Annotated in this window: 62 protein-coding genes, 1 other RNA gene, 2 pseudogenes and 1 riboswitch (1 of these 66 running past the window's edge); of the genes and pseudogenes, 16 read left to right on the top strand and 49 right to left on the bottom strand. The window is 51.1% G+C overall.

Annotation, left to right across the window (positions count from 1 at the left end; genetic code table 11):
- Positions 1–39, top strand: the 3' portion of a protein-coding gene (locus tag JOD01_RS05075; protein WP_204517152.1) for a hypothetical protein. The gene continues 288 nt to the left of window position 1, outside the view; 39 of the gene's 327 nt are visible here — the last part of the coding sequence; its start codon lies beyond the left edge, outside the window; its stop codon occupies positions 37–39.
- 56 nt (positions 40–95) lie between these two features.
- Here JOD01_RS05075 and JOD01_RS05070 read toward each other — a convergent pair whose 3' ends face one another.
- Positions 96–320, bottom strand: a complete 225-nt coding sequence (locus JOD01_RS05070) for a hypothetical protein (RefSeq protein ID WP_204517151.1) — start codon at positions 318–320, stop codon at positions 96–98.
- Positions 321–431: 111 nt separating this feature from the next.
- On the bottom strand, positions 432–863 hold the full coding sequence (locus JOD01_RS05065) for a MarR family winged helix-turn-helix transcriptional regulator (RefSeq protein WP_338028525.1): 432 nt from the start codon (positions 861–863) through the stop codon (positions 432–434).
- A gap of 432 nt (positions 864–1,295) precedes the next feature.
- On the opposite strand from JOD01_RS05065, the gene JOD01_RS05060 reads away from it, so the two are divergent.
- Positions 1,296–2,150: a HipA family kinase gene (locus JOD01_RS05060; RefSeq protein WP_204517149.1), complete on the top strand. Its 855-nt coding sequence runs from the start codon at positions 1,296–1,298 to the stop codon at positions 2,148–2,150.
- Between the two features lie 54 nt (positions 2,151–2,204).
- Here the strand turns inward: JOD01_RS05060 and JOD01_RS05055 are convergent, their stop codons facing one another.
- Both JOD01_RS05055 and JOD01_RS05050 read right to left on the bottom strand, forming a co-directional pair.
- Positions 2,205–3,401, bottom strand: coding sequence for an aminotransferase-like domain-containing protein (locus JOD01_RS05055; protein ID WP_204517148.1), 1,197 nt, complete (start codon positions 3,399–3,401; stop codon positions 2,205–2,207).
- A 561-nt stretch (positions 3,402–3,962) separates the two neighbouring features.
- The gene (locus JOD01_RS05050) at positions 3,963–4,994 is read right to left on the bottom strand and encodes a M15 family metallopeptidase (protein WP_239565199.1); all 1,032 of its coding nucleotides are present in this window, start codon (positions 4,992–4,994) and stop codon (positions 3,963–3,965) included.
- 162 nt (positions 4,995–5,156) lie between these two features.
- Between JOD01_RS05050 and JOD01_RS05045 the strand changes: the two genes are divergently transcribed.
- Positions 5,157–7,148: a methyl-accepting chemotaxis protein gene (locus JOD01_RS05045; RefSeq protein WP_204517147.1), complete on the top strand. Its 1,992-nt coding sequence runs from the start codon at positions 5,157–5,159 to the stop codon at positions 7,146–7,148.
- 104 nt (positions 7,149–7,252) lie between these two features.
- Positions 7,253–7,768 (top strand): C40 family peptidase, encoded by a 516-nt coding sequence (locus JOD01_RS05040; protein WP_204517146.1) that lies wholly within the window; start codon positions 7,253–7,255, stop codon positions 7,766–7,768.
- A 252-nt stretch (positions 7,769–8,020) separates the two neighbouring features.
- Here the strand turns inward: JOD01_RS05040 and JOD01_RS05035 are convergent, their stop codons facing one another.
- Positions 8,021–8,236 carry a spore coat associated protein CotJA gene (locus tag JOD01_RS05035; RefSeq protein ID WP_204517145.1) on the bottom strand — a complete coding sequence of 72 codons (216 nt, stop codon included), beginning with the start codon at positions 8,234–8,236 and terminating at the stop codon, positions 8,021–8,023.
- 17 nt (positions 8,237–8,253) lie between these two features.
- A pseudogene (locus JOD01_RS05030) lies at positions 8,254–8,745 on the bottom strand (manganese catalase family protein); the annotation flags it as partial.
- Between the two features lie 85 nt (positions 8,746–8,830).
- On the opposite strand from JOD01_RS05030, the gene JOD01_RS05025 reads away from it, so the two are divergent.
- Positions 8,831–9,676: an MBL fold metallo-hydrolase gene (locus JOD01_RS05025; protein ID WP_204517227.1), complete on the top strand. Its 846-nt coding sequence runs from the start codon at positions 8,831–8,833 to the stop codon at positions 9,674–9,676.
- Between the two features lie 129 nt (positions 9,677–9,805).
- Here the strand turns inward: JOD01_RS05025 and JOD01_RS05020 are convergent, their stop codons facing one another.
- Entirely contained in the window at positions 9,806–9,979 is a 174-nt protein-coding gene (locus tag JOD01_RS05020) for a hypothetical protein (RefSeq protein ID WP_204517143.1), read from the bottom strand.
- Between the two features lie 193 nt (positions 9,980–10,172).
- Here JOD01_RS05020 and JOD01_RS05015 point away from each other — a divergent pair, with 193 nt between their 5' ends.
- Positions 10,173–11,645, top strand: a complete 1,473-nt coding sequence (locus tag JOD01_RS05015; protein ID WP_204517142.1) for a recombinase family protein — start codon at positions 10,173–10,175, stop codon at positions 11,643–11,645.
- Positions 11,646–11,671: 26 nt separating this feature from the next.
- Here the strand turns inward: JOD01_RS05015 and JOD01_RS05010 are convergent.
- The 13 genes and pseudogenes from JOD01_RS05010 to JOD01_RS04950 form a co-directional block, all read right to left on the bottom strand.
- Positions 11,672–11,770 (bottom strand): annotated as a pseudogene (locus JOD01_RS05010) (manganese catalase family protein); the annotation flags it as partial.
- Positions 11,771–11,781: 11 nt separating this feature from the next.
- Positions 11,782–12,033 carry a spore coat protein CotJB gene (locus tag JOD01_RS05005; protein WP_204517141.1) on the bottom strand — a complete coding sequence of 84 codons (252 nt, stop codon included), beginning with the start codon at positions 12,031–12,033 and terminating at the stop codon, positions 11,782–11,784.
- 171 nt (positions 12,034–12,204) lie between these two features.
- Positions 12,205–12,492 carry a hypothetical protein gene (locus JOD01_RS05000; protein ID WP_204517140.1) on the bottom strand — a complete coding sequence of 96 codons (288 nt, stop codon included), beginning with the start codon at positions 12,490–12,492 and terminating at the stop codon, positions 12,205–12,207.
- Positions 12,493–12,675: 183 nt separating this feature from the next.
- Positions 12,676–13,017, bottom strand: coding sequence for a YolD-like family protein (locus JOD01_RS04995; protein ID WP_204517139.1), 342 nt, complete (start codon positions 13,015–13,017; stop codon positions 12,676–12,678).
- Positions 13,007–13,381 (bottom strand): YhjD family protein, encoded by a 375-nt coding sequence (locus JOD01_RS04990; protein ID WP_204517138.1) that lies wholly within the window; start codon positions 13,379–13,381, stop codon positions 13,007–13,009. The genes JOD01_RS04995 and JOD01_RS04990 overlap by 11 nt, the downstream gene beginning before the upstream one ends.
- Positions 13,378–14,613: a DNA polymerase IV gene (locus tag JOD01_RS04985; RefSeq protein ID WP_204517137.1), complete on the bottom strand. Its 1,236-nt coding sequence runs from the start codon at positions 14,611–14,613 to the stop codon at positions 13,378–13,380. Before JOD01_RS04985 ends, JOD01_RS04990 begins: the two co-directional genes overlap by 4 nt.
- A gap of 376 nt (positions 14,614–14,989) precedes the next feature.
- Positions 14,990–15,157, bottom strand: a complete 168-nt coding sequence (locus JOD01_RS04980; protein WP_204517136.1) for a hypothetical protein — start codon at positions 15,155–15,157, stop codon at positions 14,990–14,992.
- 80 nt (positions 15,158–15,237) lie between these two features.
- Entirely contained in the window at positions 15,238–17,292 is a 2,055-nt protein-coding gene (gene recG, locus JOD01_RS04975; protein ID WP_204517135.1) for an ATP-dependent DNA helicase RecG, read from the bottom strand.
- Positions 17,289–18,179: an L-serine ammonia-lyase, iron-sulfur-dependent, subunit alpha gene (gene sdaAA, locus JOD01_RS04970; protein WP_204517134.1), complete on the bottom strand. Its 891-nt coding sequence runs from the start codon at positions 18,177–18,179 to the stop codon at positions 17,289–17,291. The genes recG and sdaAA overlap by 4 nt, the downstream gene beginning before the upstream one ends.
- 14 nt (positions 18,180–18,193) lie before the next feature.
- Positions 18,194–18,859, bottom strand: a complete 666-nt coding sequence (gene sdaAB, locus JOD01_RS04965) for an L-serine ammonia-lyase, iron-sulfur-dependent subunit beta (protein ID WP_204517133.1) — start codon at positions 18,857–18,859, stop codon at positions 18,194–18,196.
- Between the two features lie 119 nt (positions 18,860–18,978).
- Positions 18,979–19,836, bottom strand: coding sequence for a DegV family protein (locus JOD01_RS04960; RefSeq protein WP_204517132.1), 858 nt, complete (start codon positions 19,834–19,836; stop codon positions 18,979–18,981).
- Positions 19,837–19,856: 20 nt separating this feature from the next.
- Positions 19,857–21,527, bottom strand: a complete 1,671-nt coding sequence (locus tag JOD01_RS04955) for a DAK2 domain-containing protein (RefSeq protein WP_204517131.1) — start codon at positions 21,525–21,527, stop codon at positions 19,857–19,859.
- Positions 21,528–21,539: 12 nt separating this feature from the next.
- On the bottom strand, positions 21,540–21,905 hold the full coding sequence (locus JOD01_RS04950) for an Asp23/Gls24 family envelope stress response protein (protein WP_204517130.1): 366 nt from the start codon (positions 21,903–21,905) through the stop codon (positions 21,540–21,542).
- A 254-nt stretch (positions 21,906–22,159) separates the two neighbouring features.
- Between JOD01_RS04950 and rpmB the strand changes: the two genes are divergently transcribed.
- On the top strand, positions 22,160–22,348 hold the full coding sequence (gene rpmB / locus JOD01_RS04945) for a 50S ribosomal protein L28 (protein ID WP_005831020.1): 189 nt from the start codon (positions 22,160–22,162) through the stop codon (positions 22,346–22,348).
- Positions 22,349–22,627: 279 nt separating this feature from the next.
- Here rpmB and spoVM read toward each other — a convergent pair whose 3' ends face one another.
- The 5 genes from spoVM to JOD01_RS04920 form a co-directional block, all read right to left on the bottom strand.
- Complete coding sequence (gene spoVM / locus JOD01_RS04940) at positions 22,628–22,711, bottom strand: stage V sporulation protein SpoVM (protein ID WP_165208391.1); 84 nt, start codon at positions 22,709–22,711, stop codon at positions 22,628–22,630.
- A gap of 380 nt (positions 22,712–23,091) precedes the next feature.
- The gene (thiT, locus tag JOD01_RS04935) at positions 23,092–23,661 is read right to left on the bottom strand and encodes an energy-coupled thiamine transporter ThiT (RefSeq protein ID WP_204517129.1); all 570 of its coding nucleotides are present in this window, start codon (positions 23,659–23,661) and stop codon (positions 23,092–23,094) included.
- 153 nt (positions 23,662–23,814) lie between these two features.
- Entirely contained in the window at positions 23,815–24,537 is a 723-nt protein-coding gene (locus tag JOD01_RS04930; protein ID WP_204517128.1) for an ATP-binding cassette domain-containing protein, read from the bottom strand.
- The gene (locus tag JOD01_RS04925) at positions 24,530–25,192 is read right to left on the bottom strand and encodes an amino acid ABC transporter permease (RefSeq protein WP_204517127.1); all 663 of its coding nucleotides are present in this window, start codon (positions 25,190–25,192) and stop codon (positions 24,530–24,532) included. The genes JOD01_RS04930 and JOD01_RS04925 overlap by 8 nt, the downstream gene beginning before the upstream one ends.
- A 29-nt stretch (positions 25,193–25,221) precedes the next feature.
- Positions 25,222–26,046 carry a transporter substrate-binding domain-containing protein gene (locus JOD01_RS04920; protein ID WP_204517126.1) on the bottom strand — a complete coding sequence of 275 codons (825 nt, stop codon included), beginning with the start codon at positions 26,044–26,046 and terminating at the stop codon, positions 25,222–25,224.
- Positions 26,047–26,320: 274 nt separating this feature from the next.
- Between JOD01_RS04920 and JOD01_RS04915 the strand changes: the two genes are divergently transcribed.
- A complete protein-coding gene (locus JOD01_RS04915) occupies positions 26,321–27,451 on the top strand; it encodes a M20 family metallopeptidase (protein WP_204517125.1) in 1,131 nt (376 codons plus the stop codon).
- Positions 27,452–27,754: 303 nt separating this feature from the next.
- On the opposite strand, the gene rpe is transcribed toward JOD01_RS04915, so the two are convergent.
- The 14 genes from rpe to JOD01_RS04845 form a co-directional block, all read right to left on the bottom strand.
- On the bottom strand, positions 27,755–28,402 hold the full coding sequence (gene rpe / locus JOD01_RS04910) for a ribulose-phosphate 3-epimerase (RefSeq protein ID WP_204517124.1): 648 nt from the start codon (positions 28,400–28,402) through the stop codon (positions 27,755–27,757).
- A complete protein-coding gene (rsgA, locus tag JOD01_RS04905; RefSeq protein ID WP_204517123.1) occupies positions 28,396–29,286 on the bottom strand; it encodes a ribosome small subunit-dependent GTPase A in 891 nt (296 codons plus the stop codon). The genes rpe and rsgA overlap by 7 nt, the downstream gene beginning before the upstream one ends.
- A gap of 48 nt (positions 29,287–29,334) precedes the next feature.
- On the bottom strand, positions 29,335–31,281 hold the full coding sequence (gene pknB, locus JOD01_RS04900) for a Stk1 family PASTA domain-containing Ser/Thr kinase (protein WP_204517122.1): 1,947 nt from the start codon (positions 31,279–31,281) through the stop codon (positions 29,335–29,337).
- Positions 31,282–31,286: 5 nt separating this feature from the next.
- Positions 31,287–32,051 (bottom strand): Stp1/IreP family PP2C-type Ser/Thr phosphatase, encoded by a 765-nt coding sequence (locus tag JOD01_RS04895; protein WP_204517121.1) that lies wholly within the window; start codon positions 32,049–32,051, stop codon positions 31,287–31,289.
- 4 nt (positions 32,052–32,055) lie between these two features.
- Positions 32,056–33,126 (bottom strand): dual-specificity RNA methyltransferase RlmN, encoded by a 1,071-nt coding sequence (gene rlmN / locus JOD01_RS04890; protein ID WP_204517120.1) that lies wholly within the window; start codon positions 33,124–33,126, stop codon positions 32,056–32,058.
- Positions 33,127–33,268: 142 nt separating this feature from the next.
- Positions 33,269–34,627, bottom strand: coding sequence for a 16S rRNA (cytosine(967)-C(5))-methyltransferase RsmB (rsmB, locus tag JOD01_RS04885; protein WP_204517119.1), 1,359 nt, complete (start codon positions 34,625–34,627; stop codon positions 33,269–33,271).
- Position 34,628: 1 nt separating this feature from the next.
- Entirely contained in the window at positions 34,629–35,582 is a 954-nt protein-coding gene (gene fmt / locus JOD01_RS04880) for a methionyl-tRNA formyltransferase (protein ID WP_204517118.1), read from the bottom strand.
- A 4-nt stretch (positions 35,583–35,586) separates the two neighbouring features.
- Positions 35,587–36,066, bottom strand: a complete 480-nt coding sequence (gene def / locus JOD01_RS04875) for a peptide deformylase (protein WP_204517117.1) — start codon at positions 36,064–36,066, stop codon at positions 35,587–35,589.
- Between the two features lie 47 nt (positions 36,067–36,113).
- The gene (gene priA, locus JOD01_RS04870) at positions 36,114–38,564 is read right to left on the bottom strand and encodes a primosomal protein N' (protein WP_204517116.1); all 2,451 of its coding nucleotides are present in this window, start codon (positions 38,562–38,564) and stop codon (positions 36,114–36,116) included.
- A complete protein-coding gene (coaBC, locus tag JOD01_RS04865) occupies positions 38,561–39,793 on the bottom strand; it encodes a bifunctional phosphopantothenoylcysteine decarboxylase/phosphopantothenate--cysteine ligase CoaBC (RefSeq protein WP_204517115.1) in 1,233 nt (410 codons plus the stop codon). The genes priA and coaBC overlap by 4 nt, the downstream gene beginning before the upstream one ends.
- Before the next feature lie 76 nt (positions 39,794–39,869).
- On the bottom strand, positions 39,870–40,073 hold the full coding sequence (rpoZ, locus tag JOD01_RS04860; RefSeq protein WP_204517114.1) for a DNA-directed RNA polymerase subunit omega: 204 nt from the start codon (positions 40,071–40,073) through the stop codon (positions 39,870–39,872).
- Between the two features lie 5 nt (positions 40,074–40,078).
- Positions 40,079–40,693, bottom strand: a complete 615-nt coding sequence (gmk, locus tag JOD01_RS04855; RefSeq protein ID WP_204517226.1) for a guanylate kinase — start codon at positions 40,691–40,693, stop codon at positions 40,079–40,081.
- Between the two features lie 21 nt (positions 40,694–40,714).
- A complete protein-coding gene (gene remA / locus JOD01_RS04850) occupies positions 40,715–40,981 on the bottom strand; it encodes an extracellular matrix/biofilm regulator RemA (protein WP_204517113.1) in 267 nt (88 codons plus the stop codon).
- Positions 40,982–41,004: 23 nt separating this feature from the next.
- The gene (locus JOD01_RS04845) at positions 41,005–41,895 is read right to left on the bottom strand and encodes a YicC/YloC family endoribonuclease (protein WP_204517112.1); all 891 of its coding nucleotides are present in this window, start codon (positions 41,893–41,895) and stop codon (positions 41,005–41,007) included.
- A gap of 230 nt (positions 41,896–42,125) precedes the next feature.
- Here JOD01_RS04845 and JOD01_RS04840 point away from each other — a divergent pair, with 230 nt between their 5' ends.
- Genes JOD01_RS04840 through JOD01_RS04830 form a run of 3 tightly spaced genes read left to right on the top strand, consistent with a single transcriptional unit; the run spans position 42,126 to position 44,689 of the window.
- On the top strand, positions 42,126–43,877 hold the full coding sequence (locus JOD01_RS04840; protein ID WP_204517111.1) for an Rqc2 family fibronectin-binding protein: 1,752 nt from the start codon (positions 42,126–42,128) through the stop codon (positions 43,875–43,877).
- Between the two features lie 36 nt (positions 43,878–43,913).
- The gene (locus tag JOD01_RS04835) at positions 43,914–44,258 is read left to right on the top strand and encodes a DUF2512 family protein (RefSeq protein WP_204517110.1); all 345 of its coding nucleotides are present in this window, start codon (positions 43,914–43,916) and stop codon (positions 44,256–44,258) included.
- Between the two features lie 29 nt (positions 44,259–44,287).
- Complete coding sequence (locus JOD01_RS04830) at positions 44,288–44,689, top strand: hypothetical protein (protein WP_204517109.1); 402 nt, start codon at positions 44,288–44,290, stop codon at positions 44,687–44,689.
- A 57-nt stretch (positions 44,690–44,746) separates the two neighbouring features.
- On the opposite strand, the gene JOD01_RS04825 is transcribed toward JOD01_RS04830, so the two are convergent.
- The 3 genes from JOD01_RS04825 to JOD01_RS04815 form a co-directional block, all read right to left on the bottom strand.
- A complete protein-coding gene (locus JOD01_RS04825) occupies positions 44,747–45,277 on the bottom strand; it encodes a hypothetical protein (protein WP_204517108.1) in 531 nt (176 codons plus the stop codon).
- A gap of 99 nt (positions 45,278–45,376) precedes the next feature.
- Positions 45,377–45,566, bottom strand: a non-coding RNA gene (ssrS, locus tag JOD01_RS04820) — 6S RNA.
- Between the two features lie 549 nt (positions 45,567–46,115).
- Positions 46,116–46,346: a hypothetical protein gene (locus JOD01_RS04815; protein ID WP_204517107.1), complete on the bottom strand. Its 231-nt coding sequence runs from the start codon at positions 46,344–46,346 to the stop codon at positions 46,116–46,118.
- Positions 46,347–46,444: 98 nt separating this feature from the next.
- On the opposite strand from JOD01_RS04815, the gene JOD01_RS04810 reads away from it, so the two are divergent.
- The gene (locus tag JOD01_RS04810; RefSeq protein WP_338028524.1) at positions 46,445–46,951 is read left to right on the top strand and encodes a DUF309 domain-containing protein; all 507 of its coding nucleotides are present in this window, start codon (positions 46,445–46,447) and stop codon (positions 46,949–46,951) included.
- Here the strand turns inward: JOD01_RS04810 and JOD01_RS04805 are convergent.
- Positions 46,948–47,634 carry a CPBP family intramembrane glutamic endopeptidase gene (locus JOD01_RS04805; RefSeq protein WP_204517105.1) on the bottom strand — a complete coding sequence of 229 codons (687 nt, stop codon included), beginning with the start codon at positions 47,632–47,634 and terminating at the stop codon, positions 46,948–46,950. The genes JOD01_RS04810 and JOD01_RS04805 overlap by 4 nt on opposite strands.
- A 159-nt stretch (positions 47,635–47,793) precedes the next feature.
- Here JOD01_RS04805 and JOD01_RS04800 point away from each other — a divergent pair, with 159 nt between their 5' ends.
- The 3 genes from JOD01_RS04800 to JOD01_RS04790 all read left to right on the top strand — a co-directional run bounded on the left by JOD01_RS04800 (position 47,794) and on the right by JOD01_RS04790 (position 49,119).
- Positions 47,794–48,276 carry a CcdC family protein gene (locus JOD01_RS04800; RefSeq protein ID WP_204517104.1) on the top strand — a complete coding sequence of 161 codons (483 nt, stop codon included), beginning with the start codon at positions 47,794–47,796 and terminating at the stop codon, positions 48,274–48,276.
- Positions 48,277–48,302: 26 nt separating this feature from the next.
- A riboswitch (guanidine-I (ykkC/yxkD leader) is annotated at positions 48,303–48,402 on the top strand.
- A gap of 61 nt (positions 48,403–48,463) precedes the next feature.
- Positions 48,464–48,805 carry a DMT family transporter gene (locus JOD01_RS04795; protein WP_204517103.1) on the top strand — a complete coding sequence of 114 codons (342 nt, stop codon included), beginning with the start codon at positions 48,464–48,466 and terminating at the stop codon, positions 48,803–48,805.
- Positions 48,805–49,119 carry a DMT family transporter gene (locus JOD01_RS04790; RefSeq protein WP_204517102.1) on the top strand — a complete coding sequence of 105 codons (315 nt, stop codon included), beginning with the start codon at positions 48,805–48,807 and terminating at the stop codon, positions 49,117–49,119. The genes JOD01_RS04795 and JOD01_RS04790 overlap by 1 nt, the downstream gene beginning before the upstream one ends.
- Before the next feature lie 72 nt (positions 49,120–49,191).
- On the opposite strand, the gene JOD01_RS04785 is transcribed toward JOD01_RS04790, so the two are convergent.
- Both JOD01_RS04785 and glpK read right to left on the bottom strand, forming a co-directional pair.
- Entirely contained in the window at positions 49,192–49,719 is a 528-nt protein-coding gene (locus tag JOD01_RS04785) for a lysozyme inhibitor LprI family protein (protein WP_204517101.1), read from the bottom strand.
- Complete coding sequence (glpK, locus tag JOD01_RS04780; protein ID WP_239565198.1) at positions 49,716–51,209, bottom strand: glycerol kinase GlpK; 1,494 nt, start codon at positions 51,207–51,209, stop codon at positions 49,716–49,718. The genes JOD01_RS04785 and glpK overlap by 4 nt, the downstream gene beginning before the upstream one ends.
- A 165-nt stretch (positions 51,210–51,374) precedes the next feature.
- Between glpK and JOD01_RS04775 the strand changes: the two genes are divergently transcribed.
- Positions 51,375–52,313, top strand: coding sequence for a S66 peptidase family protein (locus tag JOD01_RS04775; RefSeq protein WP_204517099.1), 939 nt, complete (start codon positions 51,375–51,377; stop codon positions 52,311–52,313).
- Between the two features lie 62 nt (positions 52,314–52,375).
- Here the strand turns inward: JOD01_RS04775 and JOD01_RS04770 are convergent, their stop codons facing one another.
- Genes JOD01_RS04770 through JOD01_RS04755 form a run of 4 tightly spaced genes read right to left on the bottom strand, consistent with a single transcriptional unit; the run spans position 52,376 to position 55,439 of the window.
- Entirely contained in the window at positions 52,376–53,188 is an 813-nt protein-coding gene (locus tag JOD01_RS04770) for an energy-coupling factor transporter transmembrane component T (protein WP_239565197.1), read from the bottom strand.
- A 7-nt stretch (positions 53,189–53,195) separates the two neighbouring features.
- Positions 53,196–54,011, bottom strand: a complete 816-nt coding sequence (locus JOD01_RS04765) for an energy-coupling factor ABC transporter ATP-binding protein (RefSeq protein ID WP_204517098.1) — start codon at positions 54,009–54,011, stop codon at positions 53,196–53,198.
- Positions 53,986–54,843 (bottom strand): ATP-binding cassette domain-containing protein, encoded by an 858-nt coding sequence (locus JOD01_RS04760; RefSeq protein WP_204517097.1) that lies wholly within the window; start codon positions 54,841–54,843, stop codon positions 53,986–53,988. The genes JOD01_RS04765 and JOD01_RS04760 overlap by 26 nt, the downstream gene beginning before the upstream one ends.
- Positions 54,840–55,439 carry a QueT transporter family protein gene (locus JOD01_RS04755; RefSeq protein ID WP_204517096.1) on the bottom strand — a complete coding sequence of 200 codons (600 nt, stop codon included), beginning with the start codon at positions 55,437–55,439 and terminating at the stop codon, positions 54,840–54,842. Before JOD01_RS04755 ends, JOD01_RS04760 begins: the two co-directional genes overlap by 4 nt.
- Between the last annotated feature and the right edge of the window lie 146 nt (positions 55,440–55,585).

Genomic DNA, 55,585 nt, shown 5'->3' with positions numbered 1-55,585 from the left:
GTGCAAACCGCTTCCTATCAATTGCAGCAGCAAAGATAAGCAGAAAGGCCTTCCCCAACTGGAGAAGGCCTTTTCCTATATGATACGGATGTAAATTAGTCGTTGTCTGGGCTTTCCGGAACAAATTGGAAAGAGGTGGTGTCAGCTGGTGCAGCTGGAGCTGGTTGTTGTGCTTGGAAAACCGGATTTTGCCAGATGGCAAAAACAGGTTCGGCTTTGTAAGTGTTGGCATCATCGTCATCTGTTTTCGCAGCAGCCGAATTTACAAAACCAAGCGAAGCGACTAAAGCAATAGCGAACATAGCGTTCAATTTTTTCATAATAGAAAACACTCCTATCTCTACTTGTTAAATCTAATCGTTCTGGTTTGCTTGAAAGCGTTACTTGCACACAGCGAGGTAAAATTCGCTGCATCCCCCCTTTCAAGGGTGCTATGTAGTCATCTTCATTTTCTGCAGGCACATTTTGAATTGAGCCAATTCTTCATCGGTTAACGATTCCAAAAGCTGTTCCATGATCTGCCGTCGTCTATCAATCAACTGATTGATATAAGGAATGATTTCCGGTGCTACTTCCACCCAGACGACTCGGCGGTCATTTTCACAACGGACCCGATGGACATAACCGGATTTGACCAACTTATTTAAAGCGATCGTTGTCGCACTTGCTGACAAATTAATCTCGGCAGCCAGTTCCGATACGGTGCAACGTTTTAACTCAAACAATGCACGCAGTAGTATAAACTGTTTGGCGCTTAACCGTTCATTCTCTTCTTCCAGCCATTGTCGAAGAAAATACTGCGAGATCTTAAAGAAATGTTTCGAAACGTCCTCAATTTGCCGTTGCCGCGTATCATTTTCCACGGAATCACCCATACCTTTATCGTCAAATATTTTTATAGTAAAACTATAAACGATAAAGGAAACGCAGTTCAAGCGCCGGAATGCTATTTTAATTCTGGGACTATCTCTTTCGTACATTATGTTGATGCTCAAATAGTTTTAAAGTAAAACTTTACCGTCGGCATGGAATATAATAGCTCAACTTTTTTTTATTGGCAAGTAGTTTTTTCTCGCTTTTTTAAAGTCGAAATTGCAAAAATTATCCGTTTTCTGGGAAAAGCTCCTGCTCCTTTGACAAGTTCGCTTCTCCCCGTCAAGAGGTGTTTTCCCGTTCAACGGTTGCTCAAGTACTTTTACACATTTGGCTCACGTACAAGTACACAGGCAAAATGGGGGGAAGTCCCATAAACTGGTAGGAAACCTCGGGTTGATGAGGAGGTGTTCTTCTTCACCATGAGTGAGTGGAATTGTCAGAAGGTTTGGCGAAAGCGCCCGCACAGCCACGTTTGGCTGGTGGAAAATCAGGAGGGTGAGCGCGGCTATTTCAAATTTGCGACACAGCGCCAGTGGTTCCATGCCGGCCCAATGATTGTAAACGAATTTGTCGCCGCGTACTTAGCCAAGCATTTGGGATTTCCTGTTGCGGATATGGAACCGGCAACGATCATGAGTCCCACCGGAAAAATTCGGCACGGTTTTGTCTCTGTGCGGGCGAATGCGGAGCGAGTCGTACGATGGGACAAAGCCCATCCCAAGGTAAGACGTAGTCCGGAGCGCTATGTGAATCATCTTGACTTGCTTCGTCAGCTTGTTGTTTTTGATGCCTGGATTCTCAATACGGACCGCGCTGGCCGAAACCTGATTTTATACCGCGATCACGACTCGAGTAAATACAACTGGTACTTGATCGATCATGGCCACTCCCTGTATGGCCCCGCAAAAAGGTGGAAGCAATATCCGTGGAATCATCCGCATTGGCGTCGCGCCCGCCGCTTCTTCTACTACTCCGGGGGGTACCCACGATTAACCGTTACCAAGAGCGATTTGGAGCCGATGATTGCCAAAATTGAGCAGTTGGACAGTTCGGTCATCGACGAGGCGCTCGATACGGTTCCCGAGGAATATTTGAGCCCATCGATCCGGTCTTTTATCCGGGACTTGTTGCTCTACCGGCAAAAACGAATCCGTCATATGATGTTGCGCTGGCTCCGTTACAAGAAAAAAATCGCCCTGCGTAAAAGGAAGGCGAAGTCCGCTGAACCGGCGCTGCCCAACAAGTCGCTTACCGAAAAAAAGTCACCCTCCTGATCAGGAAGGTGACTTCTTCGGTTATTCGGTCTTTTGGGAAAAATTTCGTCGGTCTTATTGTGGAAGGGGCTGCAACACTTCGCGCAAAATTTTGCCCAAACGCTGAATGCCTTCGACAATTTTGTCTTCTTGCATGTTGGAATAATTCAGGCGGAAGGTATTTTCGTTTCCTCCGTTAGGATAGAAAGAGCCCCCCGGCACGAATGCCACATTGTTTTCCACGCATTTGAGCAACACTTCGCGAGCATCAACGTGCGCAGGCAGTTCAACCCATGTGAACAATCCACCTTTCGGATAAGTGAATTTCACATTGTCCGGGAATTCCTTTTCCATTTCGGCAAGCATCAGATCACGCCGTTTACGGTAAACTTCTTTAATTTTGGCAATATTCTCATCAATGTCGTATAATTCCAAGTATTTGTCAATCTCCCGTTGGCTGATGGAAGAAGTATGCAAATCTGCCGACTGCTTGATCATAATATATTTTTCCAAAATTTCCTGGCTCGCCGCAACCCAGCCAATCCGATAACCCGGGCAGAAAATTTTGGAGAAGGTGCCCAAAAAGATAACCAAGCCTTTTGTATCCATCGATTTCAATGACGGCAAAATCTCCCCTTCAAAGTTCAGCTCGCCGTATGGATTGTCCTCAATGACCGGAATTTCATAATGATTGATGATTTCCATGAACTCTTGTCTGCGCTTCAGCGTCCAAGATCTCCCTGTTGGATTTTGGAAATCGGGAATAACGTAAATGCATTTTGGTTGGACTTTTTCCAAAATTTCTTTCAATTCACTGCTAATCAAACCTTCATCATCTGTCGGCACTTCCACAAATTTCGGTCCGTACGCTTTGAAAGCATTAATCGCCCCCAAATAAGACGGACTTTCACAAAGTACAATATCGCCTTCATCGAGAAATACTTTTCCGGTAAAATCAAGCCCTTGTTGCGAACCGCTCGTAATCAAAATATCGTCGGCCGTCACGTTGGTTTGCAACTTGCGATTCATCCGGTCTGCCAGTTTTTGACGAAGCGGGCCAAAGCCTTCTGTCGTTGCATATTGAAGTGCCTGTCTGCCGCTTTCCGCCAAGACGAGGGACGCAACCTCTCTCATTTCCTCAACGGGAAACAATTCTGGGGCTGGGAGACCGCCGGCAAAGGAAATTACTTCCGGTTTTTCCGTGACTTTTAAAATCTCGCGAATTTCTGAGGCTTTCAGTGAATTCATTCGGTTTGCATATCGTACAGCCATAGTAAACACTCCTGATTCTTCTCTTTTTTTGCCTAAACTCTACACCTATAAAAGTGAAAAGTCAAATAATTTTCTTGCGGACTGCTGTCGCCTGCGTCCGGATTTCCAGTTAAATACCTGCCGATGGAAATTTGGTTAATTTAACCTGTAACACTTGTCCAGACCATCCTCGTCTTCCGATCATACAATACATTAACTGTACAGCAAGGGGGGTGACATCATGAGTAGTAGCCGCCGTCGTACGATCACCGTTGTGTTAAGACCTGGTCAACGTTTATTGGTGAAAGCCCGCCGTCGTCGCAGTTGCGATTAAGCTTCCCTGTAAAATACTTCAGGAACAGAAGAGGCATTGCAGCAAAAAATTGTTGCAATGCCTCTTCTTCGCTTGTTCCGGCCGGAATTGGGGATACTAAGCGAAAAAAGTGGAGGTAAACGACATGAAAGCTCGCACCAGACAAACTGCGGCAATCATCACGATTGCAGTCTTGAGCATCCTCGCCATGGTTGGGCTGATCTATATGTTTTAGTTTCGTATGTTCTCGTTTTTTGCTGACTTTCCCGCTATTTTCCGCTGACAGGGAGCGAATCGGCAAAGTATTGTTCCAAAGTAATGCCTTGTTCGGCGATCTCTTTGGCCATGTTCACTCCTACATAACGGATATGCCACGGTTCATACGCATAGCCGGTCATTTCCTCTTTTCCTTTGGGATAGCGGATAATAAACCCAAACTGATGGGCATGGGCGGCCAGCCATTTTCCCTCTATCGTTTCGGCAAAGGTTTGTTCCAATCTGGTAGCGGCATCACGACCGGAAACATCAATGGCCAAGCCTGTCTGATGCTCGCTTTTACCAGGGTGCGCGCTAAACCGTTCGGCATGTTCCAAGCCTTGGGTTTCCACATAATAGGCAAACAGCCCCTTTTGCGTCGCCTCTGAGCGGTAAGCAGAAACCCCGAGCAAGGTGACGCCCTCTTCTTTCGCCGCCGCGAACATTTTTTCCAGAGCGCTCGCTGCTTCCCGCCGCATCAAGCGTTTTTCGCTTTTTTCCTGGAAGCTGAACGGCACATTAGGTGCCACCAGATCTTGCGGAACATATCCTGGCGGCAGCGACCGCTGCTTGTTGACAACTACGCTCAAATCTTCCGGATTGGTCACGGTCGGTATGCCGTTCACCGTTTTTATCGTGTCGCCCAAAGAGGCTTTTATTTTCACCACGGTCTCTTTCGTTTCACCTGCCAGCTTCATTCTCAGGATCGCTTGCTGACCGGTCTTGGCATCCGCCGAAATCGCCAAACCATCCTGGCCAATAGCCAGCAAGTCAGGGTTCGTTGAAGCGTAGGTTAATCCGTTCACTTGCGGCAAATCGAGCTTGCCGCCGGGCGGAAGCGTAATCTCCCGTGGGATGTCAGGAAAAAGGACAGGATCTGCTGTTGGCGGGTGCTCTGCCTGATCGGACGGAACCGTCGGTGTTGCAGGCGGCGGACTGCTTTCTCCGTTTCCCTGCTGCTTCCCAAAAAGCTGGCAGCCGCTTGCCAGCATGGCGACTAACATGGAGAACACGATGTTTTGCAGCCATTTTTTTGTCGGTTGCATGGGTTTCCTCCTGACGTACAACTTGTTTCCACTGGTATATCATACCATTTGCTGCATTTGCAAACAAAAAACCAATCCCCCGTGCTATTTGGCGTTCCCGGTTTGATGTAAGGAAAGGAAGGGTATATGTGCGTATAAAATCAAAAAATTGGAGATGGACTAATGATACGTTTATTCCGCTTTCGAACCATTTTACTTTGCCTTATGCTGTCCATCGTTTTGATTACCGCTATTTCTTTGACGATTCTGTCCTACCGGGAGAGCCGGCAAAGCACGGTTGACCGATATACGGAGCAAACATCCATACTCGCCGAGGATATTACCCGGATGATCGCCAACCGCATTCACGATGCCGATATCGCCTTGCAAAGTTTGTCCGCCGATCCCGCCATTGTGTCTGGCGATCCGCAGCAGCAATCCGAAATGTTGAACAAAACGACCCGGTTAATGCCTTACTTTGAATTGATTACGGTGATCGATAAAACCGGCATGCAAATCGCCCGCAACGGCAGCGGACAAAATGGCGATCGCTCCGATCGAGATTATTTCCAACAGGCAATCAAGGGAAATATTTTTATTAGCAGCTCGTACATTTCCAAAACATCCAATCGTCCGACCGTGACAATGTCCTATCCGATCAAAAATGCACAAGGAGAAGTCATCGCCGCACTGTGCGCCAATCTGGACTTGTCCAATATGCAAAGCTTGATCAACGATGTCCATCCCGGGAAGGCTGGTTTCGCCTACCTGACCGATCAACAAGGAATCGTGATCGCCCATCCGCAGTTTGACGAGTTTGTGATCAAACAGATCAGCTTTACGGACAATAAAGCGGTCGCCGGCGCTATCAAGGGCGAAAGCGGATCACGCACCTGGATCGATTCCAAAGGGATTGATATGTTCGGTTCCTATCGGTCCATTCCCACATCGATGAACGGGGTCAACTGGGGCGTAGTCGTGCAGCTGCCCGCTTCAGAGATCAGTCAGGCAATCAACCAGCTCCTCCTGAATAAAGCGATCAGCTGTCTGATCATTATTTTATTGGCAGCGCTGTTGACGTTTGTCTTGTCCGGCTATTTTGTCCGCACTCTTCAATTGGTTACAAATTTAACCAAGCGTGTCAGTCAAGGTGACTTGAGTCAAAAACTGGTTGTCAAAAGCCGGGCAATGGAATTTCAGCAATTGGGGCTTCATGTCAATGAAATGATTGACAATTTGCGCAACCTGTTGACGCAAGCTCAGACAAACAGCAATCAGGTTGCCGAAGCGTCTTCCCGGCTGACTGGCAGCTCTGCTTCCATTTCCGATGGTATCACGCATATTTCGGCGGCGATGGTTGAATTGGCAAGCGGCAATGAAAACCAAAGCTCACAAGTGGAATATGCCGCGGGGGAGATGGATCGGCTGCATCAAGAAATCTCCAGCATTCACCAGAGAATGCGCGATTTGCAGAAATTGACCGATAATGTGGATGGCCAGGCCAAACAAAGCTTGCACGGAATCGCAGCCGCGAACGAGCAAATCGAGACGATCCGGCAAACGACCGATCAATCGGCGAATCAGATCGTTGCGCTGGAACAAAAGATGCACAAAATCGAGCAAATGGTGACCATGATCACGCAAATCTCCGGTCAAACCAACCTGCTCGCGCTCAATGCGGCCATTGAAGCGGCCCGAGCCGGAGAAGCCGGTCGAGGCTTTGCCGTGGTAGCCGATGAGGTGCGCAAACTGGCGGAACAGTCCGAAAAGGCAGCCGAGGAAATCGCTTTTGTCATTCATGAAATTCGCCAGGAGACTTCATCGGCGGTAACTTTTATCCTGAATGGCAAAACGGAGGCGGAAAAAGGAACGGAAGTGTTCCAGCAGATCTCCCTCTTTTTGCATAATATTGTGGCCGCGCTCGATGGCATTTTGCACAGCACCCGCAATGTATCTGAGGCCACCCAACGCATGGAACAATCTTCGGTGGGCGTTACCGAAGTAATGACCCAGCTGGCTGCGCTCTCACAGGAAACGGCCGCTTCAACGGAAGAAATGACCGCTTCCCTGACGGAACAATCTTCGACGCTTTCCGAGCTGAGCAAGTCAGCGAAAAATCTTGACCTGCTGGCGGATACACTGCAAGAAACTGTGCAAAAGTTTAAGCTTATGTAATCGCTCCTTAGCTGTTTTTCCCCACTCTTCTCCGATCGGAGAAGAGTTTTTTTACTGCTGACACCTGGGGGAACGCCTGAATACGATGGAGGTGAGGTGGTAGCATGACAGAGCGAAATTTTGCACCCGGCGATATTTTGATCGCCTGCGACAATGTATTGCCAATTCCGATTGGCTATATGGGGCATTCTGCCCTCGTTGCCGATTCGCAGTTTCTCGTCGAAGCGACAGATGAGTTGCCGTTTATCCGAAAAGTGCCGATCAGCGATTTTTTACGCGTCCATCCGATCCATGTCCAGTTCCGGCCCGTCTCAAAGGAATTGGGCGAACGCGTCGCCTATTGCGCATTGGATTATCTGAAAACGTACCAAGAAAATCTGCAACAGGGCAAAAATGAACCCGTCTACTCCGTTTCCTCCAGTTCACCGCTTTACGACCCGTGGACGGGGATCTATTGTTCCAAATTGATATGGCTTGCCTATTATTACGGGGCCCAGATTACCTTTCGCAACGATTTTTTCCTGTTTTCTCCCGAAGACTTATACCAAAATCTGCTGGAACGCGACGAGTTTCAGCTGATTTATCAACACCCAAAATTTACTTTTAAACTGGATACGTAAGCTTACCCCCGCCGCCGTTTTCTGTGGAACGGCAAGAGGCCGTCTGGTTTTCAGGCGGCTCTTGTTTGTCGCAAAATATTAGGCCTGAGACGGCGCCAGTCCCCTGCGGATTGGTCGGCGGCGGAGGAACTGGGCGATTTTTTCAGCAACGGCCGTCCGCTTAAAGGTAAAACAAAGAGGTTTTAAGTCCGGGGCAATGCCGAACCAAAACCTCACATGTTGTCGCCTGCCTCCACCTTTTTCAGATAACCCTCATTTGCCGTATGGATCATAGAGCCAGCGAAACAGCGTTCCCGTCTGCAACGCTTCCGGTAAAGGAAATTGATCGATATAAGGATCTGGCGGGAAAGCCTTCGCCGGTGGAACGTGAATCGGTGGATAGACATGCCGCTGGTATCCGCTCACTCCCGGCCCGTACGGCGGCATGTATCCTTGGTCATACCCAAGTCCCGGATATTGGTACCCCATCTTCCTGTCGCTCCTTCCTAACAATACCTGTTTGGATCGTATTCTTCTTCAACGAGATACAGCGCTTCGCGAAAACGCTGGGAGTGTACGACTTCGCGTTCCCGCAAATAGCGCAGCACTTGAATCAGATCGGGATCATCAGTCAGGTTGATCAAAGCTTGGTATGTGGCCCGCGCCTTTTCTTCGGCGGCAATATCTTCTGCCAAATCGGCGATCGGATCGCCTTTTGCCTGAACGTAAGCAGCCGTCCACGGATTCCCCGAAGCATCGGTATAAAACAACGCCTTTTCATGATCGGCATAATGGCTGCCCAAGCCTGCGGCCCGCATCTCTTCCGGGGTCAGATCTTTCAACAGTTTATAAACGAGGGTAGCGATAATTTCCATATGCCCCAGCTCTTCTGTGCCAATATCGGTCAACAGCGCTTTTGCTTTCTCATTGGGCATTGTATAGCGTTGATTCAAATAACGCAGCGCGGCTGACAACTCTCCGTCCGGTCCGCCGTATCGTCGCGAAGGTAATCATTTTTTGTTTTATCTTGCCTTGTTAGGGAACGTTAAGGAGGGATTCAAGTTGAAGCAGGAGGAATCGTTTATGGACCAGCAGATGTCTTACGGCAGTGATTATAAGTTCATCCCCACAACTTCGATTGGGAGCGGTACGGGGGTAGAGGCATTACCAGACCTGTACAGCTATACCGTACAAATCGTAAATATTCAGTTGGTTGGTGATCCAAGAACAACAGATTTTGTATTGGTTGATGCAGGGATGCCCGGTTCGGCGGAGGAAATTATCTCCGTTTCAGAAAACCGTTTTGGCACGAACAGTCGTCCCAAGGCGATTATCTTAACTCATGGACATTTCGACCATGTTGGAGCTGTTATTGAGTTAGTGAAACATTGGGAAGTTCCTGTCTACGCACATGAGTTGGAAATGCCTTACTTAGTCGGGCAGAAAAGCTATCCGGAACCAGATCCAACGGTTGAGGGGGGCCTGGTCGCAAAAATGTCGCCCTTGTTTCCTACTGAGCCGATTCATTTGGGCAATCATGTAAAACCATTGCCTGCCGACGGATCTGTACCCTATATGCCAGGATTCAAGTGGATTCATACCCCTGGACATTCCCCCGGCCATGTTTCACTGTTTCGGGAAACCGACAGGGCATTACTAGCAGGAGATGCTTTTGTCACTGTTAAACAAGAGTATTTATATAACGTTTTCACACAAGAACAAGAAATCAGTGGTCCGCCCAGATATTTGACCACCGATTGGAACGCTGCCAAACAGTCTGTCATGAAGTTAGCCGCATTGAAACCAACGGTGGCGGTGACTGGACATGGCTTGCCAATGTCTGGTCAATTGCTAACAGACAGTCTGGAAAAATTGGTGGAAAATTTTGATCAGATGGCCAAGCCGGATTACGGAAAGTATGTAAACTGACTCCCGACTTCGGAACGTCTTTTCCGAAGTTTATGGTGTCAAGAGCATAAGGCGAAGTGAGCCTTTGGCACCATAGGCAGGCGAGCGCAACTTTGCAGCTTGGAACGGGCTTGTCCGCTCAGCATCGGTTCACCCGATGCCCATATCCTTCATGACGGTTCCGGTTGCCCATTTGACCAGTGCTTCCGCGCATCTTTTGCTTGCAATTTTTTTTAATTCCGGGGTCATGTCCACGGTCTCCCCGGTTGAGCTGAGATAGACTTTAGGCGGCAATATCGTGATTGGTTTCTGCCTTTTTGCCACGCGACCACCCTCTTTCCTTTTCATTTATGTATGCATGGTGGACACCTGGACGGGACTAAATTGAGTTCGTCAACCACCCCCATTTGGTTTCGCAAGTGATGCGATTTCAGGAACGCTCCCCTGAAAAACCGATTCGTCCAGCAGAAGACATGGAAGAACTGCTGCATATGAATCTATTCAGGGGGGGAGTGGCATGAAAGTAGCGCTTTATATTCGTGTGAGCACCGAGGAGCAAGCCAGGGAAGGGTTCTCTATCCCTGAGCAAAAGGACCGCCTCAAAGCCTTCTGTATTGCGCATGGCTGGCATGACTACGAATTCTACATTGACGATGGCTATTCTGCCAAGGACACCAACCGGCCCGCTTTTCAACGGCTGATGGAAAATATCCGCAACCGGCGGATTCAAATGGTAATGACCACGAAAATTGACCGTCTTACCCGCCGTTTGATCGATCTTCTCACTTTTGTGGAAGAACTGGATGTCTATCAATGCACGTACAAATCCGCTTCTGAAACATTCGATACCGGCACCGCTGTCGGGCGAATGGTGCTGCAGCTGCTCGGAGTTTTCGCCGAGTTTGAGCGCGAACGCATTGCGGAGCGGGTCCGGGAGAACATGTACCATGCCGCCAAACAGGGAAAAGCCGTCACTACCCCTTGCTTCGGCTATGATGTTGTTGCCGGTCAATACGTCGTCAATGAACAAGAGGCAAAATGGGTACGGAAAATGGCCGAGATGGCCTTGAACGGGCACGGTACCTGGAATATCGCTAAAATGTTAAATGAGCATCATGTGCTGACGAAGCGCGGTCGAGAATGGACTTCAAAAGCCGTCCGGATTTTTCTCTGGGACAACGAAATGTTGCGCGGCAATCTTGTATGGAACCAACACACGCGAAAAAAGGGAAAAACGGTCGAGCGCCCTTCCAGCGAGTGGCTATTCGTGGAAAACACCCATGAACCGATTCTGGACTCCGCCACCTATGAGCGGTTGCAGGCCGTGCTGGAACAACATCAACGGGCAGCCCCCCGCTCCAAACATAGCGATTTTCTCCTTTCCGGCATTGTCTTTTGCGGCCATTGCGGCTCCAAAATGTACGGCTTGAACACCGCGATAAAACGCGCCAGGAATCGGGAGTATAGGCCCCCTGTCAAATACCTTTGTTCTGGCTATTCGAAAAAAGGACGCTGCTTTCATCATTACATACACTCCTCGGTTCTCGATGAACAAGTCATCAACGAAATCATCTCCTTTGGCCAGTGTGATCTGACAGTGCCCGTTCCGACCGTGGTTGTTCAGGAACAACAGTTGCGCGGGGATATAACGCAAGCCAAACGACAGCTGGCCTTCCTCGACGAACGTTTCCAACGTCAAATCCGCGCTTTTGAAATCGGCATATTGGATGAACAGCAGCTGCTCGATGCAAAGCAGCGCCTTGCCGCGGAAAAAACCGAAGTTCTGCAAAAGATTCAAGCATTGGAAAAAACGCTGCAAACCGAAATCTCTCCCGAAGTCGTGCAGAAGAAAATTCGCGAGCGCATTGCCGTGTTGAAGGAAGTCGTCGCGGATGATGATCGAGACCGGTTGAAAAACATTGTACGCGAGCTCGTTCATCAGGTAACGGTATATGATGGAAGCCAGATCGAGATTACATTCTCGGTTTAGCCTTGTCGTGTTTTCCCTTTAGGCATCTCCGGTCCGCCGTATTGGGTGATTAAAAATTTCGCCATCTGCGGGTCCGGACGGCTGACCCGTACCGGAATTTCCAGCTTTTTTTCATAGATCCACACACTACTTCACCTCAATAGTCAATTTCCCATGGCCAAGGAGTGTTGCCCCACACCCAGCAGCTGGGCGATTTGGAATGGCCATATTGCAGCAGAGGGCCGTGCTGCATTTCATACTCATGCTTTAAATGCTGCAATTCATCGGAAAGAAAATTATACTGGTGGACGGCCCGCTGGTCTTCCGGATTCATGTCCAAGTAATACTGCAACTCGACGAGAGCGAACTGTACTTCTTGTAATCTCCGAAGAGTATCATCGTTCTCCATGATTTTCCTCCCCTTCACATCTGCCTACTTTCTACCGTATGCAGTTAGGCATTCGTCCGTCCCTGTCGCCAAGCCCAATTTCCCCTGCTGTTGCCGTCAACAAAAAAAGAGCCCGCGTACAACGCGGCGCTCCTCTGCTCTATGTCGGCTTTTCGGTAATCTTTATGCGGCTTAGCCGTTTGCTGCTTCGGTTTTGTTTCTTGCTTTCACCAGGATATGGTGTCCCACTGCGAGACCCCTTTGCTCCAATTCCTCAACCGTACAAATATGAAACGTTTCATTTTTGCATGGAATGGGCATCAATCCGCCTAACGGGCTCATCATCCGGCCGTTGGTGTCCGTTTCAATGACCATATACAGTCCCTTTTGTTCCAATTGCCGTATAAAATCGGCCCACCGTTTTGCGGTCATCTGCTCCGCGTATTTTGTCAATAAAACGCTAATCTCCTGTGCTTGCATGAACAATCCCCTTTTGTTCGTCACTTTACTTCTCGCTTGATCGAGACAATACCCATCATACCTTGCCTGGCCATGAATGGCAAAAGGCAATTTTCTTAAAAAACAGGAAAAAACCGTTCATTTTTCTGTTTTTCCCCTTCAGCCTCTGCTTTGCCCATCGGCATTGCCGCGACCGCGCTTTTTTTATTCAAAGCGCAGCTCAAGCACAGCAACAAAAGGAATCCAGATGACCTGCTCATCGCTTCGCAGCTTGATTCGCCGGGCGGCTTGGTCGAGATGGACGACGTGTCCCCTGCATTGTCTGGCTGTCCGTCCATCGTAATAGGTCAGCCTGACCCGGACTTGTTGCTGAAAAGCGGCGGTGACTTGCTCGCTCAGTTCCGCCTGTTGCTCTTCATCCAAGTCCGGCGGGCGATATCTCGCTTCCTCTTCCTTGATCCGCAAGTAAAGCTCCCGATGCTCCGGCAAAACGAATCGGCTGGCTGCAAACAGATTTTCTTTTTTGGAAGTCGGCTTATGGTTCATAGTGAACCTCCTCTCGCTGTTTGGCCCATAAGTTGAGCTGTTGCTGACACTCGGCCCGCAACAATTCAATCGAATAAATCGCCTCCCGCTGATAACCCCTGACGCGCACCTGAACGACATAAGTGCTGCCCTGCTTGCGGCTAAGCAACAGTTCACAGCCCATTTGTTTCAAGGTTCGCTTCAACTGGTGATGGCGTCGCTCCGCCCAACGCGACAGTTCTTCCAGCACCAGCTGGTAGGACAGCTTCAATGGGAGCGCGCCAAACCGCTGCTGATCCGCCATCGCTGCCTTAAACAGCAGGCCGAACAATACGCATTCATGCAAAAGCTCCCGCCAGTTGCCTTCCGGATGCGGCTGCTTCACTTGTAATGCCCCCCGATTTTACGAGCCCGCTCCTGCGCCTGCCCCGCCGCCAGCAAGGAAACCGCCCGCAAAATCGCATCGTTTCCAAAACGGGCGCGAATATGATCCATCGCACGGGCGAGCGACCGTTTTTTTCCGTTGTCTTCGAATAGATTGAGCTGGTACACCTGATCGCTTACCAGCCGTCCCAGATTGACCCCGACGCTGCGCACAGGCGTATGCTGCCAATAGGTGTCAAACAGGCGGCAAACTGCCTGATAAAGCGTCATGGCGTCATTGGTCGGATCAGGCAGCGTCACTTGCCGCCAGAAGCCCGTTGCGGCCGTCATGTCCGCCCCCCGGCAGCCAACGGAGACGACATCCCCCATCAGCTGTTTGCTGCGCGCGCGGCGGCAAACCTCTTCGCAAAGCTCCAACAGGACGACCTTGATTTCCGCTTCCGTATGATAATCGCGCGGCAGTGTCATGTGGTGGCCAATCCCTTTTTGCTGGTCATGCGTCCTTGGCGAAACGGGCGAATCGTCCAACCCGTGCGCAGTACTCCACAGCACTTCGCCGTTTACTCCCCAGCGGCGTTTGAGCAAAGCGGGGGAAAGCGCAGCCAACTGGCCGATTTGGTATACCCCGATGCGGTGGAAATGCCGTTTCATCCGCGAGCCGACGCCGAACAATTTTTCAATCGGCAATTTCCAAAGCGTGTCGGCCAACTCTTCCTTTTTCAGCCAAAAGATTCCGTCCGCTCTTTTTTTGGCAAAGTTGTCACAAGCCATCTTGGCCAGCGCTTTATTCTCCCCGATCCCCACGCGGCAGACGACCCCGGTTTCTTGTAAAACCCGCTCCCGGATCGTTTGCGCCAATTGGCAGGGATCGCCAAACAGCCGCAAACTGCCGGTGACATCCAAAAATTGTTCATCAATGGAATAAGGCTCAACCAGATCGGTGAACGCCTCGAAAATCCGGGTAATCTGCAGCGATACCTGGATGTATCGCTCCATCCGCGGACGCACTACGACCAGATGCCGGCACTTTTGCTCAGCTTGCCACAATGCCTCCGCCGTGGTAACCCCGAACGATTTGGCGATTGGACAGGCTGCCAGCACAACTCCGCTGCGCCGCTGCGGGTCACCCGCTACTACTACTGGTTGATCGCGAATGGAAGGATTGGCTGCTTTTTCCACACTGGCGTAAAAACTTTGCATGTCGACCAGAAAAATAACCCGTTTTCCTGCCATGCACACTCCCCCAAACCAGAACATATGTTTCCTTACCTATTATACCAAACATTTGTTCCTATTTATACGCTCAATCTGCCCGAAATTTGCTGGAAATTTTTTTCGAGGAGCTGGTGAAAAACCGGATCTTCCCCGTCATTGAACGTGAGGCTAGAATTCGTTCGCCGAATCGTCGCGGCTTCTTCTGCCCCGCACCGGAACATGGCCGTCGGGCGAGAGAATCAGACAAAAGAAGCGATTTCGAATTGAAGCAATAAAAGCCAGGCGCATGCCGCAGAAAAAAGAAAGCAGCCGCTTCCCTTGTCGAGCGGCTGCTCTTTTGGCATAAGAGACGCCGCGAGCTGGAAGGCAGCTGCATTCACTATGGCATACGCTCTTACCCCAACTCGTTGATTTTTTCTCCCTGCTTTTCCGGTTCCACTGTTCCGTTCCCCGCATAGGGGCGAAGCTTGTCTTCTTTTTTGCTAAGGGAATAGCCGTGCATATTGCCGCCGTGGTAGCCCATTTCCTGCCGCGGATTTTTGTCTTCGTTTCCAAGTGTCACTTGACTCACCTCCACCTGCCTAGTATCCCCAAAAACAAGAAAACCCGTCTGCCCGGCATAACAGCCAGGCAAACGGGTTCTCAATCGAAAACGACACCGTCCAAAATTCCTTCGCGTTGCAAATAATCGCGGAGGGCGGCATACTCTGCATCCTCCCAAAAAGCGGGATCAGCCACCAGGCGAGCGGTCTCCTGCCGGGCAACTTCCAAAGCCTTATAGTCATTGAGCAGGTCGGCTACCTTGAATTCGGGCAGACCGCTTTGCTTGGTGCCAAAGAAATCACCGGGACCGCGCAATTCCAGATCACGTTGCGAAAGTTCAAAACCGTCCGTTGTTTCGCACATCACTCGCATCCGTTCTTTGCCGATCTCTGTTTTCGGGTCGGCGATCAGCACGCAATAGGACTGATCAACGCCCCGTCCGACCCGGCCGCGCAATTGATGCAACTGGGCCAGCCCAAACCGCTCCGCATCATAAATGACCATAAAGGTGGCGTTGGGAACATTGACGCCGACCTCGACCACAGTTGTTGATACAAGCACATGGACCTCGCCGGCAGAAAACCATTGCATGACTTCATCTTTTTCTTTAGCCGACAGCCGTCCATGCATCAGTCCAACCGTATATTCGGAAAAGTAGAGGGCGAGCTGCGCGTGCACATCGATCGCATTTTGCACGTCAAGCTTGTCCGATTCTTCGATCAGCGGACAAATTACATACGCTTGCCGCCCTTTCTGCAGCTCCTGGCGCATCTGCTCCAGCACGTAATGAAACTGCTCATGCTTGTACCAGCTCGTCTCCACCGGCTTGCGGCCCGCCGGCATTTGATCGATCGTCGATACATCCATATCGCCAAAAGCGCTGATCGCCAACGTCCGCGGAATCGGTGTAGCGGTCATAAACAAGACGTCGGGGGACAGCCCTTTGCTGCGCAAAATCCGCCGCTGTTCAACGCCAAACCGGTGCTGCTCATCGGTAATCACCAGTCCCAGCTTGCGGAAAAACACATCTTCCTGTATCAGCGCATGCGTCCCCACGACAACATCAATCAAGCCCATTTGCAGACTGGCGATCAGTTCCTTGCGCTTTTTCGCCGTCAGCGAGCCGGACAGCAAGCCCACCTGGATGCCATGCGGGGCAAGCAATGATTGCAGTGAGCTTAAATGCTGCTCCGCCAAAATTTCCGTCGGGACCATAATCGCGCCCTGATAGCCTGCCTTGACCGTAGCATAGAGGGCGATTGCCGCGACCACCGTTTTGCCCGAACCGACATCACCTTGCAGCAAGCGATTCATCGCGTAAGGAGCGGTCATATCATCGAGGATTTCCTTGACGACCCTATTTTGTGCATCGGTCAGCGGAAATGGCAGCTGTTGAATAAAGCGGCGCACCTCATCGAGCGGCACCGGCTGGGCATGTCCTTCTGACTGCTGTCGATTGATACGGCGATGTGCCTGTATTTTCAATTGGAATAAAAACAGCTCTTCAAACATGATCCGTCGCCGCGCTTGTCGGCCGCGTTCCACATCGGGCGGAAAATGAATGGTCTGAATCGCTTCCGCCCGCGGCATCAAACGATAGCGCTCCACCAATGGAGCAGGGATCATTTCCTCCAGTTGCCCGCCAAATTGCTCAAGCGCCTGTTGAATCAATTTGCGCAAATACGCAAGGGTAATCTCTCCCCCTAACGGGTAGACGGGTGCCAATTCTCCCCGTTTTTGCAACCGTACGGAATCGACTTCGGCCATTTCACTGACGACAATTTGCAGCTTGTACTTGTCCCATTTGCCCGTGACGACAATCTCTTTTCCCGGCAACAGATGCTTTTTGACAAAAGCCTGATTAAACCAAACCGCGGTGACAACGATTTTGCCGATTACCATCCGGACGGCGATGCGAGACTTTTTCTTGCCATAAAAACGGACAGAGGGTTCGCCGTAAATCGTTCCCGCCAACGTTACCCTCTCTCCATCTTTCACCTCAGTCAAGTCGCGAATCCGGTAATCTTCGTAACGGCTTGGGAAATACTCCAGCAAATCGCGGATCGTCTGTATGCCAAGTCCCGCCAATGCGCGGCTCCGTTCCTCTCCTACCCCGCTAAGCAGAGAAACCGGCGAATCCAACACATCTTTCATTGGGCCGGCTCCATCGGAACACCAAAAATTTTCGCCTCAATTTGGCGTCCTGTCGGGGTTGCCGCCAAACCACCTTGTGCCGTCTCCTTCAAGGTAGAGGGCATGGAACAGCCGATGCGATACATCGCTTCAATGACTTCGTCCGTTGGGATAACACTTTTAATTCCGGCCAAAGCCATATCAGCAGCTACTGTCGCAATCGCCGCCCCCATTGCATTCCTTTTCACGCAAGGGACCTCTACCAGGCCGGCTACCGGGTCACAAACCAGTCCCAGCATATTTTTTAAAGCAATCGCCACAGCCTGGCTGGATTGCTCCGGCGTCCCGCCTGCCATCTCCACGATCGCCGCCGCAGCCATCGCTGTCGCCGATCCTACTTCCGCCTGACAACCTCCGGCGGCGCCGGAGATAAACGCGTTGTTGGCGATACAGTAGCCGATCGCCCCCGCCGTAAACAAATAATCGACCATTTGCTCACGCGTTGGCTTCAACTTTTCCGAAATCGCAAACAACGTCCCCGGAACAATTCCGCAAGCACCGGCCGTCGGTGTCGCCACAATCGTCCCCATCGCCGCATTCACTTCATTGACGGCAATGGACATGCTCACCGCATTCAGCAAAGTCGGGCCGGACAAAAACTGTTTTTCTTTCATATACGTTTGCAGCTTTTTAGCGTCACCGCCCGTCAACCCGCTATGGGAACGAATGTCTTCGGTCAGACCTCGCTGAACCGCTTTTTCCATCACATCGAGGTTGCGGTGCATCTGTTCCATGATCGCTGCACGGCTTCGCTGGGACACCTGCATTTCCGCCTCAATCATCACCTGGGAAATTTTCTTTCCTTGTGTTTCCGCCAACTCAATCAGTTCGGCTACATTTCGAAACATTATGTCAACCCCTTCTAGTCCAACGCGAATAAGGAGACTTCCAAAACTCCGGCAATTTGCCTGATTTCCGTCAATACATGCGGAGTCGTCTCATTGTCCAGTTCTATCGCCATTAACGCCTCGCCACCACGGTCCCGTCGAGACACTTCCATATGTCCGACATTGATCTGGTTGTTGGCCAATACTTTTGCCACAGCGGCAATCATCCCAAACTGGTCTTTATGCAGTACCAGCAAGGTTGGGGCATGGAACGAAAGTTGCAAGGAAAAACCGTTGATGTTCGTCATTTCGATCTTCCCGCCGCCAATCGAGACGCCAACCACTTCGATGCTGCCCGCCTTGTCGGACAAGCGGATTCGCGAAGTATTGGGATGTTCCGCCAGCTGTTCCGAGAGCAAAAACTGAATCTCCATTCCTGCCTCGCGGGCAATTACCAGCGAATCTTTCAAGCGCAAGTCGTCCGTAGCAAAGTCAAGAATGCCGGCGACCGTCGCGACATCGGAGCCATGACCTTTGTACGTCTTGGCAAACGAGCCGTAAAACGTAATTTCTGCCTTTTCCGGCTGACGCCCAAACAGTGCCCTGGCCACCCGCCCGATGCGCGCCGCGCCTGCCGTGTGTGAACTGGAGGGACCAACCATCACCGGTCCAATAATATCAAACACACTTTGAAATTTCATGTAAAATCCTCCCCGTCTCCGGTACAATTTCATTTTATCCTACGGGAAACAAAACTGCTACAGACAATCATCAGCCGAACAGGCAACAAAAAACCTCTCCGTCTCCAGAGAGGATTGTTTTAAACTTTCACCATCGCTACCGCCAATACACCCGGACCCGTATGCGTCCCGATGACCGGACCGACTTCCGCCAAAAAAGCTTCTTCGACACGGAATTGCTGCTTGACCTGTTCCAGCAAAGCGTTCGCTTCGCCCTCGGCGGCTCCATGCAAAACCAAAGCTTTGACCGGCTCGTTCTGCGCATATTCGCGGAGGGCTTCAAAGACGCGGGCAAGCGCTTTTTTCGTTCCGCGCACCTTGTCAAAAGCGTAGACCGTACCGAGCGGATCAAGGGACAAAATCGGTTTGATTTGCAACAGCGAGCCAATCAATGCCGAGGCTTTGCCAATCCGTCCGCCTTTTTGCAAATAAGTCAACGTATCGACGATAAAATAGACTCTGATCTCGCCCAGAATGCGGTCGAGCAAATCAAGAACCTGCTGCTTGTTTTTCCCGGCTTGTACCGCGCGAGCCGCTTCTACGGCGGCAAAACCTTGCAGGAAGGAAGCGGCCTTGGAATCAATGACCGTAATGTCGATCTCTTCCTCCATCATCGACTTGGCGATCAGTGCCGATTGATACGTGCCGGATAAGGATGCGGCCACAGTCAGCACAATAATTTGCACCTCTTTGCCGTGGCGCTCAACTATTTGTTTGTAGCCTTCAACGAAATCAAGCGGCGAAGGCTGGGAAGTGGTCGGCAACTCTTCACTGTTCTTCAGCTTCTCAAAAAATTGGCCGGCTGTCAGCGTCACTCCGTCCAAATACGTTTCCTGACCAAATACCACTTTCAACGGCACCGAAGCAATTCCCAAAGATTGGCGCAATGCGGGATCAATATCCGCAGAACTGTCGGTCAAAATCACAATCGGTGGCATCCCTTTGCTCCTTTCTTTCTTCATTCTGCTGCAAAGATAAACGGATACAACGGTTGTCCGCCATATAAGACCTCTATTTCCACATCGGGGGAGAGCTGTTCAATCAACTGCGCAAAGCGCTCGGCTTGATCCTTGTCGTCCTCGCTGCCGTAAAAAATCGTGACAAGTTCGGTCGTCTCCTCAAGCAGATGGCGCAGCACAGCTTCTCCACATACCGTCAGTTCGCGGTCAGACGTAACGATCACGCCATCGATTATGCCGATAAAGTCAGCTTCCTTGATCTGGACATCGCCCATTTTCGTATCCCGCACCGCATGGGTAATCAGTCCTGTCTTGACCAAAGCAAAGGCATCCGTCATCGCCTTTTCATTATATTCCAGATTTTCCCCGGCATGAAAAGCGACAAGCGCCGCCATGCCCTGCGGTATGCTCTTCGTCGGAATGACCGCTGCCGGAACGTCAGCCAGCTCGGCCGCTTGTTTGGCCGCCATGAGGATGTTGCTGTTGTTGGGCAAAATAATCACCTTTTCGGCGTTCAGCTCGCGAATTGCCGTCAAGAAATCTTCGGTGCTGGGATTCATCGTTTGTCCGCCTTCAATGACCCGATGCACACCGAGACTGCGGAAAATTTCCGCCAAACCGCTGCCGCTGGCCACCGCGATCAACCCGTACGGCAGTTTTGCCGGCTGGGGAACATCCGCTTTTTTCCGTCCTTCTTCTTTTAGAATGTTGAGGTGCTGTTCGCGCATATTTTCGATCTTGATCCGGTGCAGGCTGCCGTAGGACTGGGCCAGCTCCAGCACACCGCCGGGATTTTCCGTATGCACATGCACTTTTACCAGTTCCTCGTCGGACACCACCAGCAAAGAGTCACCCATCTGGGCCAAGCGATTGCGGAAAATTTGCTCCGAAAAAGGATGCTTGTTCGGTTCCGTGCTGTTTTTCAACCAAATCATGAATTCGGTGCAATAACCAAAATGAATTTCTTCTGTCTTCATATGTACCTGGGCAACCATTTCTTCCAAATCGGCGGCAGCCGGATCGGACTCAGGCGGTTCGGTAACGGTCGGCTTTTCTCCGCGCAACACCCGCAGAAACCCTTCATAGATATACACCAAGCCTTGTCCACCGGAATCAACCACCCCGACTTCTTTCAATACAGGCAAGATCTCTGGCGTTCTGTTTAAGGTCGCTTGCGCCTGCTCATACGTTTTTTCCATCACCGCCAGCAAATTGTCGGTCGCTCTCGCTGTACGGACAGCAGTCTCCGCGGCTTCCCGGGCAACAGTCAAAATGGTTCCTTCCACCGGTTTCATGACCGCTTGATAGGCGGTATCAACACCGGCTTTCAGTCCATCGGCAAACTCCTTGGCGCCAATCTCCGCTTTGCCATGCACCGCTTTTTCGAAGCCGCGAAACAGCTGTGACAAAATCACGCCGGAGTTGCCGCGAGCTCCCATCAACAATCCCCTGGCCAATGCGGACGCAGCCTGGTCGATTCGCACCGGACTTTGTCGGGCCAATTCCTCCACACCGGATGTGAAGGTCAAATTCATATTGGTACCTGTATCTCCATCCGGTACAGGGAAGACGTTTAGTGAATCCACGCGGTGAGCGTTGGCCTTCAGCAGATTGCCCCCCTGATAAATCATTTGGCTGAAAAAATCGCCATCAAGCCGATTCACGACCACTGATGTTCCTCCTTACACGTCTCGATCTGTACGTACCCCTTGGACAAAAATATTGACTGCCTCAATATCGATTCCGATCATTTGCTCTACTGTATAGCGAACGCGCCGTTGGACGTTTCCGGCGACTTCGGAAATTTTCGTGCCATAACTTACGATTATATGCATATCAAGAACGACTCGACCGTCCTGGTTATGGACGACTACGCCTTTCCCCAGGTTTTCCCTGCGGAGCAACTCGGCAATTCCGTCTTTTAACGCTTTGCGGGAAGCCATACCAACCAGACCAAAGACTTCCATCGCGGCCCCGCCGGCGATCAAAGCGATAACTTCTTCTGTGACATCAATCTTACCAAGAGGTGTGCTCATTTCTACTGGCATGAAAGACTCCTCCTTCTTCTTGTGACCACGCTTTTCACAATTCTACTATATCAAAGAAGGAAAATGAAGCATTTGTCGAATCGGGGCAGAAAAAGGGTCGATCGTCCTTTCCGCAGATGGTTTTGCTCGCCGCAATGACAAAAAAAATTCCAGACACCTTGCCATGGTCGCAATTATGTGATACTATAACCAAGTGTTTGTTCTTAGACGAATCATGTATTGTTCGTTTCACATAGCAAGGGAGGTGGAATGATATGGCACGTAGATGTTTTGTTACAGGAAAATCCGCAAAAGCTGGTAACGCTCGCTCCCACTCCATGCGCGCAACTCGTCGTACTTGGGGTGTTAACGTACAAAAAGTACGCATCTTGGTAAATGGCAAACCAAAACGCGTATATGTTAGCACAAGAGCTTTGAAATCCGGTCTTGTTACTCGCGTTTAATCGTTTGTTCAAAAGAGCTATTGATCAGCCGCTTGCGAGCTGGATATAGCATATAACCAATGTGAAAAAAGCACCGAATGGGTGCTTTTTTTGCTGTATCCAACAAGGGGGGCGTACAGACGGGTTTGTTGGCACAGCCTGAAAGCGGAATCCACCTGATCATGCAAACCGTTGACCATTTTGTGTAATTCCGCTCGCGAAAGACCCATCTCCAACTGCAGCCTTGCTTTACATCCGCTAAGAATGATTGGATGATCAGGACAAATTACGAAGCACAGACTACTTTTTTCGATTGAATGCCTCAATAACGGCGCGAACCATGCCCCCAAGAAATTTTGGCAGCTTAATGGTGTAAAAACGCATCTGGACCCCTCCTTAACGGAATTACTTGTAATGGAATAAGAACCAACCGGCCCCCATGAGTGCGATGGCCAACAAGCAATACCATACCCATGAAGGTGCAATATACAAAAGAATGGTCATTCCTCCGACAGCCAAAAAAACTCCGAGAACCCGTCTTAAGGCGACCCCCTGTCGCATGCGAAAGGAACGAAAGCCCATCCCCTAACGCACCTCCCCCGTGGGTTAATCCGAAACGTTGCTATTACATCCTATTCCGTAGAGGGTCTATCATATGTCTCGTAGTCGAGGAACGGTCAAAATAAAAAAATCAGGTAAACGTAACCGTTACCTGATCATTATATGCGGTTGTTTGGGTTTTAGTTCTTTTTCCTCACAGCAACTTACACAATTTTTCTTTGTTTCGTCAGGAAAAATAGCTGCGGCGCATTTGCCAGAATGAGCGTCATTACCACGCCGGCTATGATCATTTCCGGCAACAAGTACGTAATATTATACACAAAGGAATAAAGAGCGACCGGCATTCCCGCTGGGGCGTAATCGCCAAACCAGATCACACCGGACAAAAAGTGGCATACGAGCCGCCCTGCCGCTGCGACCAGCAGACCGCTCCAAATGGTACTGATGCGCGCAGCGTTATTTTTCCGGTTGTGCAATCCGAACATCCCCGCCAGTCCCAGACAGGCAAACGCCAGCGGATAGTCGAGCAACAGCTGGACTGGATGTACTGCATAACCCCCGATTAAATGATTTAATTCACCAACTATCAGCCCCGTCACGACACCAGCCAGAATTCCCCGCCGAAATGCGATCAAAGCAATCGGCACCATTACCAGAGTGACCGATCCGCCCTGCGGCATTTCGAATACTTTGACGAGACTCAAGACATAGGCCAACGCTGCCATCATGCTTATTTCCATCATAACCAGCAAACGATGATTGGACCCTGCCATTTTTCTTCCCCCTCTCCGTTTCTGCTCTTTTATAAGTACATACGGCTCGATTGTAAGTCACTTTTGGGCTGCTGTAAAGAAGCGGTTCTGCTTGTCACACGTCCCGTCAAGCAAAAACCCACCGGCATCGAACAGTCCGGTGGGTAAACTCGTCTACAGCATCTTCTCCAAAAACTGCTGCGCCCGTTCGCTGGCTGGTTTGGTAAAAAATTGCGCCGGCTCAGCCTCTTCTACCAAGCGACCGCCATCGAGGAAAAAGATTCGGTCGGCCACTTCGCGGGCAAACCCCATCTCATGGGTAACAATCGCCATCGTCATCCCCGTTGTGGCCAGCGATTTCATCACTTCCAATACTTCCTTGACCATTTCCGGGTCCAACGCGGAAGTCGGCTCGTCAAACAGCATAATCTCCGGTTCCATCGCCAGAGAGCGGGCGATCGCCACCCGTTGTTTCTGTCCGCCGGAAAGCTTGGACGGGTATACATCGGCTTTATCCGCCAGTCCGACGCGAGTTAACAGTTCCATCGCTTTTTGCTCTGCGGCTTCTTTTGAGAGCTTCTTCACTTTCATCGGCGCATACGTCAAATTTTGCAGCACCGTCATGTGCGGAAAGAGATGAAAGTGTTGAAAAACCATGCCAATCTTTTGCCGGATCTGCATGATATTTGCCTTTGGAGCCGTAATATCTTCTCCGTCGATATAAATGTGCCCTTCCGTTGGTACCTCCAGCAAATTCAGGCAGCGCAGAAAGGTTGATTTTCCTGAACCGGAAGGACCAATTATCGCGACAACATCCCCTTTGCGGATTTCCGTCGAGATATTATGCAACACTTCCAGCTTGCCAAAGGATTTTCGGAGTTCTTCCACTTTAATCACTGCGTCTCAATCTCCTTTCCAGAACGCGCGCCAGCCAGGTCAAGATCATGACCATGATATAGTAGAGACCGCCCGCAATCAGGTACGGCTCGAAATAGCGGTAGGTTGTCCCTTTGACAATGTTGGCATTTTGCATGATGTCGGCAACCCCAATGGTCGACACAAGCGCTGATTCCTTCAGCAACGCGATTGATTCGTTCACCAATGCCGGCAAAATATTTTTTAAAGCCTGCGGCAATATGATGTCCAGCATCATCCGCTTGTACGGCACGCCCAACGACATCGCCGCTTCCCGCTGCCCTTTGTCAACAGCAAGAATCCCTGCGCGAATCGTTTCGGAGATATACGCACCCGAGTTTAGGGTAAAAGTTAGCACCGCCGCCTGCAATTGCGTGATGTTGTAGCCGGTTAATTGCGGTGTAGCAAAATAAATAAAAGTTAATTGCAAAATCAGCGGTGTCCCGCGAAAAATCGAGGTATAAAAAACCGCCAATCCTTTTAATGTTTTAAAATCGGAAATTTTGATCAAGGCAAGTATCGAGCCCCAAATGAAGCCGAACACCGTAGATAATAGCGTGAATAATAACGTGACCTTTACCCCTTCTAAAATAAAAGGGATATAGGGCACGATTTGTGCGAAATCAAACAAACCCATGCCCTTTCCCACTCCTCAATTGTATGAAATTATTGGAACCACTTGCTCGCCAATTTCTCCATTTCGCCGTTGTCTTTCATTTCTTTCAGGATTTCGTTTACTTTTTCAACATACGGCGAGCCTTTCGGGAAAGCAATTGCCGTTTGCATCGTGCCTTCCTCAATCAAGCTGTAACCGAGTTCCGGGTTTTGCTCCACGAAACCTTTGGCAACGGTATTTTCAATTACAGCCGCATCAACCCGGCCGGTTTTCACTTCTTGGATCATTTCCGGAACTTTGTTCAACGAGACAATTTGCAGATCCGGCATTTTTTCTTGCAATTTCTTGACATCGCCTTCCTGAATCGAACCGGTTTGCACCGTTACTTTTTTCCCGGCAAGATCCTCAACTTTGGTCAAATTGCTGTCCTTTTTCGAAAGAATTACGTTTTTCGATTCATAGTAGATATCGGAGAAGTCGACGTTTTTCTTCCGTTCTTCGGTCGCCGTCAATCCGGCCATCACCATATCCGCCCGATTCGCTTGCAGCGCCGGAATCAACCCGTCAAAGTTCATGTCCTGAACTTCCAGTTCGACGCCGAGCTTGTCGGCAATATATTTGGCAATTTCGATGTCAAACCCGGTAATTTCATCTTTCCCGCTGCTTAAATCATGGAATTCGAATGGTTTAAAGTCAGCCGAAGTCGCCATAACAAGTTTGGTCTTGCCAGCACTGCTGTCAGCCGGCGCAGCAGATTGTTGTCCCCCTTGCGCTGGTGCGGTCGGAGCTTGTCCGCCTGCTCCACATCCTGCCAGTACGGATGCGGCAAACAGCGAGGTGATTGCCAGTGCAAAAATCGATTTCCCTTTTTTCATTTCAATGTCCCCCTACAAATTGAGTTTTGTTCCGTCTCTTGCTGTGCCGACACAACATATATGGTGAACTATATATTGTTCATGTTCAGCTAATATTTATTCATCACATTGCTTATTTTAAACATTTTCACTCTGATTTCAACTACTTTTCTTGAAAAGTCACAAATAGTTTTTAATGGTAGCCATTTGTTCTTGCAATATCCCATTTATTTACTGGTATAATCCGCAAATCGTGCTAGCATAGAACTATACCTTTTTGAAGGAGAGATGCCGAATGAGCACTCGCTGGACTAGCTACTTTTCCGCTAAAATTGAAGAAATATTAGGTGAAATCGAGCAATATGTAAAAATGGAAAGTCCCACGCATAACAAGGAAGCCGTGGATCGGCTGGGCCATCTGATAACCGAGCGTTTTGCGGCCTTGGGCTGCAAAGTGGAGCGGATTCCCCAGTCGCAATATGGTGACCAGCTGAGAATCGAATACGGCCAGGGAGATGAACAGTTGTTGCTCCTGGGGCATTTTGATACGGTCAAGGAAATCGGCACGCTTGCACGCGAACCTTGGCGACGAGAAGGCAATCAAGTCTTCGGCCCTGGCGTTTACGATATGAAAGCCGGGATTGTGTTCAGTTATTATGCCCTGCGGACCATTATCGAACAAAACATTCCGTTGAACAAACGGCTCGTCTTCTTCTGGAATACGGATGAAGAAACAGGCAGTCTTTCTTCCAAAGCCTATATCCAGGAAGAAGCCAAAAAAAGCTCGCACGCCCTGATCTTGGAACCGGCAGCCGGCGGCGGTCAACTGAAAACGAGCCGCAAAGGCGGCGGCGATTTCCGCCTGCAGGCTATAGGAAGAGCGGCACATGCGGGCAATGACCATGCCAATGGGGTCAACGCCATCGTGGAACTGGCGCAACATCTGGTGACGATCCAGTCGTGGACGGATTATGAAGCCGGAACGACTCTTTCCGTCGGCACCGTCAAAGGAGGCAGTGTGTCCAATGTTGTCCCTGAATTTGCCGAAGCTGAAATCGATCTGCGCATCAGCCGCGAAGAAGAAGCGGAGAAAATCCTCCAGAGACTGCGCCAGCTTCGCCCGATTTTGCCAGGGGCGGAAATCATCTTGCAGGAAGGAGCGATCAAGCCGCCGATGGTTCGCACCGCCGAAACGGAAAAACTGTTCCTGCATGCCCAAAAACAGGCCCAATTGGAAGGTTTTCAGCTGGAGGAAATCGGTGTAGGCGGAACGAGCGACGGCAACTTCACCGCCGCGGTTGGAACGCCGACCCTGGACGGCTTGGGTCCGGTTGGCGGCGGAGCCCATGCCGTTGACGAACATATCCTCGTCGATCGAATGGCAGAACGGATCGCTGTCCTGTTGCGCTTGATGACCTCCTTGTAATACGGCAGTCGCTTTCCGGCTCGCTTCTGCTCACCGGTACTGGCGCTCGGCACGGAAAGCGGCTGTTTTTTGTTCCTGTTTGGGTCCTATCTTTCTGGGTCCTATCGTAACGTTTTTGGGGTTCTCCTTTGAATCGCTGGCAAACGCCAAAAAAAGGCAGATCCAGTCTGCTCTCCGTTGTCATCCGTACAGGGACCGTGAATGATCTGTCCGTTGACAACAGGGGGAGCAACTGGAATCTGCCTTTTGCCCAGTTGGAGAAGGACAGACTGTCACCGGCACGAATGGACAATCGTTGCCCTCCTATCCCCGAATCGCCGCGATCGCTTGGGCACGATCCGGCTGATTAAAGACCGCACTGCCGGCGACCAGGACCGTCGCACCCGCTTCTTCACACATACGGGCCGTCTTCGGGTTGACGCCGCCGTCTATTTCGATTTCAATGTGAGCTAATCCCTTCTCGTCCAACATGTTCCGCAACGCTGCGACCTTCGGCAAAACGCTGGAAATAAACGCTTGTCCGCCAAATCCCGGGTTGACCGTCATCAACAATACGAGATCGACATCGGCCAGAACCGATTCGATTGTTACCAAGGGGGTAGCCGGATTTAACACCACCCCGGCTTTGGCCCCCTGTTCCTTGATCAGATGAATCGTTCGATGCAGATGACGGCACGCCTCTTGATGCACGGAGACAAGGTCAGCTCCGGCTTTTACAAATTGCGGGATATATCGATCCGGTTCCTCGATCATCAGATGAACATCCAACGGCAGCTTGGTTATCGGCCGGATCGCTTCTACAATTAACGGGCCGATGGTGATATTCGGCACAAAGTGCCCATCCATCACATCGACATGAATCCAATCCGCTCCTCCCCGCTCCACATCTGCAATTTCTGCTCCCAGGCTGGCAAAATCGGCGGATAGGATCGACGGCGCTATTTTTACCATGGTTTGTTCCTCCGTTGAAATTCCTTTAGTTCTTCCATAAAGAGCTGATAATGTTCATACCGCTGCGGTGCGATCTCTTCCGATTCCACCGCTTTGCGGACGGCGCATCCCGGCTCGCTCAAATGCAAACAGCCGCGGAATTTGCATTGATCCGCCCGTTCGGCAAAATCGCGAAACGATTGGGCCAGATCCAGTTCATCAAAGCCGATAAATTCAAGCGAGCTGAACCCGGGAGTATCCGCGACATAGCCGCCTTCCTCCAGAGGAATCAGTTCCACGTGCCGCGTGGTATGCTTACCTCTGCCCAGCTTCTGGCTAACGTCTCCGGTCTGCATGCGAATCTCCGGAAACAACGTGTTGATCAAAGAAGATTTGCCAACACCAGACTGTCCGGCAAACACCGAGACCTGATCGCGCAGTGCCGCCTGAAGCTCCTGCAAGCCTTGCTGATTGCGGGTCGAAGTCGGGATCACCCTGTAGCCGATCTGTCCATACTGGTTGACAACCGCACTTATCTCTTCCTCTGTGGCCAAATCCGCCTTGGACAGAACGATAATCGTATTGATGCCGGTATGCTCCGTATGAACCAGCAGCTTATCCAGCAATAGCGAGCTAAACCTCGGTTCATTCATGGAGAATACAAGAACGGCTTGATCCACGTTGGAGATGGGTGGACGCAGCAACTCATTCTGTCTTTCCTTGATTTCTTTCACATACCCTTCAGACGGGCTTGTCGCATCGTAAACAACCCAATCCCCGACAAGCGGTGTTACCTTCGCATCCTTTTTCTTAAAAAGGCCGCGCGCCCGACATTGGACAACCTGATCGCCGTCGGCCACATAGTAAAAACCGCTCAACGCTTTCACAATTCGTCCTTCTGGCATACAATCCTCCCTTCTTTTCAATCAACGAAGACTCCGTTCGCTTCGCAACTAAGGAAGCGAACTGTACTGAATATCAAACTTCTGATATTGCTCGCCATTTTTCATGACCACGACCGTTCCGTCTTTTTGCGGGCTCAATACCAGCGGAACTTGATACGGTTTGCTTTCGCTAATCGTTTCATCGACAAACAATTGATCTTTTCCGCGAGCGTCCGACACGGTTATCTTAATTTGTGCCGTTTCCCCGGGTACCAATTCAATATATACAGGTGTAGTGCCAATTTTTGCATCATTAGGCAATTGACCGTTGCTTACCTGAAGCGGAACAGCCATTCCGGCGGGTACTTTCATTTTCGGATCATAAGGACGCGTCGAAAGAACAATATCGGCCTTATCGGTTTCGTAAGACGCTTCGTACGTCACTTCACCGGCAGTCAAACCGGCATTGTACAAGACCACCTTGGCTTCATCCAGCGATTTCCCGGACAAGTCGGGCATAGTGACATATTCTTTTTGCTTGCTGATCACCAGATGGACTTCCGTTTCCCCCGGCACCACTTCAACTTGGGCATCCGGCTCCTGGCTCATGACTTTGCCGGGATCAACCGACTCATCTTCCTGTTCCTCGAAGTGGATATTCTCCTTCGTGAACCCTCGCTGCAACAGCGTATTCTCCGCATTGGACCGGTCCAGGCTCACCAGGCTTGGCATTGGCACCTTTTGTTTTCCTTTGCTGACGTACAGCAAGACCGTTGAATTCTCTTTGGCCCTCAACGGCGGACTCGGGTCTTGCTTAAAGACAGTGCCTTCCTTCGCTGCGTTATACTGTTCAATCACTTGCGGCACCAAGTTGGCGGAGCGGATTTGCTGAACGGCCAGTTCGACTTCCACCCCGGTTACAGCGGGCACATTGATCTCCGGCTTTTCCAGCAAACTGTTTAACATACTGATCCCAAAGATCGTCAGCAAGACGAATGCTGCCGCTCCGACCAGCCAAAACATTGCTTTTACCCACCACTTTTTCGGTTTTGGCTCCTCGTCTTCTTCGTAACTCTGGGACCGGCTGCCTGTGCGGTCGAATTGGGCTTGCCGCATCATCTCTTCGGTAATCGCCGGATACACCCGCGTCTGTTCTTCGTCTTCTTCCGGAAAGGTGACTTTCGCCTCATTCCGTCGTTCCGGCGATAGGCATGTTTCCAAGTCAAGCAGCATATCCCGCGCGGAGTTGTACCGCAGCAGCGGATTTTTGACCAGCGCCTTCAGGATGACATTTTCCACGCTTTGCGGGATTCGCGGATTGACCGTTCGTGGTTCCGGCAAAGGCTCTTGCAAATGCTTCAAGGCGACGGAAATGGGAGAATCGCCGGAAAAAGGAAGTTGTCCGGTGACCATCTCATAAAGCACAATGCCAAGTGAATAAATATCCGATTTTTCTGCCGTGATGCCGCCCCGCGCCTGTTCCGGCGAAAAGTAGTGAACGGACCCGAGCACGGAATTGGTATGAGTAATCGTCGCCGACGTAACCGCGCGGGCAATGCCAAAATCGGTCACTTTTACTCGACCATTTTTACCAATCATAATATTGTGTGGCTTTATGTCCCGATGAATGATCTTGTTTTGGTGCGCGTGATCCAGCGCGTCGCAGACCTGCACCGCGATCCTCACCGCTTCTTCCACAGGCAAGGCGCCGTATTTGTTGATCAAGTCCTTGAGCGTCGACCCTTCTATGTACTCCATAACCATATAATGTGTATCTTCATCTTGCCCGACATCATAGACGGCGACAACATTCGGATGAGACAGACTGGCAACAGCTTGCGCTTCCCGCCGAAAACGATTGACAAAATCTTCATCGTATCCATATTGGGGACGAAGCACCTTCACTGCTACCGGACGATTGAGTATCAGGTCCTTCGCTCGATATACAATGGCCATTCCGCCACCGCCAATTCGCTCTTCCAACTGGTAGCGGCCACCTAACCGTTGAATCTCCATCTCCCTCACCCCTCTTTCCGCCTTCCGTCTCCAGGTACAGCGTTGTTGCATACGGCGATCAAGGTAATGTTGTCTTCGCCGCCTGCATTCAAGGCATGCTGCACCATCGCGTCTACTTTTTCCTGCAGGGTAACCGATTCCTGCAAATATTTCTCCATCTCCTGTACGGATACCTTGTTGCTCAACCCGTCAGAACACAGCAGCACCACATCGTTTGGCTCCCAGGTAAATTCGCCCAAGTCAATCCGCACATCTTTGTCTGTGCCCAAAGCGCGCATCAAAACATTGCGTTGCGGATGCACAACCGCCTCTTCTTCCGTGATCTGTCCGCTTTTGATCAGTTCTTGCACCAGCGAGTGGTCTTCTGTTTGCTGCGATAGACCATTCGCCCCAAAATGATAAAGACGGCTGTCACCGATGTGGGCGGTTACTCCGCCGCTTTGGCGGAGCAACGCTGCCACAACAGTCGTTCCCATCCCACTGCACTCCGGATGGGCTTCAGCGTACCGGTAAACTTCCAAATTAGCCTGCAAAAGCGCATTCATCAATCGTTCCCGCTCGTCTTCGGGCGTCAGGTCCTGTTCCAGGTTGCTCAGCTCGTGGACGATGCGTTCCACAGCCATTCGGCTTGCTATCTCTCCGGCTTGATGCCCTCCCATACCATCCGCGACTATCGCCAGCACTCGCCCGTCCACATTTACCGTGCAAGCAAAGTAGTCTTCATTTACTTGCCGAACGTTGCCAACGTGCGACTTCATCGCAATATCCATAAGATCACCCCGCGGTTTCTTTCGCGTGCTGCGCCCTCAACTGGCCGCAAGCTGCAGCGATATCGCTGCCATGTTCACGGCGAATGGTTACGTTAATTCCTTTTTCTTCCAAAATCCGTTTAAATCGGAAAATCTCGTTGCGCGGTGTGCGCACATAATCTCGTTCCGGAACATAGTTGACCGGGATCAGGTTGACGTGACAAAGCATATCCCCGATCAGTTCCGCCAATTCTTCGGCATGTTCAGGCTGGTCGTTTTGGCCGCCGAACAAGCCGTATTCAAAACTGATCCGCCGTCCCGTCTTTTCGATATAGTATCGGCACGCTTCCATCAGTTTGGGCAGCGGAAAGCCGCGGTTAATCGGCATCAATTTGCTGCGCAATTCACTGTTGGGAGCATGCAGCGAGATCGCCAGATTGATCTGCAGACCTTTATCGGCAAATTCATAAATTTTGGGGACGATCCCGCTGGTGGAAACCGTAATATGTCTTGCGCCGATATTCAGCCCGCGGTTATCGTTGATAATATTTAGAAAAGCGAGCAGGTTGTCAAAGTTTTCAAATGGCTCGCCAATCCCCATGACGACGACATGACTGGCTCGTTCACCTTGTTCATCCAATGAGCGTTGCGCCATTAACACCTGGGCAACAATCTCGCCGGCATCAAGATTCCGTTTCAATCCGCCCAGTGTGGACGCACAAAACGTACAACCGATCCGGCAGCCAACCTGGGTGGTCACACAGACGCTGTTTCCATAATTATGCCGCATGATCACTGTCTCGATCGCATGGCCGTCAACCAGCTGAAACAAAAATTTGATCGTGCCGTCTTGCGAGACCTGACGTGTGATCTCCTTCAAGCTGTCGATCCGAAACTGTTCGTTCAGTTTTTGCCGCAAATCCTTGGGCAGATTGCTCATGTCGTCAATGCTGGCTACGCGTTTGACATAGAGCCAGTCAAAAATTTGTTGGGCACGAAACGCTTTTTCGCCAGACTCCACCAACCAGTTTTTCAATTCATCCAAGGTCAGGTTGTAAAGCAGCGGTTTGGTGCCGGTATTTGATGCCAATGGCATGAATGTTCACCTCATCTCAACATTGTACCTTTTGTCAGGCAAAGCTTCAATCTAACTTATTACTTATTCTAAGCGGTAACGGCGAAAACCAAACAATAGAAAAGAGTGGAGATGCTTTCTGGATCATCCTCCACTCCCTCGATCATTTGCTTCGTTTCAGGCGTGAAATGAAAAAACCGTCACTCTGAAAATGATTGGGCAAAATTTGCACATAGCCATGCTCCGCAGAAGCGATCCGCGCCACAGCCGGCGGCAAATCTTCCAGCAATGACTTGTCCCACTCAAACTCCGGATGATGTGCGACAAATTGTTCGACAACGCGTTGGTTTTCTTCCGGCTCAATCGTACAGGTACTGTAAACCAGAAGACCGCCGGGCGCCAGCATCGGTGCGATTCGCTCCAGCAATCTGGCTTGCAGTTGGGAAATTTGCGCAATGTCTTCAGGAGTCTTCTTCCATTTCAAATCAGGTTTACGGCGAATCACTCCCAACCCTGTGCAGGGAGCGTCCAGCAAAATACGGTCAAATTGGCCCAGACCTTTGTCCGGCAAATCCAACGCATCGCTCACCACTGTTTCAATGCAGGTGATGCCCAATCGCTTGGCCGTCTCGCGAATCAGTTTTTCCTTGTGGGGGTGAACATCACAGGCCAAAATTTGCCCGCTGTTTCCCATCAATTCTGCCAAATGGGACGTTTTTCCGCCGGGAGCGGCGCAAGCATCCAGCACGCGCTGCCCGGGTTGCACCGCCAGAGCGCGAGCAACCAACATCGAACTTTCGTCCTGAATTGTACAGTACCCCTGCTGGAACCATTTGGAGGCCGCGACATGCCCACTGGGGATGACAATGCCGTCCGGACTGAGCTGCGACGCTTCCGCACCGGGAAACTCCGCTTTGAGTTCCGCCAGCAAAGCAGGCCGATCGGTTTTCAACGTATTGACCCGGACTGAAGTGTGCGGCGCTACATTGTTGCTTTGGCAGATCGCCCGCGTCAGTTCTTCGCCATACAGTTTCAGCCAGCGTGAAATGAGCCAGTCCGGATGTGATTCCGCAAAAGCAAGCCGCTTGACCAGGTTGCCCTGAGGTTCATTCCAGACTTCGGGCTGTCTCAGCACATTGCGCAAAACCCCGTTGACCAGCGAAGCGATTCCCTGATGCCCTTTTCGTTTGGCCAGTTCTACCGCTTCGTGAACCGCAGCGCGGTCGGGAATGCGGTCGAGAAAGCGAATTTGATAAAGACTGAGGCGAAGCAAGTTATGTACCCATGGCTCCAGCCGTTTGCGGCCGCTTTTGACAAAGCGCGAAATCACCGTATCCAGTGTATATTGGCGTTGAATCGTTCCGTAGACCAGCTCCGTTACCAAACCGACGTCGGCGGCGGACAACTCCGTTTGCGCCAATCCCTGCTTCAATTCGAGATTGCTGTAAGAGCGATGTTCCTCGACGCGCGTCAAGATGTCCAAAGCGACCTCGCGCGCTCCCTTTTTTCTTGTCACAGCCACCTTACTCGTCTCCTAACCTGATCCCTTTTTCCACTGCAGCCCCCGCTCCACGCAGGAAATCGTGCATGCTCATGCGTTTTTTTCCTTCTGGCTGCAGTTCGGTAATTTTGACGTTGCCTGTTCCGCAGGCAACGATCAACCCATCGTCCGTTCGTTCCAAAATCGTGCCCGGCTGAGCGAATTGACCGGACAACTCCACTTTTTCCACCCACCAAATTTTCCAAAGCTTCCCTTGACAGGTTGTAAAAGCGACCGGCCACGGATTCAAGCCGCGCACCTGGTTGTAAATCTGCTCAGCGCTCTTGTCCCATTGAATCCGTTCATCCGCTCTTTTGATCGTCGGCGCAAAACTCGCCTCATCGTGATTTTGCGCTTCTGCCTGCAGCTCGCCGGCAAGCAGAGCGGGCAAGGTTTCCACCAGCAGTTTTGCTCCGGCGGCAGCCAGTTTGTCATGCATGGTCCCCACTGTATCCCGTTCCGTAATCGGCACGGTCACTTTGCTGATCATGTCGCCGGCGTCCAGCGCTTCCACCATATACATGATCGTTACGCCTGTTTCCGCTTCGCCTTCGATAATCGCTTTATGAATCGGAGCTCCCCCGCGATATTTCGGCAGCAAAGAAGCATGCACGTTAATGCAGCCGTATTTCGGGGTATCCAAGAGCTGTTTGGGCAAAATCTGGCCATAGGCAGCCGTCACGATCAACTCGGGCTGACAGGCCAAAACTTGCTCCAACGCAGCGCTCTCTCTTATCTTCTCCGGTTGCAACACAGGTATTCCGTGAGCCAGCGCCGCTTGCTTGACGGGAGGAGGCGTAAGCAGCTGTTTGCGCCCGACCGGTCGGTCCGGTTGGGTGACGGCCGCCACGACCTGATAGCCAGCCTCAACGAGCGCATTCAGGCTGGAGACAGCAAAGTCGGGTGTTCCCATAAACAAAATGCGAACATCTTTCAATTGCTTATTCTCCTTCCTCTTCCGCACTGATCGGATAGACGCGGTCAGCGATATCGATAAACAGTACCCCGTTCAAGTGGTCAATTTCATGCTGCGAACAGCGGGCCAGCAAATCTTCGGCTTCCAGTTCAAACGGATTTCCGTTGCGATCCTGCGCCCGCACTTTTACCCACTGATGACGGCGGACATCGCCGCGCAGCCCGGGAATGCTCAAACAACCTTCCGGGTAATTGTCCTTCTGTTCCCCTTTGGCCTCGACAATTTCCGGATTGACCAGCTCAATGAGGCCATCGCCGCAATCCATTACGACGACTCGTTTGAGAATTCCGATCTGAGGTGCGGCCAAGCCTACTCCATCGGCATCATACATCGTGTCTGCCATATCATCGAGCAGTTTGTGCAAATTGGCATTAAATTTGGTTACTGTTATTGCTTTCTCCCGCAAAATCGGGTCAGGATGCTTTACAATCGTGCGAATTGCCATCTTTTTGTCCTCCTTCTTCCACTTGCCCGGTACACGGCATTTGGTTTCTATAACAACATTTGCGGATCAATATCGACATTCATCAACAATTGCTGCTGTTTTAACCATTCATCAAAGTGCCTGTTCATTTGGCCAAGCATGTCAATCAACTTCGGTTCATCTCGATATTTTAGCATGAGTTGGAAACGAAATCTATCTTTGATCCGCGGAATCGGCGATGCGACCGGTCCCAACAGGATCGTGGACGGCTGCAAACGCGCCTTGAGATAGTCGGCAACGGTCTGCGCCCCTTGAATCAGCACAGGCAATTGTTCATGGGAGAAACTGATCAGCACCAATCGGTAATACGGCGGATAGCCGGTCCGTTTCCGATTGAGCATCTCCTCCTCATAAAAGGATAAATAGTCGTGTTTCGTGGCATGCCGGATGCTGTAATGTTCCGGCGTATAGGTCTGAATGACCACATCGCCGCGCAATTCGTGGCGCCCCGCCCGTCCGCCGACCTGTGTCAGCAGCTGAAACGTTTTCTCCGCCGCACGGAAATCGGGGAGATGCAAAGAGGTATCGGCCGCAATCACTCCAACCAAGGTCACCCGGGGAAAATCAAGCCCTTTGGCAATCATTTGCGTCCCCAAAAGGACATCCCCCTGCCCGCGGCGGAACCGGTCCAGCAGTTCCTCGTGCGCCCCCTTGCGCGAAGTCGTATCGACATCCATCCGGATAACGCGGATACCGGGGAACAGCCGGGACAATTCTTCCTCGACTTTTTGCGTCCCGGTGCCAAAGAAGCGAATATGGCTGCTCTGGCATTCCGGACAGTGGTCCGGCTGTTTGATCGTATAACCGCAGTAATGACAGCGGGCGGTATGATTGGTGCGATGATAAGTAAGCGAGATATCGCAATGGACGCATGTAAGCGTATAGCCACATGATCGGCACATGACGAAGGTTGAAAAACCGCGCCGGTTTAAAAACAGCACGATCTGTTCGCCGTTTTGCAGCCGCTGCTCAATCATCTGGTACAACGTTTGACTGAACATCGAACGATTTTGCTTCAGCAACTCCTCGCGCATATCCACCACATGCACTTGCGGAAGCGGCCTGTTTCCTACCCGCTCGTTCATTGTCAGCAACTGATAGCGGCCCCGCGTCGCCAATGCGTACGTCTCCAAAGACGGCGTGGCGCTGCCCATAATCAGCACACCGTGATTTTGCCGTGCGCGCCACAAGGCCACCTCCCGCGCGTGATACCGCGGCGTCTCTTCCTGTTTATAGGAATTTTCGTGTTCCTCATCGATGACGATCAGCCCGAGATTGCGCAACGGCGCAAAAATCGCCGATCTTGCCCCCACAACCACTTTCACTTGTTGGCGAATGATCCGCCGCCATTCATCATAGCGCTCACCTTGCGACAAACCGCTGTGCAGCACGGCTACCAGATTGCCGAACCTCCCTTTTACCCGTTCCACCATCTGGGGCGTCAGCGAGATTTCCGGCACCAAAAAAATCGCTTCTTTACCTTTAGCCAACGTTTGTTCGATTGCTGCCAGGTAAACTTCCGTCTTTCCGCTGCCCGTGACTCCGTGCAGCAAAAAAGAGGCAAACCCGCCCTGTTCGATCGCCTGCGCAATCGGTTTTAATACCGTCTGCTGCTGGGCGGTATAACTGTGTTTGGCATCGGCAAATTTCCTGTGCGCGTAAGGATTGCGAAGCACTTCCATTTGCTCCAGTCGGATCCAGCCCTTCGCCGCCAGATTTTTCAATGTGGGCCGGGATACTCCCAGCAATTCGCCAAGTTCTTTGGCCGCGATCGGCTGGCCGGAAAACGGCGCCAGATGTAGCAGCACGCGCCTCATCTGCTCCGCTTGTTTGGGAAGAGAATCAGCTTTGGCCAACGCTTCTTCGTCAGTAAGCAGCAAGGTTACATAACTGGCCTGCTTATGCGTCACCCTGTCTTTGACATGGTACTCCGTAGTCAGCCAGCCCGCGCTCAGCCAGCCGGGCAATAACGGAATTTCATCAGGAAACTGCTGTTCCACTTCACGATACGCGACTGCCCCTCGCCGCAACAGCTCATGCAGCAAGGGAGACTGTCCCGCCAATTCCGCGGTCAGCTCGGCGGCAGCGACCACCCACCGCTCCGTTTTCCCCTTCAGCACGGCGGGAATCATCGCGTGAATCGCCGTAATCCACGGACACAAGTACTGTTTGGACATCCATTCCGCCAAATCGAGCAACTCTTCCGTCAGCGGCGGCAGGTCATCTTCCACTTCGAGAATCTCCCGCAATTTCTGCGGATCAATGCTCGTCTCCGTGCCATCAGCCAATTCGAGCAAACCGATGACAAAACCTTGCAATTTGCGCGGTCCAAACGGGACGATGACCCGGCTGCCCACCCGCAGAATCGGCAGCAACCATTCGGGAACGAGATAATCGAATGGACGATTCGTTCGGGACACCGGCACTTCCACTATTACTTTGGCTATAACCGGATTCATAGCACTTCGCTGATTGCGCGGGCAGATTGTTTGGCGATGACAGCGTCCCAAATTTTTTCTGCCACTTCCCGTTTGCTCATTTTTTCCAATGGCACAACTTCTCCATCCCGCGTCAATATCGTCACGACATTGGTGTCTGTCCCCATTCCCGCTCCGTCCATCAGCACATTGTTGGCGACGATCATGTCCAGATTTTTCCGCTCCAGTTTATCTTTGGCATATGTCAGCAATTCTTCTGTTTCCGCGGCAAACCCGACGACAAATTGATGCGTCTTGCTTTGCCCGACCGTTTGCAGGATGTCAGGCGCTTTTTCCAGTTCCAGCGTAAGTTCACCCTGTTTTTTCAGTTTATGCATCGCGACAGTTTTCGGGCGATAATCGGAAACCGCCGCTGTTTTGATAATCACATCGCTGTCAGCCATTCGTTGCAAAACAGCTTCCAACATTTGCTGAACCGATTCAACCCGAACGATCGTCACGCCGGGGGGAGCCGGGAGGTTGGTCGGTCCGCTGACCAGGCAAACTTCCGCCCCGCGATCTCTCGCTGCCTCGGCTACAGCATAGCCCATTTTTCCCGACGAATCATTGGAAATAAAGCGAACCGGATCAATCCGCTCCCGCGTGGGCCCTGCGGTAACCAGCACCTTTTTGCCGGCAAGGTCTTGCGGTTTCGCTGCGTTCCCGGCAAAAAAGTTGATCACAGCACGGACGATCTCTTCCGGTTCCGCCAATCTTCCCTTGCCGATCCAACCGCAGGCCAGCAGTCCTTCTCCCGGTTCGAGAAAACGATAGCCGAACTGTGCCAAGCGCTGCATATTGGCTTGAACGGCGGGATGCTCGTACATATTGACATTCATCGCCGGAGCAATCATCACCGGCGCTTTTGCCGCCAGAAGCGTCGTCGTCAGCATATCGTCGGCGATTCCGTTGGCCAACTTGCCGATTACATTGGCGGTAGCCGGAGCGACAATGACCAAATCGGCCCGATCGGCCAGATCGATATGCGAAATGACCCGCGGCTCTTGTTCGGCAAATGTATCGGTATAGACAGGCTGATGGGAGAGCGCCTGAAACGTCAGCGGTTGGATAAACTTCAGCGCGTTTTCGGTCAAAATCACATGAACGATCGCCCCCGCTTGGGTCAGCTTGCTTGTCAACGCTGCCGCTTTATAGGCTGCAATCCCGCCCGAAACCCCCAATACGATTTGTTTTCCTTGTAAAGTTGACATATGCTCCTCTCCTTTAGGACGAGTGACAAACCTGCAAAAAAACAACCTCTGAGAGGTTGTTTTTTCAGCCAGCTGTTTATTTGTTGCTCGGAGTTTCAAAGAGCACTTGCTCTTCGATAATTTCTTCCAACGCTTGCCCGACAAATTTTTTCGAGCGGGGTCTATCCAATTGCAAATTGTTGTCTTCCCGCAATTGCCGCGCCCGTTTTGCGGCTACTGTCACCAATGTATATTTGCTTTCTACTTTGTCCACCAGTTTGTCTATCGATGGGTATAACATGTTGGTTAAACCTCCTTCAACCATTTGCGAAATTTATGGATTTGGCGCTCTTTCCTCAAGTGTTCCGCCATAATGATGGCTTCGATTTTTTCACAAGCGCAATCGACGACGTCATTGACAACAACATAGTCGTATTTGTCCATCAATTCGATTTCCGCTTTGGCCACTTCCATGCGGTTGCGAATGGATTCTTCCGACTCGGTTCCTCGCCCGACGATGCGATTTTGCAATTCCGCCAAATCGGGAGGAGCGAGGAAGAGAAAAATGCCTTCCGGGAATTTTTCTTTGACCTGCAAGGCTCCCTGCACTTCTATCTCGAGAATGACATCCCGACCGCTGGCCAATGTTTCTTCTACGAAACGGCGCGGTGTCCCATAGTAATTCCCTACATATTCAGCCCATTCCAACAGCTCGTTTTCCGCAATCATCCGTTCAAATTCCGCTCTGCTTTTAAAGAAATAGTTGACGCCCTCTATTTCTCCGGCACGAGGGGCACGCGTCGTAGCCGAAACGGAATAGACCAAATTGGTCATGCGCTCGCGAAGCGCCTTGCAGATTGTCCCTTTTCCCACTCCTGAAGGTCCGGACAGAACCAAAAGGAGACCGCTGTCGTTCTCCATCTTCACACTTCAACTCCTAGTTTATTCATCCGACTCGTCATCTTTATGATGAACCAGTCTTTGCGCCACGGTTTCCGGCTGCACCGCAGAAAGTATCACATGGTCGCTATCCGTTATGATAACGGCTCTTGTGCGCCTGCCGTATGTAGCATCAATCAGCATGCAACGTTCCCGCGCGTCCTGGATAATCCGTTTGATCGGTGCTGATTCTGGGCTGACAATCGAAATGATGCGATTTGCGTTGACGATATTCCCAAAGCCAATGTTGATCAGTTTGATCGTCGCCATATGCCCAGTCATCCTTTCCCCGATCATTCGATATTTTGAACCTGCTCCCGCATCTTTTCGATCTCTGTTTTTATTTCGACAGCAAGTTGCTGAATCGGCAAATAATTGGCTTTCGAGCCAATCGTGTTCGCTTCCCGATTCATTTCCTGCAGAAGAAAGTCCAGCTTGCGCCCGACCGCTTCCGTCTTGGTCAGCTGCTCGCCGAATTGCGCGCAATGGCTCTCCAGGCGCGTCGTCTCTTCCGATATATCCGACCGCTCTGCGAACAGGACGATTTCTTGCAACAATCGCTGTTGATCAAGTTCAAAGCTAAACCCTTGAAGCGCATCTGTCAAGCGCTGATGCAGCCTGTGGCGATATTCTTCCACAGCCGCTTCCGCAAGCTCGCCAATTTGCTTGAGCCACTCGCCAATTTGCGTCAGCCTTTGCTGCAAATCGCGCATCAGCTTTTGCCCTTCCGCCTGCCTCATTTGCAACAGATCGATCACGGCTGCTTCCACCGTTTCCTCCAACAACTCGGCCAGCATTTCCGCCGGCGCAGTGGCGTCTTCTTTCTGTTGCAGCACGCCTGGCATGAGCAGCAAATCTTTTGCTGTCAGCTGATCCTGCAACGAAAAACGTTCAACCAGCTGTTTGGCCCCCTGCACATAAAGTTCAGCCTGGTTCCAATCGATCGCCGCTTCTGCCGAGTGAGCGTCGCCGCTGTGTTCAATGGCGACATTAACTTCGACCCGGCCGCGCTGAATATATTGAGAAACGATTTTTTTAACATGACCCTCAAGCATTCCCCATGATTTTGGCAAGCGTACGACCACTTCGCAAAAACGATGGTTCACCGAGCGCATCTCGACTGTCAGCTGGAAGGATGCCTGGAAAGCTACTTTTCGCCCATATCCTGACATGCTTCGGATCATCTGAATCCCACTTTCCCAAATTGGTTAAACAGGTAATGAAAAGATCCCGTCAATCACCTGAAAATCGTTAATTAATTATAGGAGACAATCATTCCCAGTGTCAACCGACCAGCATTCATCATCTTGGGCAATCGGGTTTCCTATGGTACACTTGCCTAGGTATCCATTTTTACGATTCTGTTCCCTGCAAAGAGGCCAACTCTTTGCATTGAAGTTTGAGGTGAATGTCAATGGCTTTTGATGGTGTTGTGATGCGGGCGGTCAGCGAAGAACTGTCTTCGCTGGTCGGCAGCCGTATCTCCCGTATATATCAACCGCATACCAGTGATATCGTTTTGCAGCTCCGGGGGCATAACGGCAATCACAAGTTACTTTTGTCGGCCAATCCGACCTATCCGCGGCTCCATCTCACTACCGAGGAGTTCGTCAATCCACAAGAGGCGCCGATGTTTTGCATGTTGCTGCGCAAACATTGCGAAGGCGGCGTAATTGTCTCCATTGAGCAGGTCGAGATGGAACGCGTCGTTCATATCGATGTAAGAGCAAGAGATGAGCTGGGCGACGTCTCCGTCAAGCGAATCGTTATCGAAATTATGGGCAAGCACAGCAATATTATTCTGATCGATCCGGAAAGCGGGCAAATCTTGGACAGCGTTTTTCATGTCACGCCGGCGATCAGCCAATATCGGCAAGTGCTGCCAGGCCGGCTTTACGTGTTTCCGCCGGAACAGGGCAAACAAAATCCGCTGACGGTGACGGAGCAGCAATTCATTCACGCCCTTGACTGGAACGGCGGCAAGCTGGATCGGCAAATCGTCAATCGGTTCACCGGAATCAGTCCGCTGCTGGCAAAAGAGATACTCCACCGCGCCGAACTGTCCACCCGCGAGAAACTTTGGACCGCTTTCGCCGCGATGATGGAGCCTATTAAGCGTCATCAATATACGCCGCTGATCGCCGAAAAGGACGGGCGCACCTATTTTTCCGTCACGGAATTGAGTCATCTGGAGCCAGCCAAAGTCACGCGCTTTTCTTCCGTCAGCGCTTGTCTGCAGGCGTATTACCAAGTGAAATCGATGCGCGACGTGGTCAAGCAAAAGGTGCATGATTTGATTCGTATCGTCACCACGGAACGCAACAAAAACGAGAAAAAAATTGAAAAGTTGGAACAGACCCTGGCAGAAGCGGCAGAGGCCGACCAGTTCCGCCTTTACGGAGAATTGATCACCGCCAATATGCACCAAATCTCGCGCGGCGACCGCGAACTGATCGCCGTTAACTGGTACGATCCCGAAGGGGGAACCGTGACCATTCCATTGGACCCGTTGAAAACGCCATCGGAAAACTTGCAAGCTTACTATCGCCGTTACAATAAAGCGAAAAACAGCATTCAGGTTGTCGAGGAACAAATCATGCAAGCCAAACAGGAGATTGCCTATATGGATGGGCTGCTTGTCCAACTGGAGCATGCCTCCCTGCCGGAAGCGGAAGAAATTCGCGAGGAAATGGTCGAGCAAGGATATGTGCGAAACCGCAACAAGCGCAACGCCAAAAAGAAAAAGGAAGCTCGCCCCGAACCGGACGTCTATTACTCCAACGATGGCACGATGATTTTGGTGGGCAAAAACAACAAGCAAAACGATTACTTGACCAACAAGCTGGCGGCCAGCAACGAAACCTGGCTGCATACGAAAGACATTCCCGGCTCGCACGTCGTCATCCGCGCTCGCCAGTTCTCCGAGCAAACATTGTACGAGGCGGCGCGCTTGGCTGCCTACTTCAGCAAAGCAAGCCAAGGAAACCAGGTGCCGGTCGATTACACTTTGGTTAAACACGTGAAGAAACCGAGCGGCGCAAAACCGGGCTATGTCATCTATGAACAACAGCGGACGCTCTACGTCACACCGCCTGACGAGGAAACGGTGCGAAGCATGAAAAACCGCCCCGCCGAAGCGCCCGAAACGCATAGCGATACCCGCTAAGTCCATACTAAGAGCATGAAAGGAGGTGTTCATTTTTTGAACATCTTACTTAAGCTCCTGGGGAATGGAATTGTAGCCGTTCCGGGTTTGATCTGGTCGGGTACAGGTTTTGGGTTCGCGGCAATCACCAGTGTTTTGGTTTCCCTTATTTCCTACCTGGTCGGCGATCGGCTGCTTCTCCCGAAAACGAATAATATGTTCGCCAGCCTCGCCGACCTGCTGCTTTCCTTTTTGCTGTTCTGGGCGATTACCTTCTTGTTTTACGAATGGTTTTCCTTAAACGGTATCTTTCTGACCGCGTTTGCCGTAGCCATTGTCGAATATTTCTATCATGCATACTTGCAGCGACAAGGTACCCACCATTCCAAACATCCAGGATGAAAACTTCGAGCGAAAAAGGGTGTGTCGGAATGAATGTGATTGGCATTGTCCAAAACGATTTAAACGAGTTTACGGTGTTGTTTGAGCCAAATGGTTCGCAAGCAAACAATCAAGACAACAGCAGCAGCGACAACGGAGGACAGAATCAAAACAGCGGCGGCGCTTCCTCCTTTTTGAACTTGCTCGGCCTCGATTCTTCTGCGGGAAATTCCCAGCAAGGACAACAAAATCAGCAGAGTCAGCAGCAGCAACAATCGCAGCCCCAGGAGATGACCGTCCGCATCAAAGGCATCCCCGAAGGGCAGAAGGCGACCTTTTTGCAAATGTACCAAATCCTTGAGGATGCCAAGGAAGAAAAGGATTTGGAAAGCAAACTGACCATCGTCAACCGTGGAAACCCAGAGTTGGTATCACAGGGCGGCTCCAATTAAAACTGTAAAAAAAGGAGAGGCGAGTCAACAACCCGGCTTCTCCTTTTTTGTGCTCGCTCAACGGCTGTCGGTACGCATTGTCCGCTTCATTCGATCGAGTTCCAGACGATTCATGGCTGTCTCTTTCACGGCAAACTCCACATCCCCCCTCAAGTGATCCACATGGCTTTGCATGGCACGCAACAGCTCGGGCAAACCGTCCGGCTGGTTATCTTCCAGCGATTGCAGCAACTCCTTGATGTCCGACAAAACGCTCTCCATTCCCTTCAGTTGCAGGTCGGTGCTGTCCATGCGCTGCTGATCTGCTTCCCACTTCTCCTCCATCCCCAGCAACCGTTTCTCCAGTGCTTCCAGTTTCCCTTCACTGCTTTCCAGCCGCTGATCCAAACCTTCCAATTGAAGTTCGATGCGTTCCAGGCTCCGTTCCACTTGACCGATCTGTTGCTCTGTCTCTTGCCCATCGCTTTCGATACTATCCAGACGCCTTCCCGCCTCTTCCAACAACCTCTCCAATCGCTCCAGTTTTTCCATGATCGCCTGCAGGGAATCCTGCATCGTCTCCTGAAGCTGTTCCTTCCATTCATTCATGCCGTTCCCCCCTTGCCTACCACTTATTTATGCGCGGAAGCAGGAAACATCCATAAAAAAAACACCAGTCTGCCTCGACTGGTGTTTAAACGACTATGTAATTCCCCCGCTCTGCCGTTCAGCCTCATGTTTCTTTAACCTGCAACTAACAGGTGGGTGACCCGTCCATGCTTCTGCCTTCCCATTCGTCCATACAGGAGGTGGGCCTGACATACATCATGAAGTTCTGTCTCCCTAGAAACACTCAAGGTTAAAAACATAAGTAGCCTTACGCACATCGCAGGATAACGTTTGTTCGTTCCGTTGTTATGAACTTATCCTATCATATTTGCATCGACTGCTCAATGTAAAATATTCCCACGCGAAAGGCAACAGACGAAAAGCGCCTCCGCTTTCAAGCAACGGAGGCGAGCAAGGCAGTATGTTCGGAGCTTAGTACATATCACTGCTTTCATACCCTCTGTAACCGCGGTAGCCGTACATTCCTAAATGGCCGTGTTGGTAACCATGGTGATGGTAAGCATGATGGTGGTGATAATCGAACATACCGGAAGAAGAGGACTCACGATGTTTCCTGTCGTGTTTGGCATAATGCTCACATTCGGTTTTGTAAAACGGCACTAACTTGCAAACCTTTTTGTAATATTTTTTCTTGCAGCATTTTTTGCATTTGCATTTTGTCTTGCATTTATTGCATCCGCAACTCATCCCGTCACCCCCTCGCTGTTTACAGTTACAAGGTATGAGCTAAGGGCTGCGTGCGAATGGTACAAAAATCCAATCTTTGCGAAAATAGACGATTAACCTGCCCTAAATTTCAACGGCGTTTGCCGGTCCGTCAATCTTCTTCCTCTTCGTCAAGGTCGTCGCCGGATAAATAGGTGATCGTTACCCCCAGCTCTTCCAGCAGACGCAACACTTCCTGATTCAACTGTTCATCGGCCAGCAGGCCAATCCCCTGTACCAGCTCCAGCTCTTCCAGGTCGCCGGATTCGGCATCCTCAATCAATTCCAGGACCTCTGTCATCTTTTTCTCGGTCAACTGGGCGACAATTTCTTGTTTTGTCATGACTGCACCTCGTTTGCGTTAGTTTATGTATCTTATATAATAAGGGAAATGCTGCAAAAAAAGGAGTGCCTGTACCGATGTATCCAGAGGAGTATATCATGTTTCTTGTTCATTTTCATGGAGACCGCGATTATTTTGAATGTCATGAAATTCTGGAAGACTACTGGAAAAGGACTCCGTCACCGGTTCGGTCCTCGATTTGGGTCGGTCTTATCCAACTGGCCGTCGCTCTCTACCACCAACGGCGCCAAAACTTTGCGGGGGCCGTCAAACTGTTGAGCAGCGCGATCGAAATAGTAAACAGCGACCCGGCGGGTATACAAAAACTCGGCCTCGATCCGCATGCGTTGCAGTCGCAATTAAAAGATCGACTGGCCGACATGCATCAACAAAAACCGTATACGAGCATGAATCTGCCGATCACCGATCCCGACTTGCTGGCCGCCTGCCAACAGCGCTGTACTGAACAAGGCTTCACCTTTGGCCAACCGAGTGAACTGACGAATGCCTATTTATTGGATAAACACAAATTGCGCGACCGCAGCGAAGTCATCGCCGAGCGCAACAGAAGCTTGCTGGCCAAGCGAAAGGCAAAGGAGCTTTAAAAGATCCACCAATATAGGCAGAGTACGATGCCTGTATCTGCCAGCAAATGGCTGAACCAGGTAACATAAAGGGTAGGATGGCGACGTTTCATCCACCCCCAGCCGGCTCCCACCACATAGACCAGCACAGTGATCAGCATTCCCCATTTCCAGCCGAACAACACCACGCCAATGATCAAATGGTACAGCGCGTAAAAAAAACTGCTGAGACCAATCGCCTGCCAATCGGGCAGATGCAACAGCAACCGCTGCTGAATGAAGCCACGCCAGAGTAATTCCTCCAGTAAGGAATTGACAATGATCAAATATGCGCCAAACAACCAGAGTGTTTGCTGGCGGATTCCCCAGGTGACCAAAACGGTCCGAACCCACTGCGGATCAGCTGACCGGCGGAACAGCAGCCAGACGCCGAGCACAATGGCTGCCAGCAAAAACAGCCCGCTCCCGAGCGAGAGCAGCAGGTTAGCGCGGTTCAGCTTTCCCCCCAGCCACGCATCCCGCCAATGTTTGCGCAGACGCCCTTCCCGCCACCCGTGCAATACGGGAATGCCCAGACAGACGATCAGATGAAAGACGATAAAAGTAACGACGATATCTTTTTGAATGACCAATCCGTATAAAATCGCAAAAGTTCCCAAAAAACCGTAAAGGATGATCCATAACAGTGAATTTTTTTGACTCATGCCGTATTGCCTCGCTTATCCATCCTTGCTTGTATCAATATGCCCCGGCCGCCAGGCAAAGATACAAACGCTGGTAAATAAGTGTAAAAGTGTGGATTGTGATTTTTATGAAATGGTGTAAACTAAAAAAGGGACTACTTTGTGAAAGGAGTGCAGCTGATGTCCTTTATATCCCCTACTGTATTAGGTATGATTGCGATGTTGTTAATGGCCGGATTTGTGATCATGGTTCGCATGCGTGCGGCAAAGCGGCCTGTTTCCATAAAGGGAATTATTTTGCCACCGATCTTTATGTCAACCGGATTTGTCATGTTTCATTTGCCGGAAGCGGTCACTCCTTTAAGTTACGATCTCATTGCTTTTTTCGTAGGCATGGTTTTCTCGGTGCCGCTGATTCTGACTTCCCGCTTTGAAATTGTCGGGCAAGATGTGTTTTTAAAACGTTCCAAGGCCTTTTTCTTTATCCTTTTCGGCTTGTTGGTCATTCGTTTTGCGATCAAACTGATCGTCGGCGATTCATTCTCCCCCTTGCAATCTGCCGGTCTGTTCTTTATACTGGCTTATGGAATGATTGTGCCGTGGCGCATTGCCATGCTGGTGATGTACCGCCAACTGGTCAAAAAGTTTCTGATTCGCACTTGATAAGAAATGAGCATCAACACATATACAAAAATGTTTTCTAGGGTTCCGCAGCGGAATGGCTGGTCTGGTCCAAGAGAAAACTCACAGTATCACACTGTGCCACGGAAGGATAAAAGCCTGGGAGATTACGATCTTCCAGGTTTTTATTTTTTTCAGGCTCAATCGGTTGAGGAGGAGAGCAGAACTTATGAAAAGCGATTGGATAAAAGTATTGATTGCCGCGGTGTTTGAGGTGCTATGGGTGATCGGCTTGAAGCATGCCGACAGCCTCTGGAGTTGGGCAGGGACATTGCTTGCCATCCTGATCAGTTTCTACGGCTTGATTGCCGCAGGGCGGCGGCTGCCGGTCGGGACCGTTTATGCCACCTTTGTCGGCTTGGGCAGTGCGGGAACCGTGCTGTCGGAAATGTTTTTCTTTGGCGAACCGTTTGAACTGGCCAAATTGCTGTTGATTCTGCTGTTGCTGATCGGCGTGATCGGGCTGAAACAAGTGACCCCATCCGCGCCGGAAGAAGGGAGGAATTCTTAATGGACTGGCTGTTTCTCGTGTTGGCTGGTTGCATGGAGATGTTTGCCGTGACGATGATGAACAAATGGCACGCCGATCGCAAGTGGCTGTCCTTTCTCCTGCTGCTGCTCGGGTTTGGCGGAAGCTTCCTGTTTTTGGACCTGGCGATGGAAACGTTGCCGATGGGCACGGCCTACGCCGTCTGGACGGGAATCGGCGCAGCGGGTGCAGCGATCACGGGGATGCTCTTTTACCGGGAACCGAAAGACTGGAAGCGAATCGTGTTTATCGCCATGATTCTTGTGTCGGCGATCGGATTGAAACTGATTTCCTGATTGGTTTAGCCCGCTTCAGGAAACCAATACACAATCCTCCTGTCCGCGCTGGAACAGGAGGCTTTCGTTTGCCTATTTCATATAATGATCGAGCAGTTCATAGCAACGCTCTTTGGTCAGGCGCGCCTGAGCAGTCAAATATTGAAACGATTCCAGCGAGCCGCCCTGAAACGCGGCTGCCTCGCCTTTTGCCGCTTCGTCGCGGTGTTGAACCCATGCTCGCTGTTCGTCCCTGAGTTTGCTCATTTCAGCGGCAGGCAGTTGCTCGTTGAGCGCGCGGTATATTTCATTTAGCGCTTGATCCCATTTTTTGTAGATTTCGCCGGCAGCTTCGTTCATCTCCGCTTGCGTTCCATTTTGCCATTTCTCATGTGCCGCCGAGAGCTCAGCTTCAATTCCGTCCAGCTTTTTCCGATACGCCGCTTTTTCCTTTGTCTCCTGCGCGCTAGCACCTGCTTTTGCGCCGGGTTTGGCTGATTGAGCGGCAGCCACAGCCGCGCCCGACCCGGTGTTGCCCGCAACGGCACCTGGTTGCGGTTGATCGGTGCTGCAGCCGGCCATCAACAAAACGGATGCGATCGCGATGAGAAATGGTTTCATTTTTGATACCCCATCGTTGCTTTCACCGCTTGTTTCCAGCCTTGATACAGTTCCCGACGGCGGGATTCCTCCAGTTGCGGGGAAAAGGTCCGTTCAATCACTTTGTTGCGGGCGATCTCATCCATGCTGTTCCAGTAAGAGACAGCCAGCCCGGCCAAATATGCCGCTCCCAGGGCTGTCGTTTCATTGACCCGCGGCCGCTCCACTTCTGTGGCGAGAATGTCTGCCTGAAACTGCAGCAAAAAGTTATTGGCAGCCGCTCCGCCATCTACCGCCAGTCTTTGCAGTTGAATCCCCGCATCGGCTTCCATCGCCTCCAGCACATCGCGGGTTTGATAGGCGAGCGATTCCAGCGCTGCCCGAATCAGATGGTCGGAAGTCGTTCCCCGCGTAATGCCAAAGATGGCACCGCGCGCCTGCGAATCCCAATAGGGAGCGCCCAATCCCACAAACGCCGGGACGAGATAAAGCCCATCCGTACTTTCCACCGCCTGGGCATGTCTTTCCGAATCGGCGGCGTTGGTGAGCAGTTTCATCCCGTCTCGCAGCCACTGTATGGCGGCGCCGGCAACAAAAATGCTGCCTTCCAGCGCATAATTGACCTTGCCGTTCACTCCCCAGGCGATCGTCGTCAGCAACCCGTTCTTGGAACGGACGGCTTGCTCTCCGGTATTCATCAACATGAAACAGCCGGTGCCGTATGTATTTTTGGCCGTACCTTTGTCAAAACATGCCTGGCCAAACAACGCCGCTTGCTGGTCGCCGGCAATGCCGGCAATCGGCAGAGGAGTCTCAAACAGGCTTTTGGCTGTATAGCCATAAATTTCGCTCGACGCTTTCACTTGCGGCAGCATCTGTTTGGGAACCGTCAACAACTCCAGCAGCTGATCGTCCCAATCCAACGTGTGGATGTTAAACAATAAAGTTCGTGACGCGTTGGAATAATCGGTAACATGGACCTTGCCATCGGTCAGCTTCCAGACCAGCCAGCTGTCAATCGTTCCAAACAGCAAGTCGCCGTTTTCCGCCTTCGCTCTCGCTCCCTCGACTTGATCGAGAATCCATTTCACTTTTGTCCCCGAGAAATACGGATCGATCAGCAAACCGGTCTTCTCCTTGATCAGCGGTTCCCAGCCCGCTTCTTTCAACTGTTGGCATAGCTCCAGCGTTTGTCTGCTTTGCCAAACGATCGCGCGGTAGACCGGTTTTCCCGTCCGTCTATCCCAGACCACGGTCGTTTCCCGCTGGTTGGTAATGCCGATCCCGGCAATCTGTTGCGGTTTTACATGGTTTTCCAGCAACACCCGTTTCAGCACGTTCAACTGCGACTCCCAAATTTCTTCCGCGTCGTGCTCCACCCAGCCCGGCTTGGGATAATATTGGGTCAGTTCTTCCTGGGCCACCCCAATCATTGCCCCCGAATGGTCAAACAGGATGGCACGCGAACTGGTTGTTCCCTGGTCAAGCGACAAAATATACGTTTCCGCCAATTCCATTCCCCCCTCAACTTACCCTCATTTTAAACAATGTTTGCGCGAAGGAAAACCTCCCGTTACCAGAAGAAGGAAAACCTTCGATCAGCAAAAAAGTCCGTCACCCCTCTGGCCGGTTGCCCATATACATAACCTAGTTGATGTCTATTTGAGGTGATAAACATGGTGACAAGACCACCAATCTTGCGGCCCGGTGATACGATCGGCATCGTGACATTGGGCAGCCCGCTGGATGCGGCGACGATCAACCAGCGACTGGAAACCTTGGTCGGAATGGGTTTTCAGGTTGTATTGGGTGAGTATGTGTATGCCCAAACCGGGATGGTTGCGGGAACAGACCAGCAACGCGCTTCCGACTTGATGAACATGTTTGAAAACCCGGATGTAAAAATGATCCTGCCCACACGCGGCGGAGTCGGGGTGGCGGGGATTATTCCCCATTTGGACTTTCGCGTCATTCGCCGCAATCCGAAAATTGTTACGGGATACAGCGATATTACCGTCCTGCTGAACGTCCTGTATCAATATGGAAATCTGATTACTTTGCAAAGCTTAATGTTGATCGATTTTCAACAAGCCACGCCTGTTTATAATTTCGAGCAATTTTTCTCGGCCGTTACCACCACGACCGCCCCGAGAGTGATCGAAAACCCTCCAGGCATGGCCCAAATCAGCCGAGTCCCCGGAAATGTCATCGGTCCGATTGTGGGAGGGAACTTAACCTCTTTTGTCGATACGTTAGGAACACCTTTTGAGATTGACACGCGTGGAAAGATATTGTTGATCGAAGAAACTCACGAACCGACCAACAGTGTCTACCGCATGTTAAATCAATTGCGTCTGGCCGGCAAATTTGCCGATTGTCTCGGCATCATCATGGGTGAATGCACAAATTGTCCGATCTCGTATAATACGTCCTACGAGGATTTGATCAACGGCTTTATGGTACCATTGGGCAAACCGCTGATGACTAATGTTGCGACAGCGCACGGGTATTATAAAGCGGCGATTCCGATCGGGGCGGTTGCCCAGTTGGATACGATCAACAATCGCTTGACCGTGCTCGACCCGATTGTATCGAATCGCTTGCCTCCCGCCTGACACAAAGCCCGCTCGGCGATGCTAGCATCACACGCGAGCGGGCTTTGCGGTTTGCGGATTGATCAAATTCGGTTGGGCAGCAGAACGCCATAATGTGCCGGGGAAACACGGGCCCAATAAAATAACGCCAGCAAAAAGCATACAGCTGCACATAACAGCAAAAGTTCACGTTTTTTCCACTTGGGCATTTGATAAAAGCGATGATGGCGGTTGCGAATCTGGAAACCTTTGGCGTCGAGCGCATTGGCGATGAGTTGCACTCTGCGCAATGAAGTAAAAATCAACGGAACAAGCAGAAAACCGTATTTTCGCAGTTTTTCCTGCAACCTTCCCCGATCCAGTTGCAGCCCCCTGACCAGCTGCGCCTCCCGAATCGTCTCCAGATCATTTTTTACCAACGGAATGAAGCGAAAGATTAAGGAAATCAGAAAGCCGATGGAAAACGGCACGCCGATTCCCCGCAAGGCAAGGGCAAGCTGCCGAGGGGTCGTCGTCAAGAAAAAGTACATGCTGAGCAATGTCACGTTGGCAATTCGCAGACCCATCCCGATCGACCACAATATTCCTGTATCTGTAATCTGCACCGGATAACTGACCAATGGGATCGTTCCCCGCCAGTAAGCGGTACCTTCTCGCACAAACAAAAGCCAGCTCAGCATCGTGAACAATGCGCCCAACCCGCCGAGCAGCCAGTACAATTTTCGCATTGACCGCGGCCAGCCCAAATACGTGATTAACAACAGATCACCCAGCCAACACAAAAGCAGCACTCGCGGATCTTGGAAAATAAACGAAAGGCTGCCCAACAATACCCAGAGAAGCAAGAAGAAACCGGGATGCACCGTTGACATTGGCTTCGCGTTCGTCTTATTCATCGGTCGTTCAGGTCAACTCCTTTACAAGCCGGTCCTGCAGCTCGGCTAACGTGAGCGGCAACGGCGTCAACCCAAGCGCCTGCGCAAAACGACTGACAGCGGGAGGCTCCACTTGCGCCAGACTGAGCGCATTCGTTTGCGCAAACACATGCCGCGGCTCGCCGTCACAAACGATTTCCCCTTTGTGCAAGACGAGCACGCGCTGGGCGTACTCCGCAACCAACCGCATGTCGTGTGTGATCGCCAAAATCGTATGCCCCTGTCGGTGCAAACTTTGAATCAATGCCATCATCTCCATGACGCCACGGTGATCCAATCCGGTGGTCGGTTCATCGAGAACGATTACGCGCGGTTTCATGGCCAATATGGAAGCAACGGCGATTTTTTGCCGCGTTCCCTTACTGACAAAGTACGGTTCTTCCTCCCGGTAAGGCAACAGCCCGACAGCTTCCAAAGCTTGCGTCACCCTTTCTTCAATCTCCGCTTTCGCTAAGCCGAGATTGCTTGGGCCAAACGCCACTTCCTCGCCAATCGTCGATTGAAAAATTTGATGATCGGGATTCTGGTAACAATAGGAAACGATGCGTGACAGCTCGGCAACCGAGACCTCGCGCGTATCCCGTCCTTCCACGTAGACCGCCCCATCGGTCGGTTTGTACAGACCGTTGCAATGTTTGGCCAACGTCGTCTTCCCCGAGCCGTTTCCGCCGATCAACGCGATAAACTCGCCGGAGCGAATGCTGAGGTCGATCTGTTTTAATACCGGCTGCTCCGCCTTGTAATGAAAGCTGACCTTTTCAAAGCGAATGATTGAGTCGCTCATGTCTCCCCCTCCGTTGTTCCTCCATCCGTTGAAATGCCGCAATCATCTCCTCGACCGTCAGCGAAGTCGGCTCCGCTTGCAGCTGACCCTGCTCCGTCAGCCAATGGTGCAGCTTGATCATATCCGGAACAAAGATTCCCTCTTGTTCCAATAAACCGATTTGTTGAAAAAAGGAAGCCGTCGGTAAATCCAGCCGAAGGTCCCCCTCGCTGAGCAGCACGACGCGGTCGCAAAAACGGGCCAACTCTTCCGTCGCATGCGAAGAGACGACAATCGTCATCTTCTCCTCCCGTCTGAGACGGTGCAGCAATTGAAAAACCTCGGCGGCGCCTTTTGGGTCAAGCTCCGATGTCGGTTCGTCCAGGATCAAAATTTGCGGCGATACCGCCAGTGCCGAGGCAATCGCTACCCGCTGTTTCTCGCCGCCAGACAGTTCAAACGGCGACCGGGCTTCAAATCCTTGCAGACCGACCAACTGCAGCACTTCCTCAATTCGCCGCTCGATCTGCTGATCGGAATATCCTTTGTTTTCCAATGAAAAGGCGATCTCCTCTTCCACCGTCAAGCCGATAAACTGCGTCTCCGGATCTTGAAAGACGATGCCGATCTCGCCAGCGGCCAACCGTTGTCCCGCAAACGAACCGGCATAATTGGCCGGAATCAAGCCGGCCAACGTCAACAGCAGCGTTGTTTTTCCTGAACCGGAGCGGCCGACGACGCCTACTGCTTCGCCTGCCTGCAGCTGCAAGTGGAGCTGACGCAAAACCGGAGCCTGTCCCTCTTCATAAGACCAACTGACATCGCTTAGCGAAAGGATCGGCTGGCCGGTCACGGTCGATAACTCCTTGGCGCTTCATAGCCGGAGGAAACAGCGCGGCCGCGATACAGACCGGACCGTTTGACGAACGGATAAAGCAATTTCAACAGGATTGGCCCCAGGATTGCGGTTGCAATCGCCTGATTGAGGAAAACGACCGGGATAAATTCATAGGCCACTTCGACCGGAGTAAAGCCGAGCGCCACATTCAGCAAAATGGAACAAGCCACGACGGCAGAAGCGACCAGCACGACGAACAAATAATATTGCACATAGCTGCGCCCCGTCTTCAAGGCCGGATGACTGACAGCCAGCAAGGAAATAAACCCGCCGAGAAAGTTGGAGATCAATCCCGCTGCCAAAATGTGCGGGGCGGCACTGCCGGTTAACAAGTCGCTGACCATATTGCCAAAAGCCAAACCGATGCAGCCGGGCAAGCCAAAGAGAATGCCGAATACCGGTTGCAAGGCATTGGCCGGACGAATCGGAACCTGTGGAATGATTTTGATTTGCGCCAATGTTAACAGAGCGACCGCATACAGTGCGGCTGTGACCACGATCAATACAAAATCGACCGTCGTCCATTTGCGACGAAAAATGGATGAGAGCATACGTTTACCTCCTATTTGCCATGCCTAGTGTAAAATGCCAAATCTATGTCTAATCTTACCCCGCCCCTTTCGTTCTGGCAATAAGGCCGGCACAAAGCAAAAGAACCCGGGGGTACTTGCCCGGGTTCTTCGCTCGTGTGGCTGGC

The sequence above is a fragment of the Brevibacillus fulvus genome, from assembly GCF_016908525.1.
GTDB lineage: Bacteria > Bacillota > Bacilli > Brevibacillales > Brevibacillaceae > Brevibacillus_G > Brevibacillus_G fulvus.
The sequence above is the reverse complement of the archived record's forward strand: the minus strand, read 5'-3'. Positions and strand labels throughout refer to the sequence as shown.

Excerpts from the sequence above, each read along its gene's own strand:
- JOD01_RS05070 (WP_204517151.1), bottom strand. The coding sequence starts at position 320 with ATGAAAAAATTGAACGCTATGTTCGCTATTGCTTTAGTCGCTTCGCTT.
- JOD01_RS05060 (WP_204517149.1), top strand. The coding sequence starts at position 1,296 with ATGAGTGAGTGGAATTGTCAGAAGGTTTGGCGAAAGCGCCCGCACAGC.
- JOD01_RS05055 (WP_204517148.1), bottom strand. The coding sequence starts at position 3,401 with ATGGCTGTACGATATGCAAACCGAATGAATTCACTGAAAGCCTCAGAA.
- JOD01_RS05050 (WP_239565199.1), bottom strand. The coding sequence starts at position 4,994 with ATGCAACCGACAAAAAAATGGCTGCAAAACATCGTGTTCTCCATGTTA.
- JOD01_RS05045 (WP_204517147.1), top strand. The coding sequence starts at position 5,157 with ATGATACGTTTATTCCGCTTTCGAACCATTTTACTTTGCCTTATGCTG.
- JOD01_RS05040 (WP_204517146.1), top strand. The coding sequence starts at position 7,253 with ATGACAGAGCGAAATTTTGCACCCGGCGATATTTTGATCGCCTGCGAC.
- JOD01_RS05035 (WP_204517145.1), bottom strand. The coding sequence starts at position 8,236 with ATGGGGTACCAATATCCGGGACTTGGGTATGACCAAGGATACATGCCG.
- JOD01_RS05025 (WP_204517227.1), top strand. The coding sequence starts at position 8,831 with ATGGACCAGCAGATGTCTTACGGCAGTGATTATAAGTTCATCCCCACA.
- JOD01_RS05015 (WP_204517142.1), top strand. The coding sequence starts at position 10,173 with ATGAAAGTAGCGCTTTATATTCGTGTGAGCACCGAGGAGCAAGCCAGG.
- JOD01_RS05005 (WP_204517141.1), bottom strand. The coding sequence starts at position 12,033 with ATGGAGAACGATGATACTCTTCGGAGATTACAAGAAGTACAGTTCGCT.
- JOD01_RS05000 (WP_204517140.1), bottom strand. The coding sequence starts at position 12,492 with ATGCAAGCACAGGAGATTAGCGTTTTATTGACAAAATACGCGGAGCAG.
- JOD01_RS04995 (WP_204517139.1), bottom strand. The coding sequence starts at position 13,017 with ATGAACCATAAGCCGACTTCCAAAAAAGAAAATCTGTTTGCAGCCAGC.
- JOD01_RS04985 (WP_204517137.1), bottom strand. The coding sequence starts at position 14,613 with ATGGCAGGAAAACGGGTTATTTTTCTGGTCGACATGCAAAGTTTTTAC.
- recG (WP_204517135.1), bottom strand. The coding sequence starts at position 17,292 with ATGAAAGATGTGTTGGATTCGCCGGTTTCTCTGCTTAGCGGGGTAGGA.
- sdaAA (WP_204517134.1), bottom strand. The coding sequence starts at position 18,179 with ATGTTTCGAAATGTAGCCGAACTGATTGAGTTGGCGGAAACACAAGGA.
- sdaAB (WP_204517133.1), bottom strand. The coding sequence starts at position 18,859 with ATGAAATTTCAAAGTGTGTTTGATATTATTGGACCGGTGATGGTTGGT.
- JOD01_RS04960 (WP_204517132.1), bottom strand. The coding sequence starts at position 19,836 with ATGCCACCGATTGTGATTTTGACCGACAGTTCTGCGGATATTGATCCC.
- JOD01_RS04950 (WP_204517130.1), bottom strand. The coding sequence starts at position 21,905 with ATGCCAGTAGAAATGAGCACACCTCTTGGTAAGATTGATGTCACAGAA.
- rpmB (WP_005831020.1), top strand. The coding sequence starts at position 22,160 with ATGGCACGTAGATGTTTTGTTACAGGAAAATCCGCAAAAGCTGGTAAC.
- spoVM (WP_165208391.1), bottom strand. The coding sequence starts at position 22,711 with ATGCGTTTTTACACCATTAAGCTGCCAAAATTTCTTGGGGGCATGGTT.
- thiT (WP_204517129.1), bottom strand. The coding sequence starts at position 23,661 with ATGGCAGGGTCCAATCATCGTTTGCTGGTTATGATGGAAATAAGCATG.
- JOD01_RS04925 (WP_204517127.1), bottom strand. The coding sequence starts at position 25,192 with ATGGGTTTGTTTGATTTCGCACAAATCGTGCCCTATATCCCTTTTATT.
- JOD01_RS04920 (WP_204517126.1), bottom strand. The coding sequence starts at position 26,046 with ATGAAAAAAGGGAAATCGATTTTTGCACTGGCAATCACCTCGCTGTTT.
- JOD01_RS04915 (WP_204517125.1), top strand. The coding sequence starts at position 26,321 with ATGAGCACTCGCTGGACTAGCTACTTTTCCGCTAAAATTGAAGAAATA.
- rpe (WP_204517124.1), bottom strand. The coding sequence starts at position 28,402 with ATGGTAAAAATAGCGCCGTCGATCCTATCCGCCGATTTTGCCAGCCTG.
- rsgA (WP_204517123.1), bottom strand. The coding sequence starts at position 29,286 with ATGCCAGAAGGACGAATTGTGAAAGCGTTGAGCGGTTTTTACTATGTG.
- pknB (WP_204517122.1), bottom strand. The coding sequence starts at position 31,281 with ATGGAGATTCAACGGTTAGGTGGCCGCTACCAGTTGGAAGAGCGAATT.
- JOD01_RS04895 (WP_204517121.1), bottom strand. The coding sequence starts at position 32,051 with ATGGATATTGCGATGAAGTCGCACGTTGGCAACGTTCGGCAAGTAAAT.
- rlmN (WP_204517120.1), bottom strand. The coding sequence starts at position 33,126 with ATGCCATTGGCATCAAATACCGGCACCAAACCGCTGCTTTACAACCTG.
- def (WP_204517117.1), bottom strand. The coding sequence starts at position 36,066 with ATGGCAATTCGCACGATTGTAAAGCATCCTGACCCGATTTTGCGGGAG.
- priA (WP_204517116.1), bottom strand. The coding sequence starts at position 38,564 with ATGAATCCGGTTATAGCCAAAGTAATAGTGGAAGTGCCGGTGTCCCGA.
- coaBC (WP_204517115.1), bottom strand. The coding sequence starts at position 39,793 with ATGTCAACTTTACAAGGAAAACAAATCGTATTGGGGGTTTCGGGCGGG.
- rpoZ (WP_204517114.1), bottom strand. The coding sequence starts at position 40,073 with ATGTTATACCCATCGATAGACAAACTGGTGGACAAAGTAGAAAGCAAA.
- gmk (WP_204517226.1), bottom strand. The coding sequence starts at position 40,693 with ATGGAGAACGACAGCGGTCTCCTTTTGGTTCTGTCCGGACCTTCAGGA.
- remA (WP_204517113.1), bottom strand. The coding sequence starts at position 40,981 with ATGGCGACGATCAAACTGATCAACATTGGCTTTGGGAATATCGTCAAC.
- JOD01_RS04845 (WP_204517112.1), bottom strand. The coding sequence starts at position 41,895 with ATGATCCGAAGCATGTCAGGATATGGGCGAAAAGTAGCTTTCCAGGCA.
- JOD01_RS04840 (WP_204517111.1), top strand. The coding sequence starts at position 42,126 with ATGGCTTTTGATGGTGTTGTGATGCGGGCGGTCAGCGAAGAACTGTCT.
- JOD01_RS04830 (WP_204517109.1), top strand. The coding sequence starts at position 44,288 with ATGAATGTGATTGGCATTGTCCAAAACGATTTAAACGAGTTTACGGTG.
- JOD01_RS04825 (WP_204517108.1), bottom strand. The coding sequence starts at position 45,277 with ATGAATGAATGGAAGGAACAGCTTCAGGAGACGATGCAGGATTCCCTG.
- JOD01_RS04815 (WP_204517107.1), bottom strand. The coding sequence starts at position 46,346 with ATGACAAAACAAGAAATTGTCGCCCAGTTGACCGAGAAAAAGATGACA.
- JOD01_RS04810 (WP_338028524.1), top strand. The coding sequence starts at position 46,445 with ATGTTTCTTGTTCATTTTCATGGAGACCGCGATTATTTTGAATGTCAT.
- JOD01_RS04805 (WP_204517105.1), bottom strand. The coding sequence starts at position 47,634 with ATGAGTCAAAAAAATTCACTGTTATGGATCATCCTTTACGGTTTTTTG.
- JOD01_RS04800 (WP_204517104.1), top strand. The coding sequence starts at position 47,794 with ATGTCCTTTATATCCCCTACTGTATTAGGTATGATTGCGATGTTGTTA.
- JOD01_RS04795 (WP_204517103.1), top strand. The coding sequence starts at position 48,464 with ATGAAAAGCGATTGGATAAAAGTATTGATTGCCGCGGTGTTTGAGGTG.
- JOD01_RS04790 (WP_204517102.1), top strand. The coding sequence starts at position 48,805 with ATGGACTGGCTGTTTCTCGTGTTGGCTGGTTGCATGGAGATGTTTGCC.
- JOD01_RS04785 (WP_204517101.1), bottom strand. The coding sequence starts at position 49,719 with ATGAAACCATTTCTCATCGCGATCGCATCCGTTTTGTTGATGGCCGGC.
- JOD01_RS04775 (WP_204517099.1), top strand. The coding sequence starts at position 51,375 with ATGGTGACAAGACCACCAATCTTGCGGCCCGGTGATACGATCGGCATC.
- JOD01_RS04770 (WP_239565197.1), bottom strand. The coding sequence starts at position 53,188 with ATGAATAAGACGAACGCGAAGCCAATGTCAACGGTGCATCCCGGTTTC.
- JOD01_RS04765 (WP_204517098.1), bottom strand. The coding sequence starts at position 54,011 with ATGAGCGACTCAATCATTCGCTTTGAAAAGGTCAGCTTTCATTACAAG.
- JOD01_RS04755 (WP_204517096.1), bottom strand. The coding sequence starts at position 55,439 with ATGCTCTCATCCATTTTTCGTCGCAAATGGACGACGGTCGATTTTGTA.